The organism is Kitasatospora sp. NPDC049258, assembly GCF_040678895.1.
GTDB lineage: Bacteria > Actinomycetota > Actinomycetes > Streptomycetales > Streptomycetaceae > Kitasatospora.
In genome coordinates this window covers 1-57,325 of the sequence record NZ_JBFAQT010000017.1, presented here as the reverse complement: position 1 = coordinate 57,325, position 57,325 = coordinate 1, and the positions used below count along the sequence as shown (strand labels likewise).

48 protein-coding genes (1 of these 48 cut by a window edge) are annotated in these 57,325 nt (G+C 74.1%); 28 read left to right on the top strand and 20 right to left on the bottom strand.

Features of this window, described 5'->3' with window-relative positions:
- The 11 genes from AB0K43_RS17005 to AB0K43_RS16955 form a co-directional block, all read left to right on the top strand.
- Window positions 1-1,083, top strand: partial view of a helix-turn-helix transcriptional regulator gene (locus tag AB0K43_RS17005; RefSeq protein ID WP_363640373.1) — the 3' portion only. It extends 252 nt beyond the left edge of the window; 1,083 of the gene's 1,335 nt are visible here — the last part of the coding sequence; the start codon falls outside the window, past its left edge; its stop codon occupies window positions 1,081-1,083.
- Between the two features lie 563 nt (window positions 1,084-1,646).
- Entirely contained in the window at window positions 1,647-2,693 is a 1,047-nt protein-coding gene (locus tag AB0K43_RS17000; protein ID WP_363640371.1) for a Gfo/Idh/MocA family oxidoreductase, read from the top strand.
- A complete protein-coding gene (locus tag AB0K43_RS16995) occupies window positions 2,687-3,658 on the top strand; it encodes a hypothetical protein (RefSeq protein ID WP_363640369.1) in 972 nt (323 codons plus the stop codon). The genes AB0K43_RS17000 and AB0K43_RS16995 overlap by 7 nt, the downstream gene beginning before the upstream one ends.
- Window positions 3,655-6,069: an FAD-linked oxidase C-terminal domain-containing protein gene (locus tag AB0K43_RS16990; protein WP_363640367.1), complete on the top strand. Its 2,415-nt coding sequence runs from the start codon at window positions 3,655-3,657 to the stop codon at window positions 6,067-6,069. Before AB0K43_RS16995 ends, AB0K43_RS16990 begins: the two co-directional genes overlap by 4 nt.
- A gap of 1 nt (window position 6,070) precedes the next feature.
- Window positions 6,071-7,129 carry a 4Fe-4S dicluster domain-containing protein gene (locus tag AB0K43_RS16985; RefSeq protein ID WP_363640365.1) on the top strand — a complete coding sequence of 353 codons (1,059 nt, stop codon included), beginning with the start codon at window positions 6,071-6,073 and terminating at the stop codon, window positions 7,127-7,129.
- On the top strand, window positions 7,122-8,357 hold the full coding sequence (locus AB0K43_RS16980) for a M20/M25/M40 family metallo-hydrolase (protein ID WP_363640363.1): 1,236 nt from the start codon (window positions 7,122-7,124) through the stop codon (window positions 8,355-8,357). Before AB0K43_RS16985 ends, AB0K43_RS16980 begins: the two co-directional genes overlap by 8 nt.
- Window positions 8,358-8,384: 27 nt before the next feature.
- Window positions 8,385-9,635 carry a serine--tRNA ligase gene (serS, locus tag AB0K43_RS16975; protein ID WP_363640361.1) on the top strand — a complete coding sequence of 417 codons (1,251 nt, stop codon included), beginning with the start codon at window positions 8,385-8,387 and terminating at the stop codon, window positions 9,633-9,635.
- 56 nt (window positions 9,636-9,691) lie between these two features.
- Window positions 9,692-10,591: an aldo/keto reductase gene (locus AB0K43_RS16970; protein ID WP_363640359.1), complete on the top strand. Its 900-nt coding sequence runs from the start codon at window positions 9,692-9,694 to the stop codon at window positions 10,589-10,591.
- Between the two features lie 135 nt (window positions 10,592-10,726).
- Complete coding sequence (locus tag AB0K43_RS16965) at window positions 10,727-11,656, top strand: glycosyltransferase family 2 protein (RefSeq protein ID WP_363640357.1); 930 nt, start codon at window positions 10,727-10,729, stop codon at window positions 11,654-11,656.
- Complete coding sequence (locus tag AB0K43_RS16960) at window positions 11,653-12,585, top strand: phytanoyl-CoA dioxygenase family protein (protein ID WP_363640355.1); 933 nt, start codon at window positions 11,653-11,655, stop codon at window positions 12,583-12,585. Before AB0K43_RS16965 ends, AB0K43_RS16960 begins: the two co-directional genes overlap by 4 nt.
- A 42-nt stretch (window positions 12,586-12,627) precedes the next feature.
- Window positions 12,628-13,830: a cytochrome P450 gene (locus tag AB0K43_RS16955; protein WP_363640353.1), complete on the top strand. Its 1,203-nt coding sequence runs from the start codon at window positions 12,628-12,630 to the stop codon at window positions 13,828-13,830.
- A 127-nt stretch (window positions 13,831-13,957) separates the two neighbouring features.
- On the opposite strand, the gene AB0K43_RS16950 is transcribed toward AB0K43_RS16955, so the two are convergent.
- The gene (locus tag AB0K43_RS16950; protein ID WP_363640351.1) at window positions 13,958-14,257 is read right to left on the bottom strand and encodes a hypothetical protein; all 300 of its coding nucleotides are present in this window, start codon (window positions 14,255-14,257) and stop codon (window positions 13,958-13,960) included.
- Window positions 14,258-14,525: 268 nt separating this feature from the next.
- Here AB0K43_RS16950 and AB0K43_RS16945 point away from each other — a divergent pair, with 268 nt between their 5' ends.
- From AB0K43_RS16945 to AB0K43_RS16920, 6 genes are all read left to right on the top strand, one after another.
- Window positions 14,526-16,808, top strand: a complete 2,283-nt coding sequence (locus tag AB0K43_RS16945) for a peptidase domain-containing ABC transporter (protein ID WP_363640349.1) — start codon at window positions 14,526-14,528, stop codon at window positions 16,806-16,808.
- The gene (locus tag AB0K43_RS16940; RefSeq protein WP_363640347.1) at window positions 16,796-18,154 is read left to right on the top strand and encodes a condensation domain-containing protein; all 1,359 of its coding nucleotides are present in this window, start codon (window positions 16,796-16,798) and stop codon (window positions 18,152-18,154) included. The genes AB0K43_RS16945 and AB0K43_RS16940 overlap by 13 nt, the downstream gene beginning before the upstream one ends.
- A 65-nt stretch (window positions 18,155-18,219) precedes the next feature.
- Complete coding sequence (locus AB0K43_RS16935) at window positions 18,220-18,489, top strand: acyl carrier protein (protein ID WP_363640345.1); 270 nt, start codon at window positions 18,220-18,222, stop codon at window positions 18,487-18,489.
- A 6-nt stretch (window positions 18,490-18,495) separates the two neighbouring features.
- Window positions 18,496-19,905: an AMP-binding protein gene (locus AB0K43_RS16930; RefSeq protein ID WP_363640343.1), complete on the top strand. Its 1,410-nt coding sequence runs from the start codon at window positions 18,496-18,498 to the stop codon at window positions 19,903-19,905.
- Window positions 19,902-21,617, top strand: coding sequence for an AMP-binding protein (locus AB0K43_RS16925; protein WP_363640341.1), 1,716 nt, complete (start codon window positions 19,902-19,904; stop codon window positions 21,615-21,617). Before AB0K43_RS16930 ends, AB0K43_RS16925 begins: the two co-directional genes overlap by 4 nt.
- Window positions 21,618-21,691: 74 nt before the next feature.
- Window positions 21,692-22,633 (top strand): cupin domain-containing protein, encoded by a 942-nt coding sequence (locus AB0K43_RS16920; protein WP_363640339.1) that lies wholly within the window; start codon window positions 21,692-21,694, stop codon window positions 22,631-22,633.
- A gap of 20 nt (window positions 22,634-22,653) precedes the next feature.
- Here the strand turns inward: AB0K43_RS16920 and map are convergent, their stop codons facing one another.
- Window positions 22,654-23,421: a type I methionyl aminopeptidase gene (gene map / locus AB0K43_RS16915; protein ID WP_363640337.1), complete on the bottom strand. Its 768-nt coding sequence runs from the start codon at window positions 23,419-23,421 to the stop codon at window positions 22,654-22,656.
- 61 nt (window positions 23,422-23,482) lie between these two features.
- Between map and AB0K43_RS16910 the strand changes: the two genes are divergently transcribed.
- Entirely contained in the window at window positions 23,483-23,758 is a 276-nt protein-coding gene (locus AB0K43_RS16910) for a helix-turn-helix transcriptional regulator (RefSeq protein WP_363640335.1), read from the top strand.
- 150 nt (window positions 23,759-23,908) lie between these two features.
- Here the strand turns inward: AB0K43_RS16910 and AB0K43_RS16905 are convergent, their stop codons facing one another.
- Together AB0K43_RS16905 and AB0K43_RS16900 are read right to left on the bottom strand one after the other, a co-directional pair.
- Window positions 23,909-25,318 carry a glycoside hydrolase family 16 protein gene (locus AB0K43_RS16905; RefSeq protein WP_363640333.1) on the bottom strand — a complete coding sequence of 470 codons (1,410 nt, stop codon included), beginning with the start codon at window positions 25,316-25,318 and terminating at the stop codon, window positions 23,909-23,911.
- 230 nt (window positions 25,319-25,548) lie between these two features.
- A complete protein-coding gene (locus AB0K43_RS16900; RefSeq protein ID WP_363640331.1) occupies window positions 25,549-26,292 on the bottom strand; it encodes an SDR family oxidoreductase in 744 nt (247 codons plus the stop codon).
- A gap of 541 nt (window positions 26,293-26,833) precedes the next feature.
- On the opposite strand from AB0K43_RS16900, the gene AB0K43_RS16895 reads away from it, so the two are divergent.
- A complete protein-coding gene (locus tag AB0K43_RS16895) occupies window positions 26,834-27,853 on the top strand; it encodes an alpha/beta hydrolase-fold protein (protein ID WP_363640329.1) in 1,020 nt (339 codons plus the stop codon).
- A gap of 230 nt (window positions 27,854-28,083) precedes the next feature.
- The gene (locus tag AB0K43_RS16890; protein WP_363640327.1) at window positions 28,084-28,824 is read left to right on the top strand and encodes a hemerythrin domain-containing protein; all 741 of its coding nucleotides are present in this window, start codon (window positions 28,084-28,086) and stop codon (window positions 28,822-28,824) included.
- A 200-nt stretch (window positions 28,825-29,024) separates the two neighbouring features.
- Here the strand turns inward: AB0K43_RS16890 and AB0K43_RS16885 are convergent, their stop codons facing one another.
- Window positions 29,025-30,458: an FAD-dependent monooxygenase gene (locus AB0K43_RS16885; RefSeq protein WP_363640325.1), complete on the bottom strand. Its 1,434-nt coding sequence runs from the start codon at window positions 30,456-30,458 to the stop codon at window positions 29,025-29,027.
- A 112-nt stretch (window positions 30,459-30,570) separates the two neighbouring features.
- Between AB0K43_RS16885 and AB0K43_RS16880 the strand changes: the two genes are divergently transcribed.
- A complete protein-coding gene (locus AB0K43_RS16880) occupies window positions 30,571-31,236 on the top strand; it encodes a TetR/AcrR family transcriptional regulator C-terminal domain-containing protein (RefSeq protein ID WP_363640323.1) in 666 nt (221 codons plus the stop codon).
- 280 nt (window positions 31,237-31,516) lie between these two features.
- Here AB0K43_RS16880 and AB0K43_RS16875 read toward each other — a convergent pair whose 3' ends face one another.
- The gene (locus AB0K43_RS16875; protein WP_363640321.1) at window positions 31,517-32,065 is read right to left on the bottom strand and encodes a DUF1697 domain-containing protein; all 549 of its coding nucleotides are present in this window, start codon (window positions 32,063-32,065) and stop codon (window positions 31,517-31,519) included.
- A 78-nt stretch (window positions 32,066-32,143) separates the two neighbouring features.
- Between AB0K43_RS16875 and AB0K43_RS16870 the strand changes: the two genes are divergently transcribed.
- Entirely contained in the window at window positions 32,144-32,614 is a 471-nt protein-coding gene (locus tag AB0K43_RS16870) for a pyridoxamine 5'-phosphate oxidase family protein (protein ID WP_363640319.1), read from the top strand.
- Window positions 32,615-32,638: 24 nt separating this feature from the next.
- Here AB0K43_RS16870 and AB0K43_RS16865 read toward each other — a convergent pair whose 3' ends face one another.
- Window positions 32,639-32,998: an ArsC/Spx/MgsR family protein gene (locus tag AB0K43_RS16865; protein WP_363640317.1), complete on the bottom strand. Its 360-nt coding sequence runs from the start codon at window positions 32,996-32,998 to the stop codon at window positions 32,639-32,641.
- A gap of 142 nt (window positions 32,999-33,140) precedes the next feature.
- Between AB0K43_RS16865 and AB0K43_RS16860 the strand changes: the two genes are divergently transcribed.
- The 3 genes from AB0K43_RS16860 (at window position 33,141) to AB0K43_RS16850 (ending at window position 35,935) form a co-directional block, all read left to right on the top strand.
- Entirely contained in the window at window positions 33,141-34,403 is a 1,263-nt protein-coding gene (locus tag AB0K43_RS16860) for a cytochrome P450 (RefSeq protein ID WP_363640315.1), read from the top strand.
- A 137-nt stretch (window positions 34,404-34,540) separates the two neighbouring features.
- Window positions 34,541-35,707 carry a PP2C family protein-serine/threonine phosphatase gene (locus tag AB0K43_RS16855; RefSeq protein WP_363640313.1) on the top strand — a complete coding sequence of 389 codons (1,167 nt, stop codon included), beginning with the start codon at window positions 34,541-34,543 and terminating at the stop codon, window positions 35,705-35,707.
- Between the two features lie 30 nt (window positions 35,708-35,737).
- Window positions 35,738-35,935: a DUF6011 domain-containing protein gene (locus tag AB0K43_RS16850; protein WP_363640311.1), complete on the top strand. Its 198-nt coding sequence runs from the start codon at window positions 35,738-35,740 to the stop codon at window positions 35,933-35,935.
- Between the two features lie 302 nt (window positions 35,936-36,237).
- Here AB0K43_RS16850 and AB0K43_RS16845 read toward each other — a convergent pair whose 3' ends face one another.
- Window positions 36,238-36,951 (bottom strand): alpha/beta hydrolase, encoded by a 714-nt coding sequence (locus AB0K43_RS16845; RefSeq protein ID WP_363640309.1) that lies wholly within the window; start codon window positions 36,949-36,951, stop codon window positions 36,238-36,240.
- Window positions 36,952-37,130: 179 nt separating this feature from the next.
- A complete protein-coding gene (locus tag AB0K43_RS16840; RefSeq protein ID WP_363640307.1) occupies window positions 37,131-37,817 on the bottom strand; it encodes an alpha/beta hydrolase in 687 nt (228 codons plus the stop codon).
- A 275-nt stretch (window positions 37,818-38,092) separates the two neighbouring features.
- On the opposite strand from AB0K43_RS16840, the gene AB0K43_RS16835 reads away from it, so the two are divergent.
- Complete coding sequence (locus AB0K43_RS16835) at window positions 38,093-40,948, top strand: AAA family ATPase (RefSeq protein ID WP_363640305.1); 2,856 nt, start codon at window positions 38,093-38,095, stop codon at window positions 40,946-40,948.
- A 6-nt stretch (window positions 40,949-40,954) separates the two neighbouring features.
- Here the strand turns inward: AB0K43_RS16835 and AB0K43_RS16830 are convergent, their stop codons facing one another.
- Window positions 40,955-43,246, bottom strand: a complete 2,292-nt coding sequence (locus AB0K43_RS16830) for a helix-turn-helix domain-containing protein (RefSeq protein WP_363640303.1) — start codon at window positions 43,244-43,246, stop codon at window positions 40,955-40,957.
- A gap of 274 nt (window positions 43,247-43,520) precedes the next feature.
- Window positions 43,521-44,933 carry a type I glutamate--ammonia ligase gene (glnA, locus tag AB0K43_RS16825; protein WP_363640301.1) on the bottom strand — a complete coding sequence of 471 codons (1,413 nt, stop codon included), beginning with the start codon at window positions 44,931-44,933 and terminating at the stop codon, window positions 43,521-43,523.
- 274 nt (window positions 44,934-45,207) lie between these two features.
- Here glnA and AB0K43_RS16820 point away from each other — a divergent pair, with 274 nt between their 5' ends.
- On the top strand, window positions 45,208-45,675 hold the full coding sequence (locus AB0K43_RS16820) for an RDD family protein (RefSeq protein WP_363640299.1): 468 nt from the start codon (window positions 45,208-45,210) through the stop codon (window positions 45,673-45,675).
- A 190-nt stretch (window positions 45,676-45,865) separates the two neighbouring features.
- Here AB0K43_RS16820 and AB0K43_RS16815 read toward each other — a convergent pair whose 3' ends face one another.
- The 7 genes from AB0K43_RS16815 to AB0K43_RS16785 form a co-directional block, all read right to left on the bottom strand.
- Window positions 45,866-46,555 carry a DUF4191 domain-containing protein gene (locus tag AB0K43_RS16815; protein WP_363640297.1) on the bottom strand — a complete coding sequence of 230 codons (690 nt, stop codon included), beginning with the start codon at window positions 46,553-46,555 and terminating at the stop codon, window positions 45,866-45,868.
- Between the two features lie 70 nt (window positions 46,556-46,625).
- Window positions 46,626-46,850, bottom strand: coding sequence for a hypothetical protein (locus AB0K43_RS16810; protein ID WP_363640295.1), 225 nt, complete (start codon window positions 46,848-46,850; stop codon window positions 46,626-46,628).
- A 170-nt stretch (window positions 46,851-47,020) separates the two neighbouring features.
- Window positions 47,021-47,974 carry a lipoyl synthase gene (gene lipA, locus AB0K43_RS16805; RefSeq protein WP_363640293.1) on the bottom strand — a complete coding sequence of 318 codons (954 nt, stop codon included), beginning with the start codon at window positions 47,972-47,974 and terminating at the stop codon, window positions 47,021-47,023.
- A gap of 119 nt (window positions 47,975-48,093) precedes the next feature.
- On the bottom strand, window positions 48,094-48,894 hold the full coding sequence (gene lipB / locus AB0K43_RS16800; RefSeq protein WP_363640539.1) for a lipoyl(octanoyl) transferase LipB: 801 nt from the start codon (window positions 48,892-48,894) through the stop codon (window positions 48,094-48,096).
- A gap of 98 nt (window positions 48,895-48,992) precedes the next feature.
- Complete coding sequence (locus AB0K43_RS16795; RefSeq protein ID WP_363640291.1) at window positions 48,993-50,942, bottom strand: helix-turn-helix domain-containing protein; 1,950 nt, start codon at window positions 50,940-50,942, stop codon at window positions 48,993-48,995.
- Window positions 50,943-51,012: 70 nt separating this feature from the next.
- Window positions 51,013-52,377 (bottom strand): MFS transporter, encoded by a 1,365-nt coding sequence (locus tag AB0K43_RS16790; RefSeq protein WP_363640289.1) that lies wholly within the window; start codon window positions 52,375-52,377, stop codon window positions 51,013-51,015.
- Between the two features lie 106 nt (window positions 52,378-52,483).
- Complete coding sequence (locus AB0K43_RS16785) at window positions 52,484-53,248, bottom strand: 3-hydroxybutyrate dehydrogenase (protein WP_363640287.1); 765 nt, start codon at window positions 53,246-53,248, stop codon at window positions 52,484-52,486.
- Between the two features lie 299 nt (window positions 53,249-53,547).
- Here AB0K43_RS16785 and AB0K43_RS16780 point away from each other — a divergent pair, with 299 nt between their 5' ends.
- Window positions 53,548-55,230, top strand: a complete 1,683-nt coding sequence (locus AB0K43_RS16780; RefSeq protein WP_363640285.1) for a regulator — start codon at window positions 53,548-53,550, stop codon at window positions 55,228-55,230.
- Between the two features lie 90 nt (window positions 55,231-55,320).
- Here AB0K43_RS16780 and AB0K43_RS16775 read toward each other — a convergent pair whose 3' ends face one another.
- Both AB0K43_RS16775 and AB0K43_RS16770 read right to left on the bottom strand, forming a co-directional pair.
- Window positions 55,321-56,649: an FAD-dependent oxidoreductase gene (locus tag AB0K43_RS16775; protein WP_363640283.1), complete on the bottom strand. Its 1,329-nt coding sequence runs from the start codon at window positions 56,647-56,649 to the stop codon at window positions 55,321-55,323.
- A gap of 348 nt (window positions 56,650-56,997) precedes the next feature.
- Window positions 56,998-57,325, bottom strand: a 328-nt coding sequence (locus AB0K43_RS16770; protein ID WP_363640281.1) for a DUF1731 domain-containing protein, incomplete at its 5' end; no start/stop codon positions are given.

The following is a 57,325-nucleotide window of genomic DNA, read 5'->3' as shown; positions in this document are numbered from 1 at the left end:
ACGGCGCTGAACGGTGAGCCGGAAGCCGCGTTGGCGGCCTACGAGCAGGTCCAGGGTACCGTCGACCGGGAGGAACGGCCCGCCCTGTGGCTCGCCGCCGAGAGTGGAATCGCCCACACCCTGGAGCGCCTCGGCCGGCTCGAGGAGGCGGTTGCCCGCTTCGAGGGGCTGCGCACCGCCGCGGCACGCTCCCCGGACTTCGTCGCGGGGCTTCCGGTCGTGGTGGCGCTGTGCCGCTGCTACCGGGAGCTCGGCGACCTCTCGCACGCGATCGCCGTCGCCGAGGAGGCGGTGGAGGAGCTGGACCGGCTCGACCTGGCCCCCACCCGGCTCGGCGTGGAGCTGCTGTCGACCCTCGTCGGGATCCACTGCGAGCGCGGCGACCTGCACCGGGCGGGCTACCTCGCCGCGAAGGCGATCGAGCAGGCCGGCCGCGTGTCCGACCGCAAGGCGCTCGGCGCCGCGCTGTGGAACGCCAGTGTCACCATGCACCGCAGCGGCCGGACGGCGGATGCCATCGGCCTCATCGAGCAGGCGCTGGCGATCTACGCCGAGGGGGACGACGCCCGGGCGCTGGCCCGGCTGCGGAACGCCTACGCCGCGGTGCTGCTGGAGTTCGAGGAGCCCGACGTGGCTCTGGCCGAGCGGCTGCTCACCCAGAGCGCGAGCGCGCTGTCCGACGTCGGCAGCGACATCGACGTCGCCTACTGCGAGACCGCCCTGGCCCGGGTCGCCCTGCGCAGCCGGCACCCCGAGGCCTGCGTCGAGCACGCCGAGCGGGCGCTGGGCCTGCTCGGGCCCGGGCACCGGCTGCAGAGCGCGCGGACCCTCCTGGTCCTCGCCGCCGCGCGGATCTTCCAGGGCGAGCACACCGCGGCCAGGGAGGCCTACGAGCGCAGCGCCCTGATGCTGGAGGCCTCGGAGGCCGGCCGCCAGGCAGCCTCCGCCTGGGCCGAGCTCGCGGAGATCCTGGAGGCCGCCGGCCAGCCGGAGCGCGCCATCTGGGCGTACCGGCAGGGCATGCGGTGCATGGGGCAGCAGAGCCGGATCCTCCCCAAAGTGAGCGTGCCGCACGGCGAGTGATCCCGGCCGAATCCTCGGCACCACGAAGAGGCGGGGCCGTCTGCCAGCAGACGGCCCCGCCTCTTCGTGTGCGCCGACGCGGCGCTGCCGCTCAGCAACAGAGCGGGATGTCACCGGTCGGCGGGACGCCCTGGACCGTCGACGCCGACGCCGACGCCGACGCCGCGAAAGCAGCCGGCGCGGGCGCCAGGAAAGCCACGAGGGCCACGAGGGCCAGCAGGACGGCGGCGGCGAAAGACTTTCGAGACATAAATTCTCCCCGGTCGTATCTTTTATCGGAACCAGCCGGGACCGAATTTGATGAACTGATAGTGACAGGCTGGACCAGACCTGTCAAGATCCCCAGTCATCGAGCAATTTGCCCGAAATGCTCGGCTATCGGCGGGGATCAACCGGCCCGCAGACCGGACCGGCTGGCCGAATGAGGGGATAGAACGGGACAAAACGGAGACTATGACTCTCAATATTGACTCTGATGACTGAGGATGGTCATTATTCGAAGGTCCAGGGTCTTCGGGTCAGGCCTGAAGAGCGGAATCTCAATCTTCACGAAGGGTGGTTCGATGGGCGACGACCTCCGCATAGGACTGGTCGGTCTGGGCTGGTTCGGCGGTCTGCACCTGCAGACGTGGTCCGGGATCCCGAACGCCGTGGTCACCGGCGTGTACGACGCGGACCCCGCCCGCGCCGCGGGCCTGGGTGCCCCGAGCGCGCAGGACGGCTTCCACGTCCACACGGGCACCGAGCCCGAACCGGTGCTGGACCCCGGCACGAGGGTCTTCTCCTCCCTGGACGAGCTGCTCGCCTCCGGGATCGACGTGCTCGACGTGGTCGTCCCGGAGGGGAGTCACGCCGAGTGCGTCCGACGCGGCCTGGAAGCGGGCGTCGACGTCATCGTCGAGAAGCCGCTCGCCCTCGACCCGCGGGAGGCCCGCGAGCTGGTCGACTTGGCGGCCGAGCGCGGCCGCAACCTCTACGTCGGCCACATCCTGCGGTTCGATCCCCGGCAGGCCCTGCTCCGAGGGCAGTTGGAAGGGCGGGAGCTGCGCCACATGACGCTGCGCCGGCTGTTCCAGCCCTCGGCCCTGGAGGTGTACGGCCGCGTCCACCCGCTGGACACCGCGATGATCCACGACATCGACCTCGCGATCTGGTACGCCGGCTCCCGCCCCGACCGGGTCACCGCCTTCGCGAGCTCCTGGCACGACCGTGCGTACCCGGACGTCGTCGACCTTGTCCTGCACTGGGACGGCGGCCTGCGCGCCGTCATCGGCAACTCGTGGCACCTGGCCGCGAGTTGCCCGTACGGCTTCACCTTCGAGTGCACGATCCAGAGCGAGGGCGCCACCTTCACCGCGCGCAACGAGCCTGACCTGCACGTCTGGGACGAGCAGGGCGTCCGGGTGCCGGACCTCTTCTTCTGGCCGTACCACTCGGGCGCGCGCCAGGGCGCGCTGCGCGAGGAGCTGCAGCACTTCGCCGACTGCACGCGGGCCGGCCTCCCGAGCGACCGGGTACCGCTGCGGGACGCCGTCCGCGTGGCCGAGGTGACGGCCGCCGCGCGGCGCAGCATCGAGAGCAACACGACGGTCGAGGTGGCGGCGTGCTGACGACGAGGAGCGCTTCCGCCGGGCCCGGCACCGGCCCGCTGCCGGTGGACGCGGTGATGGCCGACCTGGTGGTGCGGCCGATCGAGGAGTTCGCCGGGCGCAGCGCGGGCGCGGGCCTGGTCCGCACGGCCTTCCTGACCGGCAGTTACGTGAGCGGGCACTGGAACCGCCGGGGGCCGAACCTCAACGTCTACTTCATCGCCGAGGCCGGCCGGGCGGCGGACCTGCGCCTGGAGACCGCCCGGCTGTGGACCGGTGTCCGCGCCGCCCTGGCACCGCACGGGCGCACCCTGCACGTGGACTGCCACCCGTTCACGCTGTCGATGCGGCCCGAGGTCCACCACACCGGACGGACGATCACGGTCACCAGCAAGGTCCTCGAGGGCGAGCAGCAGGCGAACCGGTACCGGCTGCCCCCCACCATCGGGCCGGGCTGGGCCGCCAACTTCCGCCTGATCACCGGCGTGGCCGAGGACCTCGACTGCCTGCGGGAGCACCCACGGCGGGACACGGGGTGGATCCGTACGGTCCACCGTGCGCTGTCCCACTACCGCAACGTCCTCGACCACCTGCCGTGGGCCGTCGACTGGCAGCACGCGCCGGCGCCCCTGGCGGTGGAGTCCGCCCGGTACGCCGAGGAGGCGCTCAAGGACGCGCTCGCGCTGGCGCTGACCGCAGACGAGCTGCACGCCGGGAAGCACATCGTCATCCTCTCCGACTGGGCCGCCACGGCCCGGCCGTTCATCACGGAGCGGTTCGGCGCCGAGGGTCTGCGGGCGGCCGACCGGGTGGCCGAGCTCAAGCGGTGCGCCGAGCGGGCGGACGACCTGACCCCCGAGGAGGCGGTGCAGGCCTGGCGGTCGGCCCAGCGGGTGATGGCCTGGGCGTGGGCGCGGTTCGTCCCCGTGGCGGACGAGATCTGCCCGGACGCCGCGGACCTCGCACGGGTGGACGCGTTCCTGTGACGCCGACCAGCCGCGGGCCGGGGCACGGGCGCCTCCCGGCCGCGGGCTTCGAACTGTGCCACGGCCCGCGGCTGGTCGGCCGGCCCGCGGGCGAACCCGCGCGGCAGGCCCCGCCCGCTCCGGGGCTCGCGGCCTTCGCCGCCGAGGCCCGGGAGCTGCTCGGCGCCGAGCGCGTGCTCACCGACCCGACCACCCTCGGCCTGCACTCCTACGACGCCTCGCTGGACAGCCGCCGGCCGGACGCCGTGGTGGTCCCGCGCTCCGGCGACGATCTGCGCGAGCTGGTGCTGGCCGCCGGGCGCGGCTCGGTGCCGTGGGTGGTGCGCGGGGCCGGCACCGGCTACAGCGGCGGGGCGCTGCCCGACGCGGGCGGCGCGGTGCTGCTGACCCGGGACCTGGACCGCATCCTCGCCGTCGACCCCGACCGGCGGCTGGTCCGCTGCGAGCCCGGCGTGGTGCTGGCCGAACTGCGGGAGGCGCTGGCGCCGTACGGGCTGCGCTACCTGCCGGACCCCTCGTCCTACCAGGTCTGCACCGTGGGCGGGAACGTCGCCGAGAACGCCGGCGGGCCGCACGCCCTGGCGGTCGGCCCGACCTCCAACTTCGTGGTCTCGCTCGACGTGGTCCTGCCCGACGGGAGCGCCGCCGAGTTCGGCGAGGAGGACGTCTGGCGGGGCGGGCTGGACCTGCGCGGCCTGCTGGTCGGTTCGGAGGGCACCCTCGGCGCGGTCCGCGGCCTCACCCTGCGGGTCGCACCGGAACCGGAGTGCTCGCAGGTCCTGGTCGCGCGGTTCGACGAGCAGGACGCGGCCGCCGCCACCGTGGAGCGGGTCCTGGGCATCGGCCTGCTCCCGAGCGCCATCGACATGATCACCAGCGCGTACGTGCCGGGGGCGCCGGTGCACGGGGACCCCTCGCTGCTGTTCATCGAGGTGGAGGGGACGGCCGGGGAGGTCCGCCACCAGGCCGCCGCCCTGACCGAGGCGGCGGCGCAGGCCGGCGGACGTTGCGAGCTGCTGTCCAGCCGGGCCTTCATGGCGACCCGCGCCCGGCTGGTCAAGGAGAAGGTCCGCCGCATGGTCACCACCAGCGGGCGGCCGTGCTACTACCTGTTCGACGCGGTGGTGCCGCGCAGCCGGCTCACCACGCTGATGGCCGCCCTGCGGCGCCGGGCGGACCAGCACGACCTGCCCATCCTCAACACGTTCCACGCGGCGGACGGCAACGTCCACCCGGCGCCGTTCTACGATCCGGCGGATCCCGACTACCGCACGAAGCTGCGGGGGTTCCTCGCCGACGTGCTGGCCGACTGCGCCGCGCTGGACGGCTCGCTCTCCGGGGAGCACGGTGTCGGGCTGGAGAAGGCGGAGTTCATGCCGCTGTTCCACAGCCCGCGCGAACTCCTGGTCATGCGGGGGGTCAAGGACGCCTTCGACCCCGCCGGACTGTGCAACCCGGGGAAGATCCTGCCGGAACCCGACCCGGCACCTGCGCCGCAGCCGGCCGACCATGGCGCAGGCCCCGTACGCGGCGCCCTCCGGGCGGGCCCCGGCGGCTCCCCCGCGCTGCGCGTCCGTACCGGGGACGGCGCCGTGGAAATCGGCTCCCCCGAGGTGAGCTTCGCGGCGGTCGCGCACGCCCTGCGCGACACCGGGCTGGAGCTGGTCCACGAACCGCTGGGCGGCGGACCGGAGTCGTCCGTCCTCGCGGCGATCGACCGCGGCCGCCCGGCGCTGCGGGAGACCCTCGCGGTCCGCGCCCGGGACCTGGTCCTGTCGGCCGGCCTCGCGGTCGGGCGGCAGGAGGTCCTGACCGTCGGCGGGTCCTGCACCAAGGACGTCTCCGGCTACGAGCTGCGCAGGCTCGCTTTCGGTGGCAGGGGCCGGATCGGCCGGCTGACCTCGGTCTCGCTGCGGCTCCTGCCCAGCCCGACCGACCGCCGCTCGCTGGAGGTCGAGGCGGCCGATCCCGGGCAGGCCGCCCTCCTCTGCCGCGAACTGCACCGCCTCGGGCTGCCGTTCACCGCGCTCGGCGTCCTCCTGGACCGGTCGGCCCGGGTCCTGGTGAGCGGCCTCCTCGAGGTGCGCGGCGGGACGTTGGACGAGCCCGCCGCCCGCCTGCGGACCGCGCTGCGCCACCACGGCTTCGAACTGCGGGCCTGCTGGTCCCCCCTGGACTCCCCCGCGGTCACCGCCCTGGCCGGCGCGTCCGACCTGGAGCACCGCGCCGGTCAGCCCTGGCAGTTGGTGGAGGTGCTGCGGCGGCTGCACGACACGGGCGGGCCGGCCTTCGCCTCCGTGGGCCCGGGCGCGCTGTGGTACCCCCGGGGCGTCGTGGCAGGACCCGACCGCCCCCTGTCCTGCGGCACGTCCTCCCTGGGCTCCAGGGTCGCGGCCGCCTTCGAGGTGTGATGTGACGATCGCCGGCACGACCCTGGACCGCTGCACCCGCTGCGGCCTCTGCCTGTCCTCCTGCCCGACCTACCTCGAGACCCGGATGGAACACGATGGGCCGCGCGGACGGGTGTGGACCCTGCTCGCCGCGGTGCGGGACGGGGACGCGCCCCCCACCGTGGACCCGACCTTCTGGGACTGCACCGGCTGCGGCCTGTGCGTCGCCCCCTGCCCGACCGGGGTCGACCTGCCGGCCGAGCTGGACAGCCTGTGGTCCGCGCTGAACCGCGGGGGCCCGGCGGCGGACCCGGGCCCGCCGCAGCCGCCCGCGAGCGCCGCCGAGCGCGGCCTCGAAACCGTCCGCGCGCACGCGGTGGCCCGCCTGCGCCGCCTCGACCCGGAGCCACCCGAACCGACCGGCGCGACCGCGGGCGCGGCGCCCCTGATCGCCTTCAGCCCCTACCTCACCGCTCTGCGGCCGGACGCCCCGGCGCGGGCCCGGCGGCTGCTGACCGCGCTGGACGGTGGCGGCGGGCCGATCGACGGTCACGAGGCGTGGGAGCGGTGGGCCGCCGCGGCCTGCGGGCTGCTCGCCGACGACGGGCGCCCGACGGACGACCGCCGCGCCGTCGAGGCACTGCGCCGGGCCACGCCCGGCGGGTCGACCGTCGTCCTGCTCGACCCGGCGGCGAGCCGGCTCGCCGCCGTCCTCGCGCCGGCGGGGGTGGAGGTCCTGCCGCTGCCCCGGTACCTGGCGCAGCGTCACCCCGGCCGGTGGAGGTTCGAGCCGGCCACTGGCACCGAACTGCTCGACACCGCCGTCCCCGAGGACGACTGGTACGCCCCCCTGCTCGACACCCTCCCCGAGGACCACCCGCGGCCCGCCCTCCTGCCGCGCCGGTACGCCGGCCTCGCGGGACGGGACCTCCAGCACCCCCGCACGGTCGCCTCGCTGCGCCGCCAGGCGGAGGGCAAGGGGCGGTGGCTGGACGGGCGCGGCCTGCTCACCGCGGATCCGCGGAGCCTGGCCCGGCACTCGACCGCGCGCTTCTACCTGGAAGGACTGCACCATGACTGACCTCGCCGTACCGGCGCCGAGCCCAGCGCCGACGGGCACCGTCCCCACCCTGCCCGACGATCCGGTCGTCCGGCTGTGCGCCGAGCTCATCGCCGCCCCGAGCGCGAACCCGCCAGGCGACGAGGAGCCGGTCGCCGCCGTCGTCCAGGACCGCCTGGAGCGGGCCGGCTTCGCCGTCCGGCGGCATTACGCCCGCCCGGGCCGGCCCAACGTGCTCGCCACCCTGGAGCGCGGCGAGGGCCCGCACCTGATCCTCCAGGCGCACCTCGACACCAAGCCCGCCGCGCCGCCCGGGGCGGAGCCGGTGGGCTGGAGCAGCGACCCACTGGTCGCCCGGATCGCGGACGGGCTGCTCCACGGGCTCGGCGCCTGCGACACCAAGGGCGGCCTCGCCGCCATGGTGGTCGCGGCCGAGCGGCTGGCCCGGCGGGACGACTGGTCGGGCCGGCTGGAGGTGCAGGGGGTGGCGGACGAGGAGGACGGCTCCGGGCTGGGCGCCGCGTTCCTGCTGTCCGAGGGCCTGCTCACCGCCGACGCGGCCATCGTCAGCGAGCCCACCGGCTGCCTGCCGTCGGCCGCGCAGCTCGGCAACGCGTGGGCCGAGGTGACCGTCACCACCACCGGGGCGCACGCCGGCACGCCGTCGCGGGGCCAGGACGCCGTCGAGGTCGCCCGCCGTTTCATGGCGGAGGTCGACGCGCTGCTGACGCGGATGCCGACCGATCCCGCGTTCCCCCACCACCCCCGGCTGAACGTGGGCCACCTGGCGGCCCCCGGCCATCCGGGCACGCTGTCGAGCAGCTGCGTGCTGCGGTGCGACGTGCGGGTCCTTCCCTGGCAGCGGCACGACTCCGTGATGGAGGTCTACACCCGTGCCGCGTCCGCCGTCGCCGACGCCTGTCCCGGCAGTGCGCTGACCGTCCGGCCGTACCAGGGCGGCGGCTGCGAGTCGCACGCGGTGGCGGACGACCACCCCCTGGTCCGCGCCTTCGACCGGGCCTCGGCCGACCGGGCCGGCGAGCGCTGCTCGTTCGCCGGCGGCAGCGACGCCCGGTTCTTCGCCCGGGCGGGCACGCCCGCCGTGGTCCACGGACCCGGCCACCTCGACCAGGCGCACGCCCCCGACGAGTACGTGCCGGTCGGGCACCTCGTCCTGGCCGCCGACCAGCTCGAAGCGGTCGCGGCCGGCTTCCTCCAGTCAGTCGACCGGCGCCGAGCCGGCCGGTAACGCCCAGGGACAAGGAGTTCCTCCGCCATGATCAACCTCGAACTCATCCGGACCGACCCCGACGCGGTCAAGCGGGCGGCACACGCCAAGCGGGTGGACATCGACATCGACCACCTCGTCGAGCTGGACCGGGAGGTCCGCCGGTCGACCGAGCAGCTCGACACCCTGCGGCACGGCCTGAAGCAGGCCTCCAAGCAGGTCGGCGCGGGCGGCGAGGGCCGGCAGGTCGCGAAGGAGCTGGGCGACCGGGTCCGTGCGGCCGAGCAGGCCAACCGGGAGCTGCGGGCCCGCTTCGACGCACTGCTGGCGCGGGTGCCCAACATCCTGGCGCCCGAGGTGCCCGAGGGCGACGACGACCGCGACAACCTGGAGGTGCGGACCTGGAGCACGCCGCGGACCTTCGACTTCCCGGTCCGCGACCACCTGGAGCTGATGCTCGGCCTGGGCATGGTCAACCTGGACGGGCCCCGGAAGTTCGCCGGCGGCCGGTCGTACGCGCTCACCGGACCGGGCGCGCTGCTGGAACTCGCGGTGCTGCGCTACGCCCTGGACACCGTGGTCGGCCGGGGCTTCACGCCGGTCATCCCGCCGGTCATCGTGCGGGAACAGGCGCTCTTCGGCACCGGCTTCTTCCCCGGCAGCCGTGAGGAGACCTACCAGCTCCCGGCCGACGACCTGTACCTGGTGGGCACCAGCGAGGTCGGCCTGGTGGCCATGCACAGCGACTCGATCCTCGCCGAGGAGCAGTTGCCGCTGCGGTACGCCGGCTGGAGCACCTGCTTCCGGCGCGAGGCCGGCGCGGCGGGCCGGGACAGCCGGGGCCTGTACCGGGTCCACCAGTTCACCAAGGTCGAGCAGGTGGTCATCTGCCACGCGGACCCGGCCGTCTCGGAGCGCGAGCACTACGGTCTGCTCGACAACTCCGAGACGATCCTCCAGAGTCTGGGGCTGCCGTACCGGGTCGCGCTGGCGTGCTCCGGCGAGACCGGTCTCGGGCAGTACCGCAAGCACGAGGTCGAGACCTGGATGCCCGGCCGGGACAGCTACTCCGAGACGCACTCGTGCTCGACGCTCCTGGACTTCCAGGCCCGGCGCTCGCGGATCCGCTACCGGGCGGGTGGGCGCAACGAGTTCGCGTTCACCCTGAACAACACCGCGGTCGCCTCGCCGCGGATCCTGGTGGCCATCGTCGAGAACTACCAGAACGCCGACGGCTCGGTGACCGTGCCCGAGGTGCTGCGGCCGTACCTGAACGGGCTGGAGGTCATCACCCGGTGACGTCCGCCGCCGTACCGCCCCTCGCACCGGTGCCCCTCGGGGCCACCGGTGTGCGGGTGTCCGAAGTGGCGCTCGGCACGCTGAACTTCGGCCTGCCCGGGCGACCGTCCGCCGCGGACGCCTGTTGCGGGCGGATCCTCGGCGCGTACCGGGAGGCCGGCGGCAGCGTGCTGGACACCGCCCCGACCTACGCGGACGGGGCGTCGGAGCTGATGCTCGGCCGGCTGCTGCGAGGCTGCCGCGACCAGTTCCTGCTCGGCACCAAGTTCGGGCTGCGCGGCCCCGGAGCACCGTTCACCGGCGGCCTGTCCCGGCGCAGCCTGGTCGAGTCGCTCGAGGGGAGCCTGCGGCGGCTGCGGACGGACCGGGTGGACATCCTCTGGGTGCACGCCTGGCAGCACGGCGCCCGGGTCGAGGAGTTGCTGCCCGCCCTCGACGACCAGGTCCGGGCGGGCCGGGTGCTGTACGTGGGCGTGTGCAACACCCCGGCCTGGGTGGTGAGCCGCTACCAGACCGCGGCGCAGCTCAGGGACCGCGCGCCGTTCACCGCCATGCAGGTGGAGTACTCGCTCGCGCAGCGCGACAGCGACCGGGAGCTGCTCCCGATGGCCCGGGACCTCGGCCTGCCGGTGTTCGCCTGGTCACCGTTGGGCCGCGGCCGGCTGCTGCGCCCCGCGGGGGCGGACGGGGAGCCGGGGAGCCGGGCCCGGCTGACCGCCGAGGCCGCGGTGGAGCTCGGGGTCCCGCCGGCCGCCGTGGCGGTCGCGTTCGTCCGGGCCAAGGGACTGATCCCGGTCTTGGGCGCCTCCAGCGCCGCCCACCTGGCCGAGAGCCTGCAGGGAGCGCGGTTGCGGTTGCCCGGACCGGTCCTCGACCGGTTGGAGCGCGCCTCGGCCGTGCAGCCCGGTTGGCCGCACGCCTTTCTGGAGTCGGTGCAGCCCCGCATGTCGGGCTGAGCGGCCGGCGCCGGCCGACTGCCCGCCGGAGACTGATTGTGACAAGTCATATTGACTGGCAGTCATGTTCTGTCATACGTTCCTTGTGCACCGCATGAACGAGTGTCAGGCCGCAGGCCGAGAAGGGGGATGACCATGACCGGCACGACTGTCAGCATCCTCATTCCGGCGCGGAACGAGGAACTCACCCTGCCGTCGACGCTGCCCGGCATCCTCCGGGCCGCCGAGCGGCTCGACGAACCGTTCGAGCTGCTCGTCGTCACCCCGACCACGTCGCCGATGCTGCACCGCCCGCCGATCCGGGACCGCAGGATCCGCTGGCTGGCCACCGAGCGCCCGGGCAAGTTCCAGGCGCTGCGCGTCGGCGCGGCCCACGCGGGCGGCGACGTCCTGGTCCTGGTCGACGCGGACGTGCGGCCCGGGCCGGCGGCGTTCACCGAACTGACGCGGACGATCCGCGGCGGCACGGCCGATGTCGCGGCCGGCCGGATCACCTTCGGCGCCGCCGCCGGCCCGCCGGTCGCCCGGCTGCTGACCCACTGGGCCGCCATGTCGGCGGACGCCTGGAACCTGCTGCGCTCCGAGCGGCCGGAACACCGCTGGGCGCTCCCCGGCGCGCTCTACGCGCTGCGCAGCGAACTCCTGCCGGAGAGCCTCGACGTCGCCCTGGTGGACGACGCCTCGATCGGCCTCGCCGCCGAACGCGCCGGCGCCCGGTTCGCGTACGCGGCGAACGCCAGGGTGGAGGTGTCGGCCCCGCGGACGTACCCCGAGTGGTGCCGCCAGAAGTTGCGCAGCCGGCGCGGCTGGGCGGCCCTGGCGGAGCACGAGCCAGCGAAGGTCCGGGCGCTGGAGGCCTGCATCGCACGCTACTTCGCGGCGTCCACGGCCGGCTGCCGCACCGCTCGCCTGATGTGGGCGCAGGACCGGATCCTGCGCGGCGTCGCCCGGCTCACCCCGCGCCCCGAGGCCTGCGCGAGCGGCTCCTGGACGCCGCAACGCGCCACCGCGCCCCGCCAGCTCGCGATGGCCACGCATCCCCCAACCCGAACCCGCGCCGAGTGAGAGGCAAGGACGACGTGCTGGAACACCTGCGCTCCACCAGGGACGAGGGCCACCGACCGCTCACCGACGGCCTGGGCGAACTGCGGGCGCGCCTCGCCCCGCTGGAACGCCACGTCGTGGACCTCGACGTCCTGGGCTACACCGTCATCGAGAACGCCCTCTCCCCATCGGCGCTCGCCGACCTGCGCGGCGGACTGCTGTCCGCCGCGGCCGAGGACGACGCCGCCCGCGGCGGCGCGGCCCCCGTGGACCTGCGCTCCGGTGCGGGCCACCGTGACCGCACGCAGGAGGTCGTCATGCTGCTGACCCGCGGCGGCCGCGCCTACGAGGAGCTGCTGGTCCGGCCCGAGCCGCTGCAGCTGATCACCTACCTGCTCGGCCGCAACCGGGTCCTGAGCAGCATGACGGGCTACGTGAAGGGGCCCGGGAGCACCGGGCTGGGCATCCACTCGGACACCGCGTACGTCCCCGACCCGGTCGCTCCCTACGCCCAGCTGGCCAACGTCAACTACTGCCTGAGCGACTACACCCGGGCCGACGGCTGCCTGCGGATCGTCCCCGGGAGCCACCGCTACGGACACCGTCCGCGTGGCGACCTGGCGGCGGAGTCCGCGGTGCCCGTCGAGGCACCGGCCGGCTCGGCGATCGTCTTCCACGGCAACACCTGGCACGGCGCCCACCCGCGCACCAACGACGGCCTGCGGCTCACCGTGTCCGTCCTGTTCGCCCGGAGCTACCTGCGTCCGCAGGAGCACTACGGCCCCGCGCTCACCCCCGGGTTCCTCGACCGGAACCCGCCGATCGTCCGTGACCTGCTGGGTCTTGACCTGCCCACCGGCTGGTCGACCCCGGCGGAGGCCGCGGACGTCGTCCGGCTGCGCAGGGAGAAGGCACCGTCCTTCTACCGCTCCCGGGCCCAGCACACCTGACCCGGACGCCCTGACCAGGACGCCCTGACGAGGACGGAGAGCATGCTCCTCAGCAGCGACATCGGCGATGTGATGGCCGCCGAGAACTTCACCGACCCCTACCCCCTGTACGCCCGGCTGCGCCGGCACGCCCCGGTCCACTGGAGCGACAGCGCGCACTGCTGGCTGGTGACCAGGCACGAGGACGTCCGGCGGCTGCTGTCCGATCCCGGGCTGCGGTCGCGGGACAAGACCGCCCAGGTCGCGGCCATGGAGCCGGACCTGCGCACGGCGGTCGAACCCGTGGAGTCCTGGCTGAACCTGTGGATGGCGTTCTGCGACCCACCGGTGCACACCCTGCTCAAGTCCCCGCTGAAGCAGGCGTTCACGCCCGCGGCCGCGCGGGCGGACGCCGCCGGCCTGGACCGGCTCGCCCGGACGCTCGCCGCGGGGCTGGGGCCGGGGCGGCACGACCTGCTCGCCGACTTCGCGGTGCCCTTCGCGGTCCGCGCGACCTGTTCGATGCTGGGCGTCGAGTCGGCCGAGGAGTCCCAGGTCCTGGCGTGGTCGGCGGCCGTGATGGGCTACCTGACCAGCCCGGGCTTCCAGGTCTCCGCGGCCGAGGGCGTCACGGCGGCGCTGGGTCCGCTCCGGGCCTACCTGACCGACGTACTCATGCCGCGGCGCGGCAGCCAGGTCGCGGGCATCATGCACGACCTGTGGCGCACCGGGGAGTTGTCGCTCGACCAGGTGACGGCACTGTTCGCGCAGCTGCTGACCGGCGGGGTCGAACCGGTGAGCACCGCCATCGCGGTCGCCGCACTCGGACTGTTCGCCGATCCGCTGCTGGTGGACGCCGTCCGGTCCGGTGGGGTGCGGCCGGAGGCGGTGGTCGCGGAGGCCCTGCGCCACGACGCGTCCTTCCACTTCGCCTCCCGGATCGCCGTCGACGAGCTCGTGGTCGACGGCCGGCGGATCGCGGCCGGCGCCCCGGTGAAGCTCGTGATCGCCTCCGCCAACCGGGACGAGGCCGTCTTCCCCGACGGCGAGCGGTTCGATCCCCGCCGGCCCGAAGGGGCGGGGGCCGCGTTGACCTTCAGCCGCGGGATCCACCACTGCCTCGGCCGCTCGGCCGCCGTGGTCCAGATCGAGGCGACCGTACGTGCCCTGCTGGACCGCCCGGTGCCGCCCCGGCCCGACGGGCCGGGCGAGCGGCTGCCGAGCTTCGGCTCCACGGCGTTCGCGGCCGTCCCGTTCCTGTTCTGAGCCCCTCCCCACCCCTTCGAATTATTCGAGCAACTCCACCGCGGAGGTCTCCGCACGCGATGGGCCCTGTGTGGCCGGCGCCGGTGGCCGGGAATTCCAGAATTCCCGACCACCGTTTCCGGCCGCTTCAGCATGCCCATTTACCGGGGTTATCGGAATTCCGATAATTCGACACCCCGAGGCTTGCCAGCAAGGCCCGGACGGTTCTATGGTTTTGACATCCGGTCAGCCCGACCGGAAATGCAAGAAACACCAGCTTTCCCGCACCGTACGACGTGGTGCTGTCGCGGCCTGCGCGGTCCTCCTCGGCCTTCGGCCGGGTGCCGCCCTTCCGGGCCGGCTCTCCGCAGAATTCGAGGAAATCGCCGCGGTCGCGGCGGAACCGGGTCCGCGGCGCGAGAAAGCTCCTTCGGAAAGGAAACGTCATGACCAACTTCAACGACATCGACATCACCGAGCTCTCCGACGAGGAGCTGGACGACATCGTCGGCGGTCAGTTCGCGATCGCCGCGCACTGCGCCATCTGACGCTGGTGCCACCCGGCCGGGCGGTCCTGCCGCCCGGCCAGCTGCGGCGGCGGTGGGCCCGAGCCCACCGCCCCGATGTCCCGGTCGGCGGGACACCTCAGTGACCGGCGTGTGTCGGGAATTCTTCCCGGCACACGCCGGTGATGCACGAGAAAGGGATCGGGATCGATGACCGGTGAATCGCGCTTCCGGCCCGAGGCGCTCGACCACCACCGCAGGCGCGACGGCCTGGGGCCGGTGCTCGGCCACATGCCCGTCCCGCCCCGCGGGTTCGCCGAACGGCTGACCGCCGTCCGCGAGCGGATCCCGTTCCCCGGCCGGTCGGCCGCCGCTCGGCCGACCGTCTGCTTCCAGACGCAGGTCAGCGACTGCGGCCCGGCCGCCCTGGTGACCGTGCTCCGGTACCACGGCGTCGATGTGTCCCTCGACGAGGTCCGCGCCCGCGCCGACTCCGGCCGCAACGGCGCCTCCGCCCGCACCCTGCTGGAGATCGCCCGCGAGCACGGCGTCAAGGGCCGCGGCGTGCGCGCCGACCTGGACGCCCTGCGGCGGCTGCGGCCCGGCGCGATCCTGTTCTGGAACTTCAGCCACTTCGTCGTGCTGGAGGGCGCCGGCAAGGAGTACGTGGACGTCGTCGACCCCGCGTACGGGCGCCGCCGGCTGAGCATGGCGGCGGTCGCGGAGTCCTTCACCGGCGTGGCGCTGGAGTTCGAACCGCCACTGGAGCGCGGTGGCCCGGCCGTCCGCGGCACCGGGACCGGCAGCCCGTGGCGCCGGCTGCGCCAGTTCCTGCCGAACCACCGCGAGTTGGGCCTGTTGCTGGCGGCCTCGGTCGCACTGATGGCCTTCGAGCTCGCCCTGCCGCTCACCGCGGGGATCCTGGTCGAGCGGGTGGTGCCGGACGGCGCCGGCAGCACCCTGGCAGGCGCCGGAGCGCTGCTCGCCGGGCTCGCGGTCCTGTTCCTCGTCCTCCAGGTGACCAGGTCGGTCCTGGTGGCCAAGCGCCAGGCCGTGATCGAGAAGCGGCTCACCCTGGGCATCGTCGGCCACCTGGCCGACCTGCCCTACGACTTCTTCACCGTGCGCAACCCCGGTGACCTCGCCATGCGGGCCCGCGCCAGCAGCGTCCTCATCCAGGTGCTCAGCGTGACCGCGGTCTCGGCCGCGCTCGACAGCGTGCTGGTCCTCGCCTACCTGGTCGCGATCACCGTGGCAAACCCGGCGATGGCCGCGCTCGTCGCCGCCCTGGTCGCCGTCCAGACCGGGCTGCTCGCCCTGACCTGGCGGCGGCAGACGGAGCTGAGCCAGGAGGTCCTCGAACGCCAGACCAAGGCGCAGGAGGAGCTGGTGGAGATGCTGGAGAGCATCTCCTCGCTGAAGTCCAGCGGCCTGGCGGACACGGCCGCGGAGCGCTGGTCGCACACCCTGGTCCACGAGGTCAACAAGCGCCTGAACGCCCGCCGCAGCCTCGCCGTCTTCTCCTCGCTCAGCCGGACCGTGCAGTTCGCCGCCCCGCTGGCCGTCCTGCTGGCCGGCATCCGGCAGGTGCTGACCGGCCACGACTCGCTCGGCGAGGCGATGGGCTTCATGACCCTGACCATCGCCCTGTTCATCCCGATGCAGGGAATGTTCGACGCCGGCTCCCAGCTCGCCGCCATCCGGCCCACCCTCGCCCGGCTCGACGACGTCCTGCGCGCCGCGCCCGAGCCGCGCGGCCTCCTGGTCGGGACGGGCGTCGCCGATCCAGGCCGGATCACCGCCCGGGCGGTCTCGTTCCGCTACCCCGGCGCCCCGAGGCCCACCCTCACCGGAATCGAACTGGACATCCGGCCGGGCCAGTTCGTGGCCGTCGTGGGCCGCTCGGGATCCGGAAAGTCCACCCTCGGCATGCTGCTGGCCGGACTGTACGTCCCCACCGACGGCACGATCACGGTCGACGGCACCTCCCTCGCCGAGCTCGACCGGCCGACCTACCGCCGCCGCATCGGCTACGTCAACCAGAACGCCCACCTGTTCGGCGGGTCGATCCGGGACAACATCCTGCTCGGCAGCGAGGACATCGGCGAGGACGAGCTGAAGAAGGCCGTGCAACTGGCGCACATCCACCAGGAGATCACGGCCATGCCGATGGGCTACAACACGCTCGTCGCCCCCGGCGGGCACGGGATGTCGGGCGGGCAGCGGCAGCGGATCGTCCTCGCCCGGGCCCTGGCCAAGCGCCCCGGGCTCGTCATCCTCGACGAGGCGACCAGTGCCCTGGACCCGGCGCTGGAGGAGGCCATCATGCGTGACCTGCTGGCGGCCGGGATCACCGTCGTCGTCATCGCCCACCGCCTCACCGTCCTGGACGACGCCGACCAGGTGATCGTGATGCGCGACGGGCGGATCGTCGAGGCGGGCGAGCCCGCCGCGCTCAAGGAGACCGGGGAGGAGTACCTGTGCCTGATCTGACCCCGGACCGGCCGGCGCCCGCGGCCCCGGTCCCCTTCACCTACGAGCAGGACTGGTTCCACACCAAGACCCGCACCGACTCCTGGGCCCACAAGAACGTCCGGCTCGGCTTCGAGATCCTCGGCGACCTCGACACCGACGCCCTGCTGACGGCGGTCCGGGCCTTCGTGACCCGGCACGACGCCCTGCATCTGCGGTTGCCCGCCGACCCCGGCCCGCACCCCGAACAGCGGCTGCGGCCCATCGGTGCGACGGAACAGGTGGTCGAGTGCCAGAAGGTCGCTGCCGCCTCCCCCGAACAGTTCACCCGCTACGTCTCGGCGATCCTCTCCCGCGACTGTGTCGCCCCCTGGCGGTACGGCGAGCAACGGCCGTTCGCCATCCGGCTGCTGAGGTACGACGCGGGCCGGCACGCCCTGATCGCGACCTTCCAGAACCTCGTCTTCGACGGGCGCGCGCACCACCTGTTCGCCCACGAGGTCTGGCGCGACTACGAGGCCGTCCGGCGCGGCGACCCTGTCCCCGACCGTGCTCCGTCCTTCGCGGAGGCCGCCGCCCGCCAGCGGGCCGGCACCACCCCCGCGCAGCGCGAACGGGCGCTGGCCGACTGGCGCGAGCGGCTCGGCCGGCTGGCCCGCACCCGGTGGCCCGGGCAGGACCGCACGCCCGCCGGCGAGGGCGCCCAGGAGCCGGGCGCCGAGGGCGGCATGCTCCGGGCCGAGCTCGACGCCCGGACCACCGCCGCACTGCGCGCCGCCTGCGGGCGGGCCCGCCTCGGGCTGCTGCAGTGGACGGTGGGTTCCTTCGTCCACGCACTGGCGTCCCGCACCGGCCGGACCGAGGTGGGCCTGTGGACCTCGATGGACTCCCGGCCGCCCCGGGACCGGGACGTGGTCGGGATGTTCGCCGCCTCCTGCCCGCTGGTCGTCGCCGACCCGGCCGGCGACCCGGACGCGGTGCGGGACCGGGTCAGGGCCGGGCTGCTGAACGCGCTGAAGCACCAGCGGCTGACCGCGGCGGAGATCACGGCGGTGACGCGGGAGGCCGAGGCGCAGCACGGCGCCCCCGTCGGCCGCGACATCTACGTGAACCTGCGCCGGTTCGAGGGCGATCACGCGAGCGTCCGGGACACCGGGGAGCTGCGGATCACCGCCGACGCCTACGAGCTGCGCCGGATCGCCGTCACGGACCTGCACGCGCTGCACCTGCGGTGCACCGAGTACCGCGACCGCCTGCTGATCGGCCTGCGGTACGACGGGCTGCGGGTGGGCGGGGCGACGGCCCAGGCGGTCCTCGACGACGTCCTGGCGGCCGCCGCGGCGCAGGCGGCCGAACCCGCCGGCTGAGCCCGCGCTCTCCCCCGACCGGGTCCGTCCCGGACACCGCCCCTCAGCCACCCCTTGGAGGTGTCATGCCCCCCGCACCGATCGACGCGGTCCTGGCCGCGGCGAGCGAGGTGTTCGGCCGCCCGGCCGAACCGACCGACGACTTCTTCTCCCTGGGCGGCGACTCGATCGCCGCGGTCGAGCTCGCCGTCCGGCTGGAGGAGGCCCTGGGCATCGAGGTCGACGCCGACCTGCTCCTGCAGCTCCCCGACTTCGCCACCCTGGCCGACGCCCTGGCCGCCGTCCCCCCGCCACCCGTCACCGCACCCCCCGTCGCCTCGACCCCCGAAGGCTGAGGAACCATGCGCCCCCACCTCTGGGACCCGTGGGCCACCGCGAGGACGGCTCCCGACCGCACCGCCGTCGTCGCCGACGACGAGAGCTGCACCTTCGCCGAGTTGACCGCCCGTGCGGACGCCCTGGCGGGCGCCCTGCGGGCCCGGGGCGTGCCTGACGGCACGGTCCTGTCCACCGACATCCCCACCGGGCCGCGCTTCTTCGCGCTGGTCCTCGCGGCGCTGCGGCACGGGTACGGCCTCTTCCCGGTCGCCCCGCGCCTGCTCGCGCTCCCCGAGGGCCCGGGCCTGCTGGCGGGGGTGAACGGCGCGCTGCACATCACCACCGGCTCGCCCGCACCGGGCGGGCCCGCGCTGCCCTGCCCCGTGGTCGGCGACGACGAGCTGCTCGCCGCCGCGGCCCCGGCGCCCGCCCCGGCCGCACCGCCCGCCGCCGGGCACCTCGTGTTCGCCACCTCAGGCACCACCGGCGTCCCGCAGGCCGTCGTCCGGACCAGGCCGGTGCGCCCCTACAAGGGCGTGGCCGTCGCCGAGCGGTACGGCGCGGGCCCGGAGCTCGGACCGCACCTGATGGCCAATCCCACCTACCACCTCGGCACGCTGGGCCCGGCCCTGTACGCGCTCCAGGCGGGCAGCCCGGTCGTCGTCCAGCGCACCTGGTCGACGGACGGGTTCGTGGAGCTGGCCGACCGGTACGCGGCGGACAGCGTGTTCCTCAGTCCGGACCGGTTGACCGAGCTGGTCGCGGCGGGCCGGGCGCCGCGGCGCCCCTTCCGGGTGGTGTTCCACGGCGGCGGCGCCTGCCCGCCCGCGGTGAAGCGCGCGGCCGTCGCGCTGTTCGGGCCGGTCCTGCACGAGTACTACGGCACCTCCCGGAGCGTGCTGACCGAGATCACCACCGCGGAGTGGCTGCGCAAGCCCGGGTCGGTCGGCCGCCCGCTGCCCGGGATCCGGATCGAGGTGACCCGGGACGGCCGGGTGCTGCCGCCGGGCGAGGCCGGCGAGATCGAGGTCCGGCTGCGCGCCGCCGACCGCGGCCCGGCCGAGGCGACGGTGCACGTCACGGGCGACGTCGGCCTGCTCGACGCCGACGGCTACCTGTTCCTCATCGGCCGGGCCGGGAGCCCGCAGGAACTCGGCGCCGCCCGGCTCGAACACGGCATCCGGCTGCTGCCCGGCGTCACCGACGCGGTCGTGCTGGCCGGCCCGCCGCCGCTGTGCTTCGTGGAGCACGGCGAGGGTGCCGCGCTCCCCGACCCGACCCCGGCCATCGAGGCCTCCGCCCGTCAACTCGGGCTGCCCGCACCGCGGGTTGTGCTGGCGGCGTCCGGCTCGTTGCCCCGCACGCCCAGCGGCAAGATCAGGCGTGCCGCGCTCGCCGAGGTGGCGGAGGCCGCGGACGAGGGCCGCGGATGACCTCGGACGAGCCGCCCGCGACCGCGCACGACCGGCTGCTGCGCCACGCGCTCGACCGGCCCGACGCGGTGGCGCTCACCTGCCTCGACGGCATCGGTGAAATGGAGTTGACATATCGTCAACTTCTGTCACTCACACAGTGGTTCGGCCGCAGGCTCACCGCCCTGGGGGTGCGGCCGGGTGAGCGGATCGTCCTGGTGCTGCCGAACGACGAGTCGTTCGCCGTCGCCCTGCTCGCGGCCATCGGCCGAGGGATCGTGCCGGTGCCCGCCGCCACCCCGGCGACCACCCGGTCCGAGGGATTCGCCCGACGGCTGCGCGGCATCGCCGCCGACTGCCGTCCCGCCCTGGTCGTCACCACCGCGGCGTGGCGCGGCGCGGTCCGCGAGGCGCTCGGCGGGCTGCACGTCCCCGGCGGGGTGTACCCCTGGCCCGAGCCGGTCGGGGCCGACGCCGACCCCGACTCGGACTCGACCCCGGCGGGCGAAGCGACCTGCCCACCGTCGCCGGACGCGCCAGCCTTCCTGCAATACACCTCCGGTTCGACCGGCGCACCCAAGGGCGTCGTCGTCAGCCACCGGGCGCTGCGGGCCAGTTGCGCCCAGGCGGCCCGCGTCTACCGCGAGGGCCCGGCGGACGTCGCCGTGACCTGGGTGCCGCTCCACCACGACATGGGACTCGTCACCGGGCTGCTGCGTCCGCTGTTCAGCGGGTACCGGTCCGTTCTGATGGCGCCCGAGGCGTTCGCGCGCCGCCCGGGCGCCTGGCTGTCGGCCATCACCGCGCACGGCGGGACGCTGTCCAGCGCACCGGACTTCGCCTACGCCGTGTGCGCCCGCAAGGTCACCGACCACGAACTGGCCGCCCTCGACCTGCGCACCTGGCGGGTCGCCCGCAGCGCCGGCGAGGTGGTGCGGGCCGCCACGGCGGACCGGTTCGCTGCGCGGTTCACCGCCGCCGGGCTCCCGCCCCGGAGCCTGTGCCCCTCCTACGGCATGGCGGAGGCCACCCTCACCGTCACCGCCTGCACCCCGGAGCGCCCGCCCGTCCGCCTGGCCGTGCGCACCGACGCGCTGCGCGCGGGCGAGGTGGTCCCGGCCGCGCCGGGGGAACGCGCCACAGTCCTGCTCTCCTCGGGGACACCGCTGCCCGGCACCGAGCTGCGGGTGCACGGCACCCCCGCCGGGCCCGACGGCGGCGCCCGCGTCGGGGACCTCGCCGTCCGAGGGCCGCAGCTGTTCAGCGGGTACTGGCCGGCGGCGCACCGCCCGACCGACTGGCACCCGACCGGCGACCGCGGATTCACCCACGACGGCCACCTGTACGTCGTGGGCCGCAGCGACGACGTCCTGGTCCACCACGGCCGGAACTTCTACCCGGCCGACGTCCTCGCGGTCTGCGAGGACGTCCCCGGCCTGCGGCCCGGTCGCTGCGCGGCGGTCCGCGTCACGGACCCGGCCCCGGACCCGGACCCCGCCGGCGACGCGGTCGAGCGGGTGTACCTGGTCGCGGAGTTGGCCGACGGCCCCGGCACGCCCCCGCCCGCCCAGGTGGCGGCCCGGGTACGGCGGCGGCTCGCGAGCGCCCTGGACCTGTACGTCGCCGAGGTCGTCCTGCTGCCCCCGGGCGCCCTGCCCGTGACGACCAGCGGGAAGGTGCGCGCCGGCGAGACCCGCCGGCGCCTCGCCCGGGGGACGCTCCCCCGCCTGTGAGCGACCGGTGCGGCAGCCCCGCCCGGCGGAACGAACCAGCGGACATCAGCGGACATCAGTAGGGAAGAGGAACCGTGCACGCTCCGACTTTGGCCCCGTGGGTCGGCGACCCCGCCGCCTTCAGCACCGCGTACTGGCGCCGCCGGCCGGGCGTCTTCCGGCCGGACGGGGGCCTGCGCAGCCCGTTCACCCTGGCCGACGTCGACACCGCGCTCGCCACCGGCTTCCTGCCCGACCCGTACGTGGAGATGACGCGCGCCGAGGACCCGCTCGGCCCTGACGCCTACCTGTCCCCGCGGGCGGTGCACGGCTCCTCGTACGGGGGGTTCGCCGACGAGACCAAGATCCGGGCGCTGTTGGCGGACGGCGCTACCCTGCTGATGCGTCGGATCGACCAGTGGCACGGCCCGACCCGGGACCTGCTGGCCCGACTCTCCGCCGAACTCCAGCTGGCGGTGGAGGCGTTCTGCTTCGTGACGCCCGCCGGCACCCAGGGCGTGCCGCTGCACCGCGACGACGCCGATGTCCTCGTCCTCCAGCTGAACGGCAGCAAGTCCTGGCGCGTCCACGAGGGGCCGGTGGACGGGAACTGGCGGCACGGCCGGGTCGAGGGCGAGCCCCCGGCGGAGGTGCTACGGACCACCCTGCGCGCCGGTGAGGTGCTCTACATCCCCCGGGGCTACGCCCACCAGGCCGTCGGCGACCAAGGCCTCTCGGTGCACCTGTCGTTGACCATCCGCGAGATCCACACCGGCGATCTGTTCCGCAGTCTGCAGAAGCTCTCCGCGCGGTCGATGGCCATCGAGAGCCGGCCGCTGGACGACGACGCGGTGCTGGCCGCGGCCACCGCGATGCTCGACCATGTCCGCGCGGCCGTCGCCGCCCTGAGTCCCGAGGACCTGGTGCGGCACGCCCGGCGCGGGAAGCTGGCCACGCTGCCCGCCCCGCGCTCGCCGATCTCGCTGAGCGCAGCGGCGCTCGAGGCGGCGGCCGCGGACCACGCCGTCCTCGTCTGACCGGGCCGCGGCGGACCGGGTCAGAGCAGGGTGAGGATGCGGGGGCCGTCGTCGGTGACGGCGACGGTGTGCTCGATGTGGGCGGCGCGGCTGCCATCGGTGGTGCGCAGGGTCCAGCCGTCGGGGTCGGTGCGGTAGTCGTTGCGGCCGCTGGCCATCAGCATCGGTTCGATGGCCAGGGTGAGGCCGTGGCGCAGCCGGAAGCCGCGGCCGGGCCGGCCGTGGTTGGGGAGGTGCGGGTCCTCGTGCATCCGGCGGCCGATGCCGTGGCCCCCGAAGTCGGCCGGCATCGCGCAGGCGGCGTCGCGGGCGACCGTGCCGATGGCGTGCGAGATGTCGCCGATGCGGTGGCCGACGGTGGCGGCGGCGATGCCGGCGTCCAGGGCCTGCTGGGTAGCGGCGATCAGGGCGAGGTCGGCGGGACGGGGGGTGCCGACGATGAAGCTGATCGCGGCGTCGCCGGTCCAGCCGTCGAGTTCGGCCCCGCAGTCGATGCTGACCAGGTCGCCGTCACGCAGCCGCTGGTCGCCGGGGATGCCGTGGACCACGGCGTCGTTCACCGAGGCGCAGATCACCGCCGGGAACGGGGTCGGGGCGAAGGAGGGCCGGTAGCCGAGGAACGGCGAGCGCGCCCCGGCCTCGACGAGGACACCGCGGGCGGCTTCGTCGAGCTCGCGCAGGCGCACCCCGACGGCGGCCGCGGCGCGCGCGGCGGCAAGTGCGCGGGCGACCACGCGGCCGGCCTCGCGCATCGCCTCCAGCGCCGTGTCGGTCTTGATCTCCACCATGGTCGGGTCTCCTTGCGATGCGATGTCACCCAATACTTATACCGGTATTAGTATCACGGGCATGGTGAGAGTTCCGTTGAGTCCGCAGGAGCGGCAGCGCGGGGAGCGCTTCGGGCGCCTGCTCCGTGAGGCGCGAGGCGACCGCAGCATGGTCGAGGTCGCGGCGGCGGCCGGGGTGTCCGCCGAGACGCTCCGCAAGATCGAGACCGGCCGGGCCCCGACCCCGGCCTTCTTCACGGTGGCGGCGCTGGCCCATGCGCTGCGGCTGTCGCTGGACGACCTCGCGGCGGCCTGCGCGCAGGACGCCGCCGACGAGGAGGAGACCATCCCGGCCTGACCCTCCGACACCAGCGTCTACCGCCTCGACCGGGACGGCGGGACGTGGCGCTATCGCTACTCGCACGACGAGTGACGAGTGAGGCCGGCCGGGCCCGTCGCCCGTCGCCCGCGTGGTGGCGGGCGACGGGTCGGTGCGGTCGGTGCGGCCTCAGTGGCCGAAGTCGAACCAGTTGAGGTTGACGTAGTCGGCGCTCTGTCCGCTGGTGAAGGTCAGGTAGACGTCGTGGGTGCCGGTGACGCCGCTGATGTTGGCGGGGACGGTGCGCCAGCTCTGCCAGCCGCCGGTGTCGGCGATGGCGAAGGAGCCGACGGGAGCGCTGCTGCTGCTGTCGAGACGGACCTCGACCAGCCCGCTGACCCCGCCCGCCGCACCGCTCGCCACCCGGGCGAGGAACTGCCGGGCAGCCGAGGAACCGAAGTTGACGCCCCGGTAGAGGGCCCAGTCGCCGTTGGCCAGTGCCCCGAGGTCCTGGCCGCCCTCGGTGCAGGCCTCGGTGACGGTGCCGCCCTGGTCGTTGTAGGACTCGGCCTGGATCGGCGCGTAGGCGTCCCGGCCGCCACCCGGCGGGGTGGTCGGGCTGCCGGTCGGCGTCGGCGTCGGCGTCGGCGTGGGTGTGGGGTTGCCGGCGCCGGACTGCCAGACGCCGACGTAGTCGACCACCATCGGCACGCCGGAGACCGTACCGTCGTCCGGGCCGCCGCCGAAGGCCGCCGGGAACGCGCCGCCCATCGCGAGGTTGAGGATCACGAAGAACCCGTGCCCGGTGGCGGCCGCCCAGGTGCCGGCGTCCATCTGGTCGGCCCTGACGCTGTGGAACTGCACCCCGTCCAGGTACCAGCGCAACTGCTCGGGGCTGGTGCTGCGGTCCCACTCCACGGTGTAGGTGTGGAAGCCGCCCTGGCAGGTCGCCGGGGAGCAGGCGCGCTGGCCGCCGATGCCGGTCGTCTCGTTGCAGACCCCGCCCGGGCTGGTGCCGCAGTGCAGGGTGGCCCACTCGTTGTTGAGGCCCTGGACGTTCTCCATGATGTCGATCTCGCCGATGCTCGGCCAGTTCCAGTAGTTGCCCCGGTAGGGCGCGCCGAGCATCCAGAACGCGGGCCAGTAGCCCTTGGCCGCCGCCCCGGTGACGTTCGGCATCTGGAGCCGGGCCTCGACCCGGAGTCTGCCGCCGGCCGGGGGCTGGAAGTCGGTGCGGTTGGTCTCGATCCGGCCGGAGGTCCACTGCCCGGCGGCGTTGCGGACCGGGGTGATGCGCAGGTTCCCGGTGCCGTCGAGCGCCACGTTGGCGGTGCTGGAGGTCATCGTCTCGACCTCGCCGGTGCCGAAGCCGGCCGGCCCGCCGGGGTACGAAGTGCCGTTGGTGTAATGCCAGTTGGCGGTGTTGACGCCGGTGCCGGCCGGCCCGTTGAAGTCGTCCGCGAAGACCTGGGTCCAGCCGCCGGGCGCCGGCACGGCGGCCTGCGCGGGGTCGAACCGCCCGGCCAGGGAGCCGGTCAGCAGCCCGGCCAGGCCGAGGGCGGCGAGCAGGAGGCGCAGGCGTGGTGGTCGATGCCGCATGGGGTGCCTCTCGTTGGGTGGGGGTCCTGAGAGCGCTCTCTATTTTGGTATCGAAGCCGGCGACAACTGTCAACAGATGAAGGCGAATTGGCCTCGGATCCGGGCTTTCCCTTGAAGAGTTGGACGAGATGGTTGACATGCCATCAGGAGGCGGACACTCTCCGATCGAGAGCGCTCTCACCGCAGCGCCACACCGTGGGTCCGGGCCGGAGGTCGGCTGCCCGCAGGTCTCAGCCGCGCCCGATGTACGGCATCGCGGTCGCCAGCACGGTGGCGAACTGGATGTTGGCCTCCAGCGGCAGCTCGGCCATCTGCCGCACGGTCCGGGCGACGTCGGCCACGTCCATGGTGGGCTCGGCCGCGATCCGGCCGTCGGCCTGGCGGACGCCGACGCTCATCGCCTCGGTCATGTCGGTCGCCGCGTTGCCGATGTCGATCTGGCCGCAGGCGATCCGGTAGGGGCGGCCGTCCAGCGAGAGCGACCTGGTGAGGCCGGTGACGGCGTGCTTGGTGGCCGTGTACGCGATGCTGTGCGGGCGCGGCACGTGGGCGGAGATCGAGCCGTTGTTGATGATCCGCCCGCCCTGCGGCCGCTGCCCTTTCATCTGGCGGAAGGCACCCTGGGCACAGAGGAAGGCGCCGGTCAGGTTGAGCTCGACGACCGCCCGCCATTCGGCGTACGCCAGGTCCTCGACCGGGGTGGGGGCGCCGAAGGTGCCGGCGTTGTTGAAGAGCAGGTCGAGCCGGCCGAAGCGTTCGGCGGTCTCCGCGAAGAGCGCGTCCACGGCGGCGGGGTCGGTGACGTCGGTCGGGACGACGGCCGCCGATCCGGCGCCGAGCCGGGCGGTCTCGCGCAGCGGTTCGCCGCGACGGCCCGCCAGCACCAGCTGCCAGCCGGCCGCGGCGAGCTCCAGGGCGACGGCGCGCCCCACCCCGCTGCCGGCTCCGGTGACCACGGCGACCTGCTGCGACACGTGCTGCTCCTCGGTGCTGGGTGCTCGGTGCTGCGATGCCCGGCACTGCCCGACCCGGCGGTGCTCGGCCCTGCCCCGATGATCCCGCGGCGCCGCCCGGCGCGTCACTGGTACGAGCGTCCAACGCGGGTCGGGGCGGGCGCCGGCCGGCCTGGTGGGACGTCCGGGGCGGACCACTCTCACCGGCCGCGGGGCCACGTGAGAGTGGTCACGCCCGGCGCCGCCATCCGTCGGGCACCGGGGGGCCACCGGCCGGGCCCGGCCGGGGCCCTCGGGCGGGACGGCCGATCACCCGCCCGGCCCGCCCCTGTCCTCCGGCGGGGTGAGACCCCCGCCGGACGGCGGGTTCCCTCACTGTGGCGCAACCGGTCACGGGGCGGCTCCGTCATAGGATCACGGATGCCGCGGTCTCCCTCCGGAGGCCGTCGCGCCAGTTCCGGGGCGGCTGACGAGTTGAGGTCCGCCGCCCGTTTCCAGGCCCCGCCGGGGCCGCCGCCCGGATCCACCGACCGGGCGAGACATCGCTCGGAGAGTCCCCACCGTGCAGCCGCAGCCGTTCGTCACCCGCACCCGCGCCGTCCTCTCCGCCGTCGCCGCCCTCGGGCTGGCCGCCGCGCTGGCGGCGTGCGGCAGTACCGATACCGGCAAGCCGGTCGGCGACGGCGCGAAGACGGCCGGCGGCACCGCCCCGGCCGCCCCGCCGAGCCCCACCAAGCCCTCGAAGGTGCTCAAGCCGACCGGACCGGCCGCCGAGTTCAAGACGGTCGCGCAGACCGGCGTCGGCCCGATCCAGGTGACCACGCTGACCGGGGCGAAGTCCGGGGTCACCGGCAAGGTCTGGGTCTGGCTGCCGCCGGAGTACCACGACCCCAAGTACGCGAACACCGGCTTTCCGGTGCTCACCCTCTACGCGGGCGGCCAGAGCGCGGGCTACAACACCTGGACCGACAACCAGCTGCCGATCCAGGCGGCCGACGTGGAGCTGACCAAGGCGGGCAAGGCCCACCCGTTCATCATGGTCATGCCGGTGCAGAACCTGAACTCCAGCGAGGCCACGGCCATGGAGTGCGCGGACATCCCCGGCCAGCCCAAGATCGGCACCTGGATGGCCGAGGACATCCCCGACTTCGTCCGGGCGAACTTCCGCACCGTCAAGGGCCGGGACGGCTGGGCCGTGATGGGTGCCTCCACCGGCGCGTTCTGCAGCGCCAAGCTCGCCCTCCAGCACCCGGACGTGTTCAAGGCCGCGGTCCCGATCGACGGGTACTTCAACCCGGACTCCCCGCTGTGGAAGGGCCACGAGCAGGAGCGGCTGGCCAACAGCCCCGACCAGCTGGCCGCCGCCGGCACCGCCGACGTCCGGATCCTGGCCACCGCCGGCGAGGCCAACGCGGGCGAGGTCAAGGTGGTGAAGGCCTGGGTGGCCAAGGTGAAGGCCCCGGCCACCGTGGAGTACTACGAGCAGCCCGGTGGCAAGCACCTCACCTCCGACTTCAAGAAGATGATCCCCAACACCCTGGAGTGGCTCTCCAAGAACGTGGCCGGGCCCGAGGGCGACTGACCCGTGGCGGGTTTGCGAAGCCGCCCCCGAGCGGGGGCGGCTTCGCGCGATACTGGTCCGGTGGGCCCCGCGGCAGGCCGGCGAAAATCGCCGGCGACCCCTCTGACCTGCGCGTCAATCAGACATTCATTCGACCCTGATGGCATATCACCACCCTGGAGACCCGGGCCGGGACACCGCAGATGCGGAGTCCGGAGCGGCCAGCCTCAGCCAGTCGTGAAGAGAGCGCCATGCCCAGCCACCTGCTGCCCGTCAGGACCCCGCACGTCCCCGCCCAGTCGGACGGGGAGAGCGCCCGGGCCACCGCCGAACCGCCCACCGCCGAGCCGATCCCGTTCGCCGGCCTCCAGCTGGTGCACGCCGCCCTGCGCCGCGACCTCGCCCGGCTCCCCAACGCCCTCCGGCTGCTCCAGCCCGGGGACGCGGTGGCCGGTGACGCGCTCCAGCGGCACTGGGACTTCATGATCGCCATGATCACCTGCCACCACGAGCAGCAGGACACCCGGCTCTGGCCGCTGCTGCGCCGGTTCGTCCCCGAGCTACGGCTGCTGCTGAACTGGCTGGAGGCCGACCACCACAACCTCGACCACTCCTTCACCCGGGTGACCACCCTGGTCCGGATCGCCACCCGGGATCCGGCCAGCAGCTGGCCGGTCGCCTACGCGGTCGAGGAGCTGGCCGCCCGGCTGGAGACCCACCTGCGGATCGAGGAGCGCCAGCTGCTGCCGCGGATGGCCGGCGTCTTCCCGGCCGGCTCCCGGATCGGCACCCTGCCCGAGCTGCTCGACCTGATCCGGCTGGCCGACGGCCCGGCCTCCTCGGACGCCCTGGTCTGGCTGCTGGACGGCGTGGCCGAGGAGCAGATCGACCGGCTGCTCGCCGACTGCGACCACGAGACCGCCCGCCACTGGCCGCACTGGCGCGACACCTACGCCCGCTGCACCGACCAGCTCTGGGGCCCGCGCAGCTAGCGGGCGGCGGCGCCCATGAGGTCCTCCCGGTCCCGGGCCCGGGGATACCGGGGTACCTCCCGGGGGAGCCTGGGGCACCGGGATACCTCCCGGGCGGAGCCTGGGGAGCCGCGCGATACAGGAGGCACCGCGCCGTCCTTTCCACTGCGCAGCCCCGGTCCCGCCGCAGGTCAACCGGCGTGCGTCAGGCCCCCCGAGGTTCAGTCGTCGAGGCCGACCAGGGCGTAGTACCCGGGCAGGTCCGCCGGGTCCTCGGTGACCAGGCCGAGGTAGCCGTCCGGGCGGATCAGGTACAGCCCGCTGCCGTAGCCGTCGAACCGCACCGTGCGGACGGCCGCCGGCGCCGCGGGCGGTTCGACGCCGGCCGCCAGCAGGGTGAAGTGCGGGCCGCGCAACAGGTCGAACAGCCGCCCGCCGCCGGGCAGCGCCGCGTCCGGTGCCCGGTCGCCGGCCCGCAGACCGTCCTCGGGCGGCGCGGTGCGGGTGTCCGCGCTCAGCGGGCCGCCCCGGTAGTCGATGCCGAGCTGCGCGGTCGGCTCGCCGCGCCGGGCGGGGGCCGCCGAGCGGTCCTGCGCACCGGCCCGGTGCAGCGAGGTGCTGATGTTCAGGACCTCGGCCGCGACCGGCAGCCGCTCCGCCTGGTAGCTGTCCAGCAGTTCGGCGGGAGCGCCGTGCGCCAGCACCTGGCCGAGCTTCCAGCCCAGGTTGTAGGCGTCCTGGATGCTGGTGTTCAACCCCTGGCCGCCGGCGGGGGAGTGGATGTGCGCCGCGTCCCCGGCCAGGAAGACCCGGCCGCTGCGGAACCGGTCGGCCAGCGCGGCGCGCGCCCGGAACACGGAGGACCAGCGGACTTCGGTGACCGCCCCGGCGGGCAGCCCGGTGCGCTCGGCCACGGTGCGGCGCACGCCCGCGGCCGAGGCGTCGGGCTCGCCGTCCTCGAACTGGGCGAACAGCTGGAAGTCCGCCGTGCCCGGCAGCGGGCAGAGCATCGCCGGCCCGCCCGGGGCCTGCGGCCACAGGTGCCAGCTCTCCCGGTCCAGGCCGGTCAGCCGGAGGTCCGCGACCAGGGCCGGGCGCTGGTCGACCGGGCCGCCGACCATCGGGACGCCCACCGCCCGCCGTACCGTGCTGCGCCCACCGTCGGCGGCGACCAGGTAGTCCGCGGTGACCGTGCGGGTGGCGCCGTCGGGGCCGGTGAGCTGCGCCGTGACCCGCTCGGCGTCCTGCGCGAAGCCGGTCAGGGCGGTGCCGAGGACGGCCTCGCCACCGAGCTCCACCAGCCTGGCGTGCAGGATCTCCTGGGTGCGCCACTGCGGCAGCATCCAGATCTCGGGGTACGGCACGGCCGGGTCGCCGACCGGCCCGCGCTCCATCAGGTCCCACCGCTGCCCGCGCTCACCGCCCTCCCAGCTCTGCACCAGCGGGTACGGCCCGCCCGCGGCCAGGACGGCGTCGATCACGCCGAGGTCGTCGAAGACCTCCTGCGTACGGGGCTGGATCCCCTTGCCGCGCGACCCCGGGAACAGGCCGGCGGCCTGCTCGACCAGCAGGGCGGGCACCCCGCGCCGGGCGAGGTCCAGGGCCAGGGTGAGGCCGGTCGGGCCGGCTCCGACGATCAGGACGGGAGTGTGCATCCCAGATCTCCTTAACGTTGTTAAGTTGCTGCCGTTCCGAGCCTGGACTTAACGGTGTTAAATTGTCAAGGGGTCACCGCGGGGAAGCCCGGCAGCGAGAGGAAGCACAGGCGTGGCAGCGAAACTGGACCGGGCGCAGGTGGTCGACGCGGCGCTGCGACTGCTCGACGAGGTCGGCCTGGAAGGCCTGACCCTGCGCCGGATCGCCGCCGAGCTCGACGTCAAGGCCCCGGCCCTGTACTGGCACTTCGCCGCCAAGCAGGAGCTGTTGGACGAGCTCGCCACCGAGATGATCCGCCGGATGGTCGCCGCCGCCGAGCTGCCGGCCGAGGACGCCCCCTGGCCGGAGCACCTCACCGCCGCTTGCCGGGTCCTGCGCCGCGCCCTGCTCGGCCACCGCGACGGCGCCCGGGTGTTCAGTGGCACCCGGCTCACCGACACCGGCCACGCGGCCGTGCTGGAAAGGCAGTTGGAGCCCTTCGTCCGCGACGGCTTCACCCTCCCCGAGGCCGTGGATGCCTACTTCACCGCGTACAGCTTCACCGTCGGCTTCGTGATCGAGGAGCAGGCCGTCCACCCGCTGCCCGGGGAGCGGGCCCCCGGGTACGACGCCGCCGAGCGCGCCGAGCGGATCGGCCCCGACCACCCGCTGGCCGCGGCCGCCGGGGCGGACATCTTCGACGGGTACGAGCGGCGCTTCGAGCGCGGCCTGGCCATCGTCACGGCCGGCGTCGCGGCGCTCGCGCGGCAACGCCCCGAACCGGGCGCCCGGGCGTGAGCGGACAGGGGGTGAACTCCTCCGCCCCGGCACCAGGTCGGCGGAACCGTACTTCCCGGAGCGCACCCTGGCCCGCTGGCTGCGGACGCACGGACTGCCGGACACCGTCCGGGCCTTCTCCTCGGTCGGCGTCCGACCGCTGCGCGCCGCCTACCGGGCGCTCACCCGCCAGATCGGCACCGCCGTCGAGGAGTTCCGCGACCAGCTGCCCGCGCAGCGCCCGCCCCGGGTGTTCCCGCACTGACGGTGCCGGCGCGCGCCGCCCGGAAGCTCTCCGGGATCAGGGCTTCCCGGCCGCCGCGACGATCTTGGCGGTGGTGTGGAAGAAGCGGGAAGTGCCCTGACCGGCATAGGACTTGGGGAGGGCGGTGGCCGGATTCGACCCGAGCCGCCCGCCCCGCAGGTGCATCACCACGAAGGCCGCGCCCGGGGTGGCGCCGAGGATCTCCCAATCGCCCTTGGCCGAGCGCACCGGGAACTCCAGCCCCTCGGGCAGCGGTTCGGACAGGAACACCACGCAGAGCCGGACCTCCGGCGTCACCTCCACCGCCGCGAACGGCTCCGCCGCGACCAGTTCCTCGACCTCCTCGACCGTGCGGACCATGGTCGGCACCGGGTAGCCGAGCGCGGCCTCCAGCTGCCGCTCGATCCGCCCGGTCAGCGCGGCCAGGTCGGACTCCTCGGTGTCGAAGAAGACGTTCCCGCTCTGGATGTAGCTGCGGACCCGCTCCAACCCGAGCTCGGCGAAGAGCTCGCGCAGCCGCTCCATCTTCACGGTCCGCCCGCCGACGTTGATCGCGCGCAGGAATGCGATGTAGGTCTGTGCCATCCGGCCAGTCTCGCAGCGCCCACCGACAGCGGCGCGGACCTCGACCGGATTGTCGGTGGCCGCTGCCAGACTGGCCCCATGGTTACCTGGCAGGATTTCGAGCAGCAGGCCCCGGATCTCGCGCCTGCCGTGCGCGCCCGCTTCGAGGCCCACAAGCACCATGTGCTGGCCACCCTGCGCAAGGGCGGCTCCCCCCGGGTCAGCGGCACCGAGGTGCAGTTCATCGGCGCGGAGCTGACCGTCGGGTCGATGTTCGGCGCCGTCAAGGCCGTGGACCTGAAGCGGGACGGGCGCTACGCGCTGCACAGCCACCCGGGCGACGAGACGATGGTGGACGGCGACGCCAAGATCTCCGGCGTCGCCGTCGAGCTCACCGACGAGCTGGAGCTCGCCGCGTACGAGAGCGAGCTCCCGCAGCCGCAGCCGGGCCCGTACCACGCGTTCCGGCTGGGCCTGACCGAGGTGGTGCTGACCACGGTGGACGGGGATCGGCTGGTGATCCGCTCCTGGCGCCCGGGGGAGGAGGTGCGGACGACGATCCGCACCTGACCGGCCGGGCGGCAGCGGGCCGGGTCAGCCCGGCAGCACCGCGCGCACCGCCTCCGGCGTGCGCGCCACCACCGCGTGGCCGTCGTCCGCGGTGATGATCGGGCGCTGGATCAGGATCGGGTGCTCCGCCAGCGCGGCGATCCAGCGGGCCCGCTCGCCGGCCTCGCGCGGCCACTGCTTCATCCCCAGGTCCTTGGCGGCCTGCTCGTCCAGCCGGGTGATGTCCCACGGCTCCAGCAGCAGCCGCCCCAGCACCTGCTCCAGCTCGGCCGCGGTCGGCGGGTCCTCCAGGTAGCGGCGGACGGTGTACGAGGCACCGGCGGCGTCCAGCTCGGTGAGGGCACTGCGGCACTTGCCGCAGCGCGGATTGATCCAGATCTCCATCCCGCCACCCTACTCAGCGCCCGCCCACCCGCCGACCGACCCGCGACGGCCACACCGACCCGCGACGGCCACCACGGGAACGCCGGAGCTCCCGCGGTCCGTTCCCCCTCGGTCAAAGCAGGCACCACCGAGGGGGCGGACCATGGACGGCACGGCGGTCATCGAGCAACTGCTGACACCCGAGGGCCGGGCGGACCCGTACCCGCTGTACGAGCTGGCGCGGGAGCTGGGCCCGGTGGCCCCGTGCGGCGAGGGGCTGGTCCTGGTCACGGGGTACCAGGAGGCCGACCGCGCCCTGCGCGACCCGGCCTTCGCGGTGCAGAGCGCGGCGCGGCAGCCCGGGGTGGTCCAGCCGCTCTTCCCCAGCCCGGCCCGGGAGCTGTTCGCCCGCTCCCTGCTGGAGACCGACGCGCCCGACCACACCCGGGTGCGCGCGCTGATCGCCTCGGTGTTCACCGCCCGCCGGGTGGCCGCCCTCGCACCCGCCGTGGCCGCCGCCGTCGCCCGGCTGCTCGAGCAGCTGGCCGGGTCCGGAACCGACGGCTCCCCGGTCGACTTCATGGACGGCTTCGCCTTCCGGCTGCCGGTCGGGGTGGTCTGCGAACTGCTCGGCGTGCCCGAGCAGGACCACTACCGCTTCCGCGGGCTGGCCTCGGACCTGACGGCCGCGCTCGAACTGGAGGCGGAGCCGGCCGAGCTGGACGCGGCCGACGCGGCGGCCGAGGAACTCGGCGACTACTTCCTCGAACTCGCCGCCCGCCGCGTCGCGGATCCGAGGGACGACCTGGTCGGCGCACTGGTCCAGGTCGCCGCCGCGGACGGCGCCCGGCTCGGCGGCGATGAGCTGATCGCCAACCTGGTGGTGCTGCTGGTGGCCGGCTTCGAGACCACCACCAACCTGCTGGGCAACGGCCTGCGGCTGCTCTTCGACCACCCGGAGCTGATCACCCGGCTGCGCGGCGGTGGCCTCGCCCCGGGCGCCTTCACCGAGGAGGTGCTCCGGTTCGATCCGCCGGTGCAGCTCACCACCCGGATCGCCCGGGGCGACGGCCTGGCGCTGGGCGGCGTCCCCGTCCCGCCCGGCACCGGGGTGCTGCTCCTGCTCGGCGCGGCCAACCGTGACCCGGCCCGGTATCCGCAGCCGGACCGCTTCGACCCGGACCGCTTCGACCCCGACCGCTTCGACCCTGCCGGCTCCGACCGCCGCGGCCCCGCGGGCCGCCCGCTCAGCTTCGGCGCCGGGGCGCACTTCTGCCTCGGTGCCCGGCTGGCCCGGCTGGAGGCCGACCTCGCGCTGCCCGCGCTGCTCACCCGCTTCCCCGCACTCGCCCCGGCCGCCGCACCGCTGCGGCGCGAGCGCCTGGTGCTGCGCGGCTACCGTTCGCTGCCCGTCAGCACGGTCTGAATCGGGCCTTTGGTCCCTCCCGGCCGGGACTTTCGGTCGCCCGATCGGGCCGGGCCGCTGGGCGACCATGGGAGGAGCCGTGCGCTGCCCGGCCGGGATCCGCCGGCCGGGCGGCGCACCGCCCGAGGAGGTCCGCCTTGTCCGCCCCCACCCAGCCCGTCCGCCCGGCGCCCGTCGCGGCCCGTCCGGCCGAGCCACGCGCCGCCGGGGCCACCGAGGCCACCGCCGTCGCGCGCTGGCAGCAGGCGCTGGCGGAGGCGACCCGGGCACCGCGCTGGGTGCGCCGGCTGCCGGTGCTGCTGGTCGTGGTCGACCTGGCACTGGAGTACGCGCTGCCCGAGTCGGTGGCGGCCGGCTTCCTGTGCACGGTGCTGCCGGTGGTGGTCGCCTTCAGTCTGGGGCCCGGCCTGGTCGGCGCCGCCACGGTCTTCACCATCGCGCTGCAGGGGGTGCTGGCCGGGCGCGCCGGGCACCTCTTCGAGCAGCACCACGTCTGGGTGTACGTCACCACCGTGCTCGCGGGGCTGCTCGGCGCCGCGCTCTCCTGGCAGCGCCGCAAGCAGGCCCGCGACCTGGTCCGGGTCCGCACCATCGCCGACACGCTCCAGCACGCGGTGCTGCGCCCCGTCCCGGCCGAGCCCGGCGGGCTCCGGGCCGCCGGCCTCTACCGGCCGGCCCAGGCCGACGTGGCGGTCGGCGGCGACCTGTACGAGGTCTGCGAGACCCGGTACGGCACCCGGGTGCTGCTCGGCGATGTCCGGGGCAAGGGGCTGGACGCGGTCCGCACCGTGGCCGACGTGATCGGCGCCTTCCGGATCGCCGCCCACGAGACGGCCGACCTCGCGGACCTCGCCCGGCAGCTGGACCGCCAGGTGCTCAGGGAGGCCGCCGACTGCGGCGACGAGGAGCTGTTCGTCACCGCCGTGCTGCTCCAGCACTGCCCGCGCACCGGCCGGGTCGAGCTGGTCAACCGCGGCCATCTGGAGCCCCTGCTGCTGAGCCCCGGCTCCGCCCGTCCGCTGGACTGCCCGGACCAGCTGCCGCTCGGCCTCGGCGACCTCGCGGCGGGCGGCGAGGGGCCCACCGCGGTCGAGCTGCCGGCGGGCTGCACCCTGCTGCTGTACACCGACGGCGTCACCGAGGCGCGCGACCGGGCCGGCGCGTTCTACCCGCTGGTCCAGCGCCTGGCCCGGCTCGGCACCACCGACCCGCGGGCCGTGGTGGCCTTCCTCGACCAGGACGTCCGCAGCCACTCCACCGGCCTGGCCGACGACCTCGCGGTGCTCGCCCTCACCCCGGCCTGACACCGGGACGCGGCACGGCAGACTGTGGGGGTGCCAGAGCCCGCCCTGATCCCGCCGGTCCCCACCCGCCTGCCCGCCGAGGTGCGCTGCCTGCGCTGCGGCCGTCCGCTGCACGACCCCGAGTCCAGGATGCTCCGGCTCGGCCGCGAGTGCCGCCGCCCGGACCCGACCACCCGCGTCCTGCCCGGCGAACAGGACCCCCTCCCGGGCCTCCCCCCGCCCGCCTGAGCCGATCGGTCCCCGTGCGGCAGCAGCCCGGAGGTCTCCGACCCGAAGCCGAACGGCGCCGGGATCGGCGAAGGAGGATCACGGTCGACCGGCGCGCGTGATCCCCCGATCCCGGTACCCCGTGGGCCCGTTGTGCGGCGCTCGACGCGCGAAGGCCTCCGCCCCGGGGGCGGAGGCCTTCGTCAGCACCGGCCGGGCCGGCCTACAGGTCCGCAGTAGTGCTCGCACACCGTCCTGACCCGAGTGGCCTCCCACGGCCCCGGAGGGGGAGTGCTCCCGGCCGGGGCGCTCGCCCCTCGATGTCAGCCGACCGCCCTGGCGGCGTCGTCGATGAGGTCGGCGACGACCCTGGGGTGGCTGAGCATCACGACGTGGGAGGAGGTCGGCACTTCGACCACCTTGCGGGCATTGGCGCGGGTGTACATCCAGCGCTCGCACGCCGGCGGGATCGCCTTGTCCCGGCCGGCGACCAGGCCCCAGGTCGGGATCGTCCTCCAGGCCGCGGCCGTCGTCGGGAAGGTGAAGGAGTCGGCGTCGAACGGCCGCTGCGTGGCCTGGAGGATCTGGAATTCGGCGGTGGAGAGGTCGGCGGCGAAGGCCGCCTGGCCGTTCCTGCCCAGGTACAGATCGGTCCCGGTGGTGCCGTCGGCCTTGGTGTACGGCACCGGCACGCTCACCGGCGCGACCTCGCTGCCGGGGAACTTGGTGATGAGCTCGCCCTGCGTCTCGCCCACGTCGGGCACGAACGCGGCGACGTACACCAGGGCCTTGACGTTCGCCTTCCCGGCGGCGGCGTTGGTGATGACCGTCCCGCCCATGGAGTGGGCGACCAGCACGACCGGTCCGGCGATGCTGTCCAGCAGGCTGGCGATGTAGGGGGCGTCGGTCGGGATGCCGCGCAGCGGATTGGACCCGCAGACCGTGGTGTAGCCCTTGTGCTGCAGCTCGCCGATGGTGGCGTTCCAGCAGGAGGAGTCGGCGTAGCCGCCGTGCACCAGGACGATGGTGGGCTTCACTCTCGGCTTCCTCTCACCGGTACCGCTCGGGGCCGCGGCGGAGGCTGTCCCTCCCCCACTCGCCGCCAGCGCGGCCGACCCGGCCAGCGCCGCTCCTGCGGCCAGCATCGTGCGGCGGGAAAACTCCGTCTTCATGGGACTCCTCGGACGTTGGGATCGGGGAGACCGCCGGGCTGAGGTCAGCCGCGCGCGGCCTGCTTGATCAGGTCGGCGGTGGCGGCGTTCTGGGAGAGGTACACCGAGTGGCTGCCGGGTGCCTCGACGGTGGTGGCACCGATCCGCTCGGCCATCGCGCGCTGGGCCGGCGGCGGGATCATGCGGTCGTCGGCGGCGACGAGGTACCAGGACGGCTTGAAGCGCCAGGCCGGCTGGGACACCGCGCCGTTGAGGGCGTCCAAGCCCCAGGGGACCTGGGAGTCGGCCATGAACTGGGCCTGTGCCCTCGGCAGGTCGCCGGCGAAGGATTCGGCGAACTTGTCCCGGTCCAGGAACAGGAAGCCGTCGACCGGCGGCAGGATCGGTGGCACCGGGGCACCCGGCGGCGGGTCGGCGATCAGAGTGGCGACCGACTCGCCCTTGTCGGGGGCGAACGCGGCGATGTAGACGAGCGCCTTGACCTTCTCGTGGGTGCCGGCCTCGGTGATGACCGCGCCACCGTAGGAGTGGCCGACCAGCGTGACCGGTCCGGGCATGTCCTCGATCACCTGGTGGGTGGTGGCTACGTCGCCTTCCAACGACAAGGTGGGGTTCTGGACGACGGCCACGTTGTAGCCGTCGGCCTTCAGCGCGTCGTGGACGCCTTGCCACCCGGAGCCGTCCACGAAGCCTCCGTGGACGAGTACGACACTGCCGCGTGCCTGGTCCATCATTCCTCCAGTCATCTCCGGGGCGGGATGCCCGGCGCTGCCAGTGACGGTAGGAGCGCCGACGGCGGACCCGCTCCCGTCATCTGACGTAGTGGCGCTGAACGAGCTACCCGAAGCGTGACCGACCTCCTCGCAGCACGGAGCGGCCAAGGCGGCCCAGCAACCCTGCTGACGGCCTGACAGAACACTTTTGCACGTCGTTTTGCCTGGCTCGCGGATCTGCCCGGTGACTTCAATGAAGGCATCTCGAACGCCTGCGATGGAGGCACGGCACCATGCTCGACGTATCGGCCCCGGACAGGACATCGGACACCCCGCACGGGTCGCTGGTCGGCCGGTCGACGGATCTGGCGCGGTTCGACGACTTCATCGCCGGTATCCCGGACGCGGGTGGATCCGTGGTGCTGCTGGGCGAGCCCGGCGTGGGCAAGACGGCACTGCTGGACACCGCGGCCGCCGAGGCGACCGTCCGCGGGCTGCGGGTGCTACGGGCCACAGGCGTCCAGTACCGCGCCCAGGCCGGCTACTCGGCCCTGGCGCAGCTGCTGACGACCACGCCCGAGCTGCGCGACGCCGCAGCCGAGGCGCCCGTCCTGGCCACGGCCCTGGGCATCGGGCCGGGGATCGTCCACGGCCCCGACGCGGTCGCCGAGGCCATGGTCCTGCTGCTCAAGAGCCTCTCCGGCGGCCGGCCCAGTCTGCTGGTGCTCGATGACGTGCAGTGGCTGGACCGCTCCAGCACCGCGGTCCTGGAACGTGTCGCCCGCCGGCTCGCCGGCACCGGCGCGGGGTTGGCGTGCGCCGCAAGACCGGAGGAAGAGAGCGTCTTCGACCGCAGCGGCCTGCCCGTCCACGAGTTGAGCCCGCTGAGCCCGGCCGACTCCGAGGCACTCCTCACCCGCCGGTTCCCGGCGCTGGCCGCACGGGTCCGCCGCCGACTGATCGCCGACGCCGAGGGCAATCCGCTGGCGCTGCTGGAACTCCCCGCGGCCCTGACCGACCCGCAGCGCACCGCGGCCGCGCCGCTGCCGCGGCGCATCCCCCTGACCCAGAGGCTGCAGGCGGCCTTCGCCGCTCGGATCAAGGCGCTGCCGGCCCCGACCCGGCACCTGCTGCTGGTCGCGGCGCTGGAAGGCAGCGGCAACATGCAGGTGGTGCGGCGGGCCGTGGCCGGCCGGTGCAGCCTGAAGCACCTGGCGCCGGCCGAGCGCGTGCACCTGGTCCGCGTCGATGACGCCACCGGCCGGCTGGGCTTCCGGCACTCGCTCATCCGCTCGGCCGTGGTCGACCTGGCGGCCAGTGATCAGCGACGCGGCGTGCACCGCGCGCTGGCCGCGGCGTGGACCGGAGTACCCGAGCAGCGGGCCTGGCACTTGGCGCAGGCCTCGATCGAACCCGATGCGGAGATCGCGGCCCTGCTGGAGGAGGCCGCCGAGGTGAGCGCTCACCGCGGCGACGGGCCGAACGCGGTGGGGGCCTTGGTTCGCGCCGCCGAACTGAGCCCGACCGGGGCGGAACGGGCCCGCCTGCTGGCCAGCGCGGCCTACGTCGGCGCCAACCTCACCGGCAGCCTGCGCGAGGTCCCCCGCCTGCTGGAGGACGCCCGCAGCGCCGACCCCGACGCCGACTCCCTGCCCGCGGCGATGGCCGCCTCGGTGTTCCTGCTCAACAGCCACGGTGACGTCGACACGGCCTTTCGGCTGCTCACCGGGGCCATCACCCGGCAGCGGCGGTCGGCCCGGAACCCGGACGCGGCTCTACCGGAGGCGCTTGCCGTGTTGCTCATGGTCTGCGTGTACGGAGGGCGCCCCGAGCTGTGGGCGGTCTTCGACGCGCTGGCGGCCGAACTCGACACGGTGCCGGACACCCTGCACTTCATGCGGACCGTCTTCGGGGACCCGGTGCGGGCCCGGGTGTCGGACTGGGAACGGCTCGACGCCGCGGCCGGGGCGCTGACCGGGGAACGGGACCCGGCCAGGATCTTGAGGGTGGGGACCGCCTGCGCCTACGGCGACCGCCTGGGCCTGGTCGACGAGCCGCTGCGACGCATGGCGGCCGGGGGCATCGGGGGAGAGAACATCCTCCCGGCGATCCAGGCCCTGTCCCTGCTGGGCAGCCAGGCCTGGTTCTCCGGGCAGTGGCCGGAGGCGCGGCGCCTGTCCCGGGAGGCGCTCGACCTGTGCGAGGAGTTCGACTGTCCGCTGCGGTCGTGGACGGCGAAGTTCACCCTCGGCTGCGTGTCCGCGGCCTGCGGCGACTTCGACACCGCCCGCGTCCTCGCCGACCAGATGGACCAGTGGGCCGGCTCCCGGCGGGCCGAGGCCGTACGCCGGTACGCCGCACAGATCAGGGCCACGATCGCGCTGGCGCAGGGCGAATTCGAGCAGGCGCACCGGCACGTGTGCGTCATCTCCGAGCCGGGCACGCCGGCCCCCTTCGTCGGGCAGGCGCTGTGGGTCTTCCTGGACGCCGCCGAGACCGCGGTGCGCACCGGGCGACGCGACCAGGCGCTGAACCACGTGGCCGCCGCACGGGCTGCGGGGCTGGACCTGGTTTCGCCGCGGCTGAAGATGGTCATGCTCGCCGCAGCCGGCCTCGCGGCCTCGGACGACGGCGAGGCCGTGTCGCGGTATCAGGAAGCGCTGGCGGTCCAAGGCGCCGAGCGCTGGCCGTTCGAACAGGCCCGGATCCGCCTCTCCTACGGCGAACGCCTGCGCCGTACCAGGGCCCCCGCCCAGGCCCGGAACCAGCTCACCGCCGCGATCGAGGCCTTCGACTGGCTCGGTGCCGCACCCTGGGCCGAGCGGGCCGGCACGGAACTGCGCGCCTGCGGCGCCCCGGCCCACGGCGTCGCCGACCGTGTCCCTCTGACTCCGCAACAGTGGGAGATCGCCAGCCTCGCCGCCCGGGGACTGACCAACAAGCAGATCGGCGCCAAGCTCTACCTCTCGCCCCGCACCGTCTCCACCCACCTCTACCAAGTCTTTCCCAAACTCGGCATCACCAGCCGAGCCGCCCTCCGCGACGCACTGGAGCGGGTGGAAAGCCCGCTGTGCCAGAACCTTCCCGCGGACCGGCCGAAGACGCGGGTACCTCCGATCAACTGCTCGACGACGCACGGGCGCAGGTGAGGTTGCTCAGCCTCCGTCGGTGCCGCTCCACACCTTCAGGAGCGTTTCCGCCGCCGTGATCTCCTCGGTGGCGTCCACCTCCATGAACCGTTCCCGCGCCAGCTCCAAAGTCGACGTGGCTTCAACGAGCCGGCCCCGCTGGTGCTGGAGCTGGGCCAGCTTCACCTCGACGCGGCCCTGGTGGAGTGTCATGCCGGTGCGGGCGGCGTTGTCGGCGGCGACCCGGTAGGCCGATTCGGCCAGTTCGTGCTCCCCGACCGCCTGGTGCGCCGTGGCCAGGTGGAAGTGGCCCGAGGTCAGCAGAACGTCGGCGATGGTCTGCCAGGCCTCGCCCACCGGCGGGCGGCGGGCGATCTCCAGCCCCGCCTGCAGCTTCTCGATCGCCGCAGCAGGCTCGCCGAGGCCCAGCAGCGTGATGGCGACCGACATCAGGACGCTGGTGTGGCCCGTCCAGTCGCCGACCTCGGCGAAGAGCTGCTCCGATTGCTGGGAGTAGGGCAGCGATGCCGCAGGATCGGTGGTCATCATCGCCCTCGCCGCGAAATGCAGGGCCCAGGCCCGCTGACGTACCGCGCCGGCCTGCTCGGCGATCCGCGCCGCCTCCAGAGCGGACGCCACCGCCTGCTCGGTCTCGCCCTTCTGGGCCGTCGCCCAGGACAGGTTGTACAGCTGCGTCGCATGCGCGACCGGGTCGCCGACTCGCTGCGCCGCCGCCGCGGACAGCGTGAAGAGCTCGTGCCAGTGGGCCCACAGCATCCAGTGGTTGGAGAACCAGTGCACCGCGTCCGCGGTCTCGACGACGACGCGATCCCAGCCCCGAGCGGCGGCGACGCGTACCGCGCCGAACCAGTTGTCCGACTCGGCCCGCAACCAGGCGGCGGCCGCCTCGGAGCTGGACAGGTCGACCGGGTGCCGCCAGTCCGGCGGCTCGGCGCCGTGATCCGGGTCGAACCACAGGCCGGCGGCTATCGTGACCTGCAGCAGCCACTCGACCGTTGTCCGCATCAGGGTCGTGCGCCCGGCCGGGTCCTCCTCGGCTGCGAGGCGTTCGGCGGCGAACAGCCGGATCAGGTCGTGGAAGCTGTAGCGGCCGTCGTCGGACTGGGACAGAAGCCCCAGCTCGTGCAACTCCTCCAACACCTCCTCGGTGTCCAGCACGTCCGCGGTCCGCGGCGACGGTGACCCGCCGACCACCGTGGCCAACGCCACGTCAAAGTCCGCTCCCGGTACCAACGACAGCCGTCGGCACAGGCGCCTGGCCGACGGGCTCAGCTGGTCGTACGACATCCGGAACGCCGCCGTGATGCGCAGGTCGCCGGCGCGGATCTGCTCCAGCCGTCGTCCGGAGTCGGCCAGCCGGTGCGCCAGCTCCCGCGCGGTCCACGCCGGGCGGGTGGCCAGCCGGTTGCCGACGATGCGCAGCGCCAGCGGCAGCCCGCCGCACACCGCGACCAGCTCGCCGAGCCCCTCGCCGCGCGGGCCCTCGACGTCACCGATGATCGACCCCAGCAACCGCGATCCCTCCGCGTCCTGCAGGGTCGGCACGGACATGCGGTGGACGCCCTCCAAGCCGGTCAGCAGCCTGCGACTGGTCACCAGCACAAGTCCCGTCCCCGCGCCGGGCAGCAACGGACGCACCTGCTCCTCGTCACGGGCGTTGTCCAGGATCAGGACGGCAGGATGCTGCTCGAACAGCGTGCGGAACTGGCCGGACCGGCCGTCGATGTCATCGTGGACGTCCCGGTCTGCGACTCCCAGCGCCTTGAGCAGGCGGAACAGCGCCGCGTGCGGGTCCAACGGCTCGGAATCCAGCCCGCGCAGGTTGACGTAGAAGACTTCGAGGCCGCGCGAGTCGGCGATCAGCCGCGCGGCCCGCACCGCGAGCGTGGTCTTGCCGATGCCACCCGGGCCGGACAGTACCGCGACCGGTGCCCCGGAGCCCGCCGCCGACACCGTCGCGAGGTGCGCGAGTTCGGCCTCCCGCCCTGCGAAATCCGGGACCGCTCGGGGAGGAACACACCAGCCGGCCGGCGCCGTCAGCGGTCGCGGACGTCCGGCCTCCGCGAGCTGCTCCAGGCGGACCCGGTCCGCCTGACCCAGCCCGAGCCCGCCGGCCAGGGCGGTCACCGTCCTGCGCTGCGGCCCCAGGCTACGCCCCCGCTCCAGCCCGCCGATCGTTCTGACGCTGACCCCGGAGGATTCCGCCAGTGCCTCCAGCGTCAGTTGAGATCGCTGCCGCAGTCGCCGAAGCTCCGCAGCGAAGGTGTCCCCGGAGTGCTCCGCGCGCCTGTCAGCCATTGCCATCCCGGGCGGCTCCCCCCAGTGCGTGACCAGTGGCCCGACTGTAGCCGAGGTGGCTGAACAGCGAAGGTCGAACAGCGGATCGGGGCGGAGAAGCGAGCGGGCCCTGCCGTTCCCGTCCGGAACGCCCGACCGACGGCGTCGCAGGTGCCCGGGGCGCGCTCCGGACCGTCCGCGCCAGCCTCCGGTGGCCGTTTCCGCAGGTCAGGAGGGTTCCTGACCTGCGGAAACAAGAAGAGATCGAACTGCGTTTCCGCAGATCAGAGGGGTCCTACAGGTCGTAGTACAGCTCGAACTCGTGCGGGTGCGGCCGCAGGGCGATCGGGGCGATCTCGTTGGTGCGCTTGAAGTCGATCCAGGTCTCGATCAGGTCCGGGGTGAAGACGCCGCCCGCGAGCAGGTACTCGTGGTCGGCCTCCAGGGCCTCCAGGACGGCGCCCAGCGAGGCGGGGACCTGGGGGACGGCCGCGTGCTCGTCGGGGGCGAGCTCGTAGAGGTCCTTGTCGACCGGCTCGAGCGGTTCGATCTTGTTCTTGATGCCGTCCAGGCCGGCCATCAGCATGGCGGCGAAGGCCAGGTACGGGTTGGACGCCGGGTCGGGCGCGCGGAACTCGATCCGCTTCGCCTTGGCGTTGGAGCCGGTGATCGGGATCCGGATCGCGGCCGAGCGGTTGCGCTGCGAGTAGACCAGGTTGACCGGTGCCTCGAAGCCCGGGACCAGCCGGTGGTAGGAGTTCACCGACGGGTTGGTGAAGGCGAGCAGCGAGGGCGCGTGCTTGAGCAGGCCGCCGATGTAGTACCGGGCGGTGTCGGAGAGGCCCGCGTAGCCCTGCTCGTCGTAGAAGAGCGGGGAGCCCTCGGTCCACAGCGACTGGTGCACGTGCATGCCCGAGCCGTTGTCCCCGAAGATCGGCTTCGGCATGAAGGTGGCGGTCTTGCCGTTCCGCCAGGCGACGTTCTTGATGATGTACTTGAACAGCATCAGGTCGTCGGCGGCGTGCAGCAGGGTGTTGAACTTGTAGTTGATCTCCGCCTGGCCGGCCGTGCCGACCTCGTGGTGCTGGCGCTCCACCTCCAGGCCCGCCTTGGCCAGTTCCAGCGACATCTCGGCGCGCAGGTCGGCGAAGTGGTCGACCGGCGGGATCGGGAAGTACCCGCCCTTGTACTTCACCTTGTAGCCGCGCGCGTCGCCCTCGGCGGAGCCGCTGTTCCAGGCGCCGGCCTCGGAGTCGATGTGGTAGTACGAGGCGTTGGCGCTGGTCTCGAAGCGCACCGAGTCGAACACGTAGAACTCGGCCTCCGGGCCGAAGTACGCGGTGTCGGCGATGCCGGAGGAGGCCAGGAACGCCTCGGCCTTCTTGGCCACGTTGCGCGGGTCGCGGCTGTAGGCCTCGCCCGTGATCGGGTCCTGGATGAAGAAGTTGATGTTGAGGTGCTTCTCGGTCCGGAACGGGTCCAGCCGGGCGGTCGCCAGGTCCGGTACGAGCGCCATGTCGGACTCGTGGATGGCCTGGAAGCCGCGGATCGACGAGCCGTCGAACATCAGGGTCTCGGACGGGTCGAACGTCGCCGCCGGTACCGAGAAGTGCTGCATGACGCCCGGCAGGTCGCAGAACCGGACATCGACGAACTTGATGTCGTTGTCGGCGATGTACTGCTTCACCTCGTCGGCGTTGGTGAACATCCATCCTCCTCAGCGTGCGGTCTGGTGGCTCACCCTAGGGCGGCTCACGTTAGAGCTGGGCCGTTTCCGACCGGTGACTCCACCGTTTCCTGAATGTTAACCGGACCGCTCCGCCGGGCGGCAAAGCCGTACGGTTTCGGACAAAACGCAGCCCCCGTCGGCACCCTGGCCGCGAAGTGGTCCAGACCACTTGTGGCAGCCTGTCGACACCGGATTCACCCCTGCGGGGGGAGGGTGGCGAAGATCGCCCGAGAGGTCCGGATACTGTGGATTCGTGGATACCAGAGAAGCGTTGGGATCGTGGATCGACGGCCCGAAGGCCGCGGCCGAGCGGATGGGTGCCGACTTCGGCCACCGCGGCGAGCGCCTGGGCCTGCCCAAGGAGGGCCCCGGCTCGATCGCCGGCCCGGGCCGGCGGATCGGCGCGCTGTTCGTGGACGGCTGGCTGTGCAGCCTGGTCGCCTACGGTCTGCTCGCCCGCGGTGACCAGGCGGTCGCCAACCTGTGGACCACCCCGCTGTTCTACCTGGTCACCGTGGTGCTGCTGGCCACCGCCGGCTTCACCGTCGGCAAGCGGATCTTCGGCCTGCGGGTGGTCCGCCTGGACGGCAGCCGGGCCACCGTGCCGCAGGTGCTGCTGCGCACCCTGCTGCTCTGCCTGGTCGTGCCGGCCCTGGTCTGGGACCGCGACAGCCGCGGCCTGCACGACAAGGCCGTGGGCACCGTCGAGGTCCGCGTCTGACCCCTCGGACGCCCTGACGGATCCGAGGCGTCCCGGCCCGACCACCTCGGAAGCCCGGCGGCCATGCGCCCCGGGCCGGGCGCCCCGGGGCGGCGCCGGCGCCCGGAACGTCGCGCCGGCGCCCGGAACGTCGAACGGCCCCGCCGCGAGAGGATCGCGGCGGGGCCGTGGTGTCGTCTGAGGTCGCCGGTCAGCGGGCCTGGCCGCCCTTGGGCATCCGGGCACCCTTGGGCATCGGGCCCTTGGGGATCGGCGCCTTCGACAGCAGGTCGCCCAGTGCGCGCAGCCGGTCGTTGGTCTCGGTGACCTGGCCCGGGGTGATCGCGCGCGGCAGCCGCATCAGGTGGATCTGCAGCTTCTTCAGCGGGATCTCGCCCTCGCCGTTGCCGACCATGATGTCGTGCACCGGGATGTCGCCGACCACCTTGGCCATCTTGCGCTTCTCGGCCGCCAGCAGCGGGCGGACCCGGTTCGGGTTGCCCTCACCGATCAGCGCGATGCCCGCGCGGCCGACCGCCCGGTACACCGCGTCCTGGTTGCGGGTCACCGCGACCGGGGTCGAGTTGGCGCTCCAGCCGCGGCGGATGTTGTCCAGCACCGCGGCGACCGCGCCCGGCTGGCCCTCCATCTGCCCGAAGGCGGCCCGCTCGGCCCGGCGGCCGAAGACGATCGCCATGGCCAGGAAGGCCACGATGAAGCCCAGGATGCCCAGGTAGATGGGGTGACCGATCAGGAAACCGATGGCGAGGAACACGCCGAAGGTGAGGAGGCCGATGCCTCCGATGATCAGGCCGATCTTGGTGTCGACCTTCTTGGTCATTTGGTACGCCGTGCGGATCTGCTTCAGCCGCCCGGGGTTCTCGGATGTTTCCCTCGCCATACCGCTCATGGTACGTGTGGCAGGTACGGGATATCCAAGGGCGGTGCCGGTTCGTGACCTGGGTCTTCCGCTAGACGCGCTGCCGGGCCGCGCCGCGGGCGCCCGTCGGCGCGCTGTCGTCCACCCGGTCGGCCGCGTGCCGGCGGTTCTCGCAGACCGCGGACCAGGCGTTGATCCGGGCGCGGTGCTGGCCCCCGGCCAGCAGCACCCGCTCCGCCAGCCGCACCGCGTCCTTGACCGAACGCACCTGGCCCAGCGCCAGCCCGCCCCGTACCGCTCCGATACCTGCCTGCATGTCGCGCGCTCCTGTGCCTGTCGACGGTGGCTGTCGAGACGGATCGATCCGACCCCGTCATCCTGACCAACCGGTGTTACCGGTCGGTGACCTCGGCGTCAAAGGCCGATGAAGCCCGGACGCGACGATGGGGCGGGCCCAACGGGACCCGCCCCATCATCGGACGAAACTCAGATCGCGGCCTGCGCGCGGTGCTCCAGCGCCTGCCGGTACAGCCGCCCGGCGCGGTACGAGGAACGCACCAGCGGGCCGGACATCACCCCGGCGAAGCCCAGCTCCTCGGCCTCCTGCTGGAGCTCGACGAACTCGTGCGGCTTCACCCAGCGTTCCACCGGGTGGTGTCGCACGGACGGCCGAAGGTACTGGGTGATGGTGATCAGCTCGCAGCCGGCACCGACCAGGTCGGCCAGCGCGTGGCTGACCTCCTCACGGGTCTCGCCCATGCCCAGGATCAGGTTGGACTTGGTCACCATCCCGGCCGCGCGGGCCTGGGTGATGACGTCCAGCGAGCGCTCGTAGCGGAATGCCGGACGGATCCGCTTGAAGATCCGCGGCACCGTCTCGACGTTGTGCGCGAGCACCTCGGGGCGGGAGTCGAAGACCTCGTCCAGCAGCGCCGGCACCCCGTTGAAGTCCGGGATCAGCAGCTCGACGCCGGTCCGGCCGGTGGCGCGGTCGGCGGTGAGCGCGTGCACCTGGCGGACGGTCTCGGCGTACAGCCAGGAGCCGCCGTCCTCCAGGTCGTCGCGGGCGACGCCGGTGATGGTCGCGTAGTTCAGGTCCATCGTGACGATGGACTCGGCGACCCGGCGCGGCTCGTCCCGGTCGAAGTCGGCCGGCTTGCCGGTGTCGATCTGGCAGAAGTCACAGCGGCGGGTGCACTGGTCGCCGCCGATCAGGAAGGTCGCCTCGCGGTCCTCCCAGCATTCGAAGATGTTGGGGCAGCCCGCCTCCTGGCAGACCGTGTGCAGCCCCTCCTTCTTCACCAGCGACTGCAGCGCGTTGTACTCCGGGCCCATCTTCGCCCGGGTCTTGATCCACTCGGGCTTCCGCTCGATGGGGGTCTCGGCGTTCCGGACCTCCAGACGGAGGAGCTTCCGGCCGTCGGGTGCGACAGCGGACACGTGCGACTCCTAGGACTAGACGGGGTACCCCCAGGGTACGCCTGTGCTTTCTTCGATTGCGCCGGGCCCGGCCCTGCAATCGCAGGGCAACAACCTAGGCCCGGTATGGATTCCCGGACTCAGCGGGTGAGCGCGGGCTCCGACAGCTCGGCCAGGACCGCGCCGAGGTGCCGTTCGACCACCGGCAGCGCCTCGGCCACCGTGAAGTCCCGGCCCAGCTCGGAGCTGACCGAGCCGACCCCGGCGTCCCGGATGCCGCACGGCACGATCTTGTCGAACCAGGTCATGTCCGGGTCGCAGTTGAGCGCGAAGCCGTGCATGGTCACCCCGCGCGCCACCCGGACGCCGATCGCCGCGAGCTTGCGGTCGTCGCCGCGCTGGCCGGCGTTGGACGGCGCGTACTCGGGCCCGGCCAGCCGCGGGTCGATCCCCAGCGGCAGGCCCATCCGCAGCGTCAGCTTGCCGATCTCCACCACCTGGGACGGGTCCACCACCGCGTCCGGGATCTCCGCGCCCAGCTTCCAGACCCCGCTGCGGCCCTCGATCCGGGTGGTCCGCACGCCGAACTCGGCGCACGCCCGGATCAGCGCCTCCTCCAGCCGCCGCACGTAGGCGACCACGTCGATCGGGTCCGGCAGCTTGACGATCGGGTAGCCGACCAGCTGGCCGGGGCCGTGCCAGGTGATCTCACCGCCCCGGTTCACCTCCACCACGGGGGTGCCGTCCAGCGGCAGGTCGGCCGGATTGGTGCGCTTGCCCATGGTGTACACGGGCGGATGCTCCAGCAGCAGCACGGTGTCCGGGATCTCGTCCGCGACCCGCAGCGCGTGCAGCCGCTGCTGCTCGGCCCAGGCCTCCTGGTACGGGACCGCACCTGCACCGGTACCCAACCGCACGAACCGTATCTGCTCGCTCACCACTGCTCCTTGCCAGGCGTTCGAGACCAACCCCAGAACTGTACGCCTGCGCCGCTGACACCCGTCCGGCGGAGCTTCCCGGGGGCACCGGGGGCACCAGGTCAGTCGGCGGTGAGCAGCTGAAGGCGGAGCGCGAGGTGGAGCTCGAGGCTGCGCTCGGGGTGGTTCCAGTCCGGTCCGAGCAGGGCCTCGATCCGGTCGAGGCGCTGCACCACGGTGTTGACGTGGACGTGCAGCTGGTCCTTGGCCCGGGTGAGGCTGCCGCCGCAGTCGAAGTACGCCCGCAGGGTCCGCACCAGCTCGGTGCCCCGCCGGCCGTCGTACTCCAGCAGCGGGCCGAGGGTGGCGCCGACGAAGGCGTCCACCTCATGCCCGTCGCCGAGCAGTACGCCGAGGAAGCCCAGGTCGGCGGCGGCGGCGCCGTCCCCCTCCCGGCCGAGCACCCGCAGCGCCCGGACGCAGCGCAGCCCCTCCGCGTACGCCGCGGCCAGCGCCACGGGCCCGGTGGCGGGCCGGCCGACGCCGACCGTCACCGGGGCGCCGGCCAGCCGGGCCAGCTGCTCGGCGGTGTCCCGGGCGAGCGGGCCGGGCGCCGTGCCGTCCTCGGGGAGCAGCAGGACGACCGCCTCGCCGTGCTCGGCGCTGAGGCCGCGGGAGCCGAACAGGTGCCGGGAGGCGGCGCCGGCCAGCCGGGCGCGGCCCTCGGCGGTGGTCGCGGCGACCAGGGCCAGGTGCGGGCGGGTGAGGTCGACGCCGAGCCGGCGGCCCCGGGCGGCCAGGCCGGCCGGGTCACGGTCGGGGGCGGTGAGCAGGTCGGTGAGCAACTCGCCGCGGATCCGGTTCTCGGTCTCGGCGACCGACCGCCGCAGCAGCAGGAGCAGTGCGGTGACCACCCCGGCGCGCTCGAAGATCCGGCGGTCGGCGTCGTCCAGGCCGGGGCGGCCGTGCAGGGCGAGGCCGCCGAGCAGTTCCTGGCCGGCCAGCACGGCGCACACCCAGCCGGTGCCGTGCCGCACGGCCCGGGCCTCGCGGCGGGAGGCGGCGAGGGCGTCCGCCAGGTCGCCGCCGGGCAGCGCCCGCCCGGTGACCGGGCTGCCCTCGGTGTCGTGGACGGACACCTCGGCGTCGAGCAGGGCGGCCACCTCTGCCGCCACGTCGGCCACCTCCGCGCCCCGCAGCACCAGGTCGGTGAGCCGGTCGTGGGCCTGCTCGGCGCGCTGGACGGCGGCGGAGTGGGCCCGGATGACCTCGTTGGCGGTGGCGAGTTCGGCGAGTGCGGCGCGGGTCTCGGCCAGTGAGCCGGCGGTGTCCAGCGCGATCGCGGCGTGCGCGGCCAGGGTGCAGAGCAGGGCCACCTCGTCGGGGGAGAAGGTGCGGGCCGAGCGGTCGGCGGCGAACAGCACGCCGATCACCCGGCCGCCGAGCAGCAGCGGGACGCCGATGATCGCCACCAGGCCCTCGTCCAGCACGCCGGCGTCGATCCGGTCGGTGTGGTGGAAGCGCTCGTCGGCCCGGTAGTCGGGGGTGGCGTACGGGCGGGCCCGCTGGGCGACCAGGCCGCCGAGGCCGTCGCCGAGGCTGAGCCGCAGGTGCTGGAAGAGCGCGGAGACCGAGCCGTCGGTGACCCGCATGTAGGTGTCGCCGGCGGCCTCGTCGGGGAGCGTGAGGTAGGCGGTGTCGGTGCCGAGCAGCATCCTGGCCCGGCGGACGATGGCCTGCAGGACGGAGTCCAGGTCGCGCGAGGCGGCCAGGTCCCCCGCGGTGTCGAAGAGGGCGGTGAGCTCGGTCTCCCGGCGCCGGTGCTGACGCAGGGTCCGGTGCACCCGCAGGGCCTGCCAGGTGGCGTCGTCGATCTCCGCCAGCACCTCGGCCGGGGCGCCGCGGCGGCGGGCGTCGGCGAGCACGGCGGCGAAGTCCTCGGTGGCGGCGCCGGCGGCCAGCAGGTCGAGCAGCCGCCGCAGCGCCGGGGCCGCGGAGGTCTCCGCGGTCGCCTCCGGGGCCGGGGCGCCGGGCGCGGGGCCGGTGTCGGGGTGGTCCATGGTGCGGGACATCGTGCCAGTTCTCGGTGGAGGGCGGAACGGCCCGGCGCGGATGGCGGAGCGCGCCGGGCCGTACGGGGGCTCAGACGGTGACCGCCTGCCCCGCCGTTCGCTCGTCGGCCGGGCCGGAGGGCTCGACCGCGGCCAGGTCGCGCCCACGGGTCTCGCGGGCGCAGAGCACGGCGAGCACGGTGACGGCCGCGGCGATCGCGACGTAGACCGCGATCGGGGTGGCGCTGCCGTAGTCCTTGAGCAGCGCGGTGGCGATCAGCGGGGCGGGGGCGCCGGCCGCGACCGAGGAGAACTGGGCGCCGATGGAGGCACCGGAGTAGCGCATCCGGGTCGCGAACAGCTCGGAGAAGAAGGCCGCCTGCGGCGCGTACATCGCGCTGTGGAAGACCAGCCCCACGGTCACCGCCAGCACCAGCGAGCCGAAGTCCTTGGTGTCGACCAGGCCGAAGAAGACGAAGGCCCAGATCCCCACCCCGACCGCGCCCACCAGGTAGACCGGTTTGCGGCCGACCCGGTCGGAGAGCGCGCCGAAGACCGGGATCAGCGCGAACTGGATCGCGGAGCCGATCAGGACGGCGTTCAGCGCGGTCTGCTTGGAGAGGTGGACGTGGCCGACGGCGTAGGCCAGCACAAAGGTGGTCATCACGTAGTACGAGATGTTCTCGGCCATCCGGGCGCCCATCGCGACCAGCACGTCCCGCCAGTGGTTGCGCAGCACCGCGACCAGCGGCGGCTGCTCCTGGCCGCCACGTGCCTCGGCGGCGGCCAGCGCCTGCTTGAACAGCGGGGACTCGTCCACCGAGAGGCGGATCCACATGCCGACCAGCACCAGCAGCGCGGAGAGCAGGAAGGGGATCCGCCAGCCCCAGGCGAGGAAGTCGGCGTCGCTCTGCACGGTGGTCAGCAGCGAGAGCACGCCGGCGGCCAGCAGGTTGCCGGCCGGGGCGCCGCCCTGCGGCCAGGAGGCCCAGAAGCCGCGGCGGCGCTGGTCGCCGTGCTCGGACACCAGCAGCACCGCGCCGCCCCACTCGCCGCCCAGCGCGAAGCCCTGCACCAGCCGCAGCCCGGTCAGCAGCAGCGGTGCGGCCACGCCGACCTGGCGGTACGTCGGGAGGCAGCCGATCAGGGTGGTCGCCCCGCCCATCAGCAGCAGGCTGAGGACCAGCAGCCGCTTGCGGCCGATCCGGTCGCCGAAGTGCCCGAAGACCAGGGCGCCGAGGGGTCGGGCGGCGAAGCCGATCGCGTAGGTGAGGAAGGAGAGCAGGGTGCCGGTCAGCGGGTCGCTGTTGGGGAAGAAGACCTTGCCGAAGACCAGGGCGGCGGCGGTGCCGTAGAGGAAGTAGTCGTACCACTCGATGGTGGTGCCGATCAGGCTGGCACCGACCACCTTCCAGAGCCGGGAGCCGCTTCTCGCGACGTCGGGAGAGCTGGCCATCAGGGTCACCTCGGGGGGAGTCGGGTGGTGCGGGGTGGGTGGGTGCGGCGCGGTGCAGCACGGCGCGGCGGGGAGGTCGGGTGGCCCGTCGGGGGCGCGGGCGGGGTCAGTGCGCGGTCCAGCCGCCGTCGACGGGCAGGCTGGTGCCGGTGATGTAGGAGGCGGCGGGCGAGCAGAGCCAGACGGCCAGCGCGGCCACCTCGGCGGGCTCGATCAGGCGCTTGACGGCGGTGCGGTCGAGCATGATCCGCTCGACCACCTCCTCCTCGGCGATGCCGTGCGCGCTGGCCTGGTCGGCGATCTGCCGCTCCACCAGTGCGGTGCGGACGTAGGCGGGGCTGATGCAGTTGCTGGTGACGCCGTGCCGGGCGCCCTCCAGGGCCGCGGTCTTGCTCAGGCCCTCCAGGGCGTGCTTCGCGGTGACGTACGCGGCCTTGAAGGCGCTGGCCCGCAGGCCGTGCACGGAGGAGATGTTGACGATCCGTCCCCAGTTGCCCCGGTACATGTGCGGCAGGGTGTGGCGCAGGATCCGGAACGGAGCCTCCACCATCACCCGCTGGATCTGGGTGAACCGCTCCACCGGGAACTCGTGCAGCGGCGCGATGTGCTGCAGGCCGGCGTTGTTGACGACGATGTCGGCATCGTCCGGCAGGGCGTCCACCGCCGCCGGGTCGGCGAGGTCGGCGACGCAGGCGATCCCGCCGATCCGCCCGGCCACCTCGGCGGCCGCGTCGGCGCTGAGGTCGACGACGTACACCCGGGCGCCGGCCTCGGCGAGCGCCTCGGCGCAGGCCCGGCCGATGCCCGCGGCGGCTCCGGTGACCAGGGCGGTTCGGCCGCTGAGCGGGCGCGGGTCGGAAGTGGTGTCCATGGCCGAGAACGGTAGGAACTGCGGGCCCGTCCTCCTATGTGATCGACCGCCACAACGACCGTCCCGTGCATAGCGGTCAGAGCCATGCAGTCGGATTCGGCACAGCGGACATCCAAGCCAAACACGCGGAGCCCGAGCTTCCCCACAACGGACGCCAATGCATCACCCGTTCGGAGGATTGCCCGCCCAGATCGGCCCATAGCGCCCGAATGCTCGCTACATTCACGCCGATTCCCGACAGGGGGCGCCGCCCCGAGCACCGGGGGGTCCGGTGCGGCGCTCGAGAGGTGTTGACAGACATGCCCCAACGGCCTGCAACCGACAGCCCGGCGTACGGACCGCTCGACCCGCTCGACCCGCACGACGTGCCGGCCGGGGCCCCTGCGCACGCGCCCACCGTGCCCACCGTGCCCGCCGTGCCCGCCGCCGACCACCCCACCGACCCCGCCCCGGCCACCGCCCGGACCCAGAACCCGCAGCTCGCCGCGCTGATCGAGGAGTCCGGCTTCTCCCACGCGGGCCTCGCCCGCCGGGTCGACCAGCTCGGCCTCGAGCACGGGCTCGACCTGCGCTACGACAAGACCTCGGTGACCCGCTGGCTGCGCGGCCAGCAGCCGCGCGGGGCGACCCCGGCGCTGATCGCCGAGGTCTTCACCCGCCGCCTCGGCCGCCGGCTGACCGCCCAGGACGTGGGGCTGGACGCCTGCGCCCCGGTCTACGCCGGCCTGGAGTTCGCCGAGACGCCCCAGGAGGCCGTCGACATCGTCGCCTCCATGTGGCGCAAGGACAACGGTCCGTACGCCGAGCTCCGCAAGATCGCCTTCACCCCGGCCGGGCTGGTGGTGCCCAGCCGGGACTGGCTGATCGGCCGCACCGACGAGCGGGTCGCCCGGGACGGCTCCGCGCCGCCCCCGCAGGAGGCGCCACCCGCCCGGGTGGAGCTGCCCGCGGCCCGGGCCGGGCACCCTACGGGCCCGCCCCGGGTGCCGCAGCAGGGCCGGCCGCCCCAGCACGGGCGCCGTCCGCCGGCCGGCCCCGACCAGCCGGAGCAGCCTCGCGACCACCGGCCCCCGGTCCGGGTCGGCCGCGGCGACATCGCCGCCATCCGGGCCGTCGGCGACCTCTTCCGGGCCCTCGACCACGCCTACGGCGGCGGCCACGCCCGCCAGGCGCTGGTCCGCTACCTGGAGAGCGAGGCCGAGCCGATGCTGCGCGGCCGCTACGGCGAGCCGGTCGGGCGCGCGCTGTTCAGCGCGGTCGCCGACCTGACCAGGCTGGCCGGCTGGACCTCCTTCGACATCGCGGCGCACGGCCTGGCCCAGCGCTACTTCGTGCAGGCCCTGCGGCTCTCCCAGGCGGCGGGGGACAGAGTGCTCGGCGGCTTCATCCTCACCACCATGAGCCAGCAGGCCGTCCACCTCGGGCACGCCAGGGAGGCCATCCAGCTCGCCCGGGTCGCCCAGCAGGGCGTCGGCAGCACCGCCGTGCCGGTGGTTCAGGCCCTGATGCACGCCGCCGAGGCCCGCGGCCACGGCCTGGTCGGCGACGTCCGCTCCTGCACCACCGCGCTGGTGCGCTGCGAGCGGGCCCTGGGCACCAGCCGCCCGGGCGACGAAGTCCCGTCCTGGGCGCGCTACTTCGACGACGCCCAGCTCGCCGACGAGTTCGCCCACTGCTACCGCGACCTCCAGCAGTGGCGGCCCGCCGCGCAGCACGCCGAGAAGTCGCTGCGGCTGCGCGGCCCCGCCTACGCCCGCAGCCGGATCCTCTGCCGCCTGGTGCTCGCCTCCGCCCGCCTGGGCCTCGGCGAGGTCGAGGAGGCCTGCCAGATGGCCACCGACGCGCTGCGGGCGGCCGGCGAGATGCGCTCCGCCCGCACGGTCGAGTACCTGCGCGACTTCCACCGCCGGCTGGCGCCCTACCGCAGCCACGCCGTGGTCCGCGCCTTCGAGGACGCGGCCCGGCAGTCGGGGGTGATCTGAGGTCCGGGCGGGGAGCCCCGCGCCCCGCACCCAGGGCCGGTCGGCCGAGGGTGCGGGAGGCGGGGTGCGGGCGGAGCCGACGTGCAGCGGTTATGCGGCCACGTCCGCCGCCCGCTCGGCGGCCGGCACACCGAGGTCGCTGAGCACCGCCTGGGCCGCCCGCCGCCCGGAGACCAGCGCGCCCTGCACGGTGCTGGTGTCCCGGTGGTCCCCGCAGGTGTACAGCCCGGCCAGCAGCCGCACCGGGCGGCGGACGTTGTGCGGCGGCGGCATCGCCGGCACCGCGTCCGGCTGGTGCCGCACGCTCAGGAACTCCCAGTCGGCCGTCCCGGTGCCGTACAGCTCCGCCAGCCGCCGCCGCACGGCCGGCTCCGCCCCGGCCGGGCCGCCCGGGTCGAAGCTCTGCCGGCCGAGCACGGTGGTGGCGATCAGCGCCCGCCCGGCGGGCGCGTACGACGGGTCCAGCGCGCTGAGCACCAGCGAGTGCGAGATCCCGCCCCGCGCCGTGCCGCGGTCGGCGTCGAGCAGCAGCAGCGGCTCCTCCATCGGCGCGCGGTCGGCCGCGTGGAAGTACGTGGTGACCGGGTGGAAGCCGGGCAGCCGCAGCCCGGGCAGCAGCACGGCCGCCGACCGCGCGTCGGTGGCCACCACCACCGCCCGGGCGGCGATCCGGCCGTGCGCGGCGGTCTGGACGCCGTCCGCCGAGACCGAGGTGGCCTCCACGCCGAGCCGGACGGTACCGGCCGGCAGCTGCTCGGCCAGCTGGGCGGGCACCGCGCTCGCCCCGCCTGCGGGCAGACAGAGCCGGCCCCGCGCGTAGCTGCGCAGCACCAGGTCGGCCACCCGGCTGCTGGTGGTGAGCGCGGGGTCGGCGAGCAGCACCCCGAGCAGCGGCCGCAGGAAGCCGTCCACGATGCGCGGGGACAGGCCTCGCTCGGCCAGCGCCCGGGCGGCCGTGGTCTCCGGACGGGCCAGCAGCCGGGCGGCGGGCGTGGCGGCCAGCCGGCCGAGCGTGGCGGCCAGCCGGGCCTTGTCCAGCGGGCTGCCGAGCGGGCCCCGGGAGGCGGCCTGCCGGGCGGTGGTCTGCTGCGGGTCGCCGACCCGGTGCCGGCGGCCGCCGCTGTACACCAGCATCCCGGGCGCGAGCGGGCGCAGCGCCAGCCGGTCCACGTCGAAGCGCCGGGCCAGCTCCGGGAAGTCGGTGTTGAGCAGCAGGCCGCCCTGGTCCAGCCGGAAGCCGTCCAGCTCGCGGGCGGCCATCCGCCCGCCGAGCTGCGCCGCGGCCTCCAGGACCTGGACGGTGATGCCGCGTGCGGTCAGCGCCCGGGCGGCCGCGAGGCCGGCGAGACCGGCGCCGATCACGAGGACGTCGGGGTCCGACGGCTGGCGGATGCGGCGGGTGAAGTCGTATGCGGGCACGGATGTGCTCCTCCCTGACGGTGGTATCCGCGGCCGGGCGCGGCCGGACCGATGAACTCCGGCCGTGCGGGCAGCGTCGTGCCGGGAACCGGTCCGTTCGTGTGATGCCCCGTCAATGTCCTGATCAGACCGGGGGATCCGGTGGAATGGGGAGGCACGGGAGGGGCGTGGCGGCACCAGGCGGGAGCACGGTCACGGAGTGTGCGCCTTGAGGGGGCGGGCGGCACGGTCGTGGGCGCGCACGGTCACCACTGGCGCGCGACGCGCCGTCGGCATGCCTCCGTGCGCCCCCTGGTGTGCGCGGCCGCCGGGGCCGGGAAGCCGGGAAACGGGCGCCGGGGGAGCGACCTACAGCGCGGCCCGGACCACCGCCTCCGCGTCCCGGTGCCGGAACTCGAAGCCGGCCTCCAGGAGCCGCTTCGGCAGCACCCGGTGGCTGCCCGCCACCTCCACCGCCATCTCCCCGAGCACCGCCCGCAGGGCGAACTCCGGCACCGCGAACAGCGTCGGCCGCCCGAGCACCCGGCCCAGCACCTCGGTCAGCCGAGCGTTGGTCACCGGCTCCGGGCCGGTCAGGTTGACCGCGCCGCTCAGCTGCGGGGTGTCGATCAGGAAGCGCAGCGCCGCGACCTGGTCCGCCAGCGAGATCACGCTCCAGTACTGCTCGCCGGAGCCG

Excerpts from the sequence above, each read along its gene's own strand:
- AB0K43_RS16905 (WP_363640333.1), bottom strand. The coding sequence starts at position 25,318 with ATGCGGCATCGACCACCACGCCTGCGCCTCCTGCTCGCCGCCCTCGGC.
- AB0K43_RS16935 (WP_363640345.1), top strand. The coding sequence starts at position 18,220 with ATGCCCCCCGCACCGATCGACGCGGTCCTGGCCGCGGCGAGCGAGGTG.
- AB0K43_RS16910 (WP_363640335.1), top strand. The coding sequence starts at position 23,483 with ATGGTGAGAGTTCCGTTGAGTCCGCAGGAGCGGCAGCGCGGGGAGCGC.
- AB0K43_RS16950 (WP_363640351.1), bottom strand. The coding sequence starts at position 14,257 with ATGACGTTTCCTTTCCGAAGGAGCTTTCTCGCGCCGCGGACCCGGTTC.
- AB0K43_RS16890 (WP_363640327.1), top strand. The coding sequence starts at position 28,084 with ATGCCCAGCCACCTGCTGCCCGTCAGGACCCCGCACGTCCCCGCCCAG.
- AB0K43_RS16875 (WP_363640321.1), bottom strand. The coding sequence starts at position 32,065 with ATGGCACAGACCTACATCGCATTCCTGCGCGCGATCAACGTCGGCGGG.
- map (WP_363640337.1), bottom strand. The coding sequence starts at position 23,421 with ATGGTGGAGATCAAGACCGACACGGCGCTGGAGGCGATGCGCGAGGCC.
- AB0K43_RS16780 (WP_363640285.1), top strand. The coding sequence starts at position 53,548 with ATGCCCCAACGGCCTGCAACCGACAGCCCGGCGTACGGACCGCTCGAC.
- AB0K43_RS17000 (WP_363640371.1), top strand. The coding sequence starts at position 1,647 with ATGGGCGACGACCTCCGCATAGGACTGGTCGGTCTGGGCTGGTTCGGC.
- AB0K43_RS16955 (WP_363640353.1), top strand. The coding sequence starts at position 12,628 with ATGCTCCTCAGCAGCGACATCGGCGATGTGATGGCCGCCGAGAACTTC.
- AB0K43_RS16785 (WP_363640287.1), bottom strand. The coding sequence starts at position 53,248 with ATGGACACCACTTCCGACCCGCGCCCGCTCAGCGGCCGAACCGCCCTG.
- AB0K43_RS16795 (WP_363640291.1), bottom strand. The coding sequence starts at position 50,942 with ATGTCCCGCACCATGGACCACCCCGACACCGGCCCCGCGCCCGGCGCC.
- AB0K43_RS16980 (WP_363640363.1), top strand. The coding sequence starts at position 7,122 with ATGACTGACCTCGCCGTACCGGCGCCGAGCCCAGCGCCGACGGGCACC.
- AB0K43_RS16860 (WP_363640315.1), top strand. The coding sequence starts at position 33,141 with ATGGACGGCACGGCGGTCATCGAGCAACTGCTGACACCCGAGGGCCGG.
- AB0K43_RS16945 (WP_363640349.1), top strand. The coding sequence starts at position 14,526 with ATGACCGGTGAATCGCGCTTCCGGCCCGAGGCGCTCGACCACCACCGC.
- AB0K43_RS16930 (WP_363640343.1), top strand. The coding sequence starts at position 18,496 with ATGCGCCCCCACCTCTGGGACCCGTGGGCCACCGCGAGGACGGCTCCC.
- AB0K43_RS16965 (WP_363640357.1), top strand. The coding sequence starts at position 10,727 with ATGACCGGCACGACTGTCAGCATCCTCATTCCGGCGCGGAACGAGGAA.
- AB0K43_RS16810 (WP_363640295.1), bottom strand. The coding sequence starts at position 46,850 with ATGCAGGCAGGTATCGGAGCGGTACGGGGCGGGCTGGCGCTGGGCCAG.
- AB0K43_RS16925 (WP_363640341.1), top strand. The coding sequence starts at position 19,902 with ATGACCTCGGACGAGCCGCCCGCGACCGCGCACGACCGGCTGCTGCGC.
- AB0K43_RS16835 (WP_363640305.1), top strand. The coding sequence starts at position 38,093 with ATGCTCGACGTATCGGCCCCGGACAGGACATCGGACACCCCGCACGGG.
- serS (WP_363640361.1), top strand. The coding sequence starts at position 8,385 with ATGATCAACCTCGAACTCATCCGGACCGACCCCGACGCGGTCAAGCGG.
- AB0K43_RS16830 (WP_363640303.1), bottom strand. The coding sequence starts at position 43,246 with ATGGCTGACAGGCGCGCGGAGCACTCCGGGGACACCTTCGCTGCGGAG.
- AB0K43_RS16885 (WP_363640325.1), bottom strand. The coding sequence starts at position 30,458 with ATGCACACTCCCGTCCTGATCGTCGGAGCCGGCCCGACCGGCCTCACC.
- AB0K43_RS16870 (WP_363640319.1), top strand. The coding sequence starts at position 32,144 with ATGGTTACCTGGCAGGATTTCGAGCAGCAGGCCCCGGATCTCGCGCCT.
- AB0K43_RS16815 (WP_363640297.1), bottom strand. The coding sequence starts at position 46,555 with ATGGCGAGGGAAACATCCGAGAACCCCGGGCGGCTGAAGCAGATCCGC.
- glnA (WP_363640301.1), bottom strand. The coding sequence starts at position 44,933 with ATGTTCACCAACGCCGACGAGGTGAAGCAGTACATCGCCGACAACGAC.
- AB0K43_RS16840 (WP_363640307.1), bottom strand. The coding sequence starts at position 37,817 with ATGGACCAGGCACGCGGCAGTGTCGTACTCGTCCACGGAGGCTTCGTG.
- AB0K43_RS16790 (WP_363640289.1), bottom strand. The coding sequence starts at position 52,377 with ATGGCCAGCTCTCCCGACGTCGCGAGAAGCGGCTCCCGGCTCTGGAAG.
- AB0K43_RS16865 (WP_363640317.1), bottom strand. The coding sequence starts at position 32,998 with ATGGAGATCTGGATCAATCCGCGCTGCGGCAAGTGCCGCAGTGCCCTC.